Source organism: Pseudomonas syringae pv. coryli str. NCPPB 4273 (assembly GCF_000972175.1).
Lineage (GTDB): Bacteria > Pseudomonadota > Gammaproteobacteria > Pseudomonadales > Pseudomonadaceae > Aquipseudomonas > Aquipseudomonas syringae.
Window position 1 is genome coordinate 114,800 of the sequence record NZ_AWQP01000008.1, and the last position, 57,671, is coordinate 172,470.

50 protein-coding genes, 1 tRNA gene and 2 pseudogenes (2 of these 53 running past the window's edge) are annotated in these 57,671 nt (G+C 58.8%); 27 read left to right on the forward strand and 26 right to left on the reverse strand.

Annotated elements, in window-relative coordinates; all coding sequences use genetic code 11:
• The 5 genes and pseudogenes from P406_RS06295 to P406_RS06310 form a co-directional block, all read right to left on the reverse strand.
• Positions 1 to 175: the beginning of a Na/Pi cotransporter family protein gene (locus P406_RS06295; RefSeq protein ID WP_046235682.1), read on the reverse strand. It extends 1,478 nt beyond the left edge of the window; the window shows 175 of its 1,653 coding nt (coding positions 1-175); its start codon is at positions 173 to 175; the stop codon falls past the left edge of the window.
• Positions 176 to 581: 406 nt separating this feature from the next.
• Entirely contained in the window at positions 582 to 1,301 is a 720-nt protein-coding gene (locus tag P406_RS06300; RefSeq protein WP_046235683.1) for a class I SAM-dependent methyltransferase, read from the reverse strand.
• Between the two features lie 254 nt (positions 1,302 to 1,555).
• Complete coding sequence (locus P406_RS30130; RefSeq protein ID WP_370737591.1) at positions 1,556 to 2,416, reverse strand: methyl-accepting chemotaxis protein; 861 nt, start codon at positions 2,414 to 2,416, stop codon at positions 1,556 to 1,558.
• Positions 2,411 to 3,532 (reverse strand): annotated as a pseudogene (locus P406_RS30135) (Cache 3/Cache 2 fusion domain-containing protein); the annotation flags it as partial. The pseudogene P406_RS30135 and the gene P406_RS30130, both read right to left, overlap by 6 nt.
• Positions 3,533 to 3,718: 186 nt before the next feature.
• Complete coding sequence (locus P406_RS06310; RefSeq protein ID WP_046235685.1) at positions 3,719 to 4,639, reverse strand: LysR substrate-binding domain-containing protein; 921 nt, start codon at positions 4,637 to 4,639, stop codon at positions 3,719 to 3,721.
• 166 nt (positions 4,640 to 4,805) lie between these two features.
• Between P406_RS06310 and P406_RS06315 the strand changes: the two genes are divergently transcribed.
• Entirely contained in the window at positions 4,806 to 6,188 is a 1,383-nt protein-coding gene (locus P406_RS06315) for a NorM family multidrug efflux MATE transporter (RefSeq protein ID WP_004408812.1), read from the forward strand.
• A gap of 12 nt (positions 6,189 to 6,200) precedes the next feature.
• Here P406_RS06315 and P406_RS06320 read toward each other — a convergent pair whose 3' ends face one another.
• Positions 6,201 to 7,865 carry a putative bifunctional diguanylate cyclase/phosphodiesterase gene (locus P406_RS06320; RefSeq protein ID WP_046235686.1) on the reverse strand — a complete coding sequence of 555 codons (1,665 nt, stop codon included), beginning with the start codon at positions 7,863 to 7,865 and terminating at the stop codon, positions 6,201 to 6,203.
• A gap of 203 nt (positions 7,866 to 8,068) precedes the next feature.
• On the opposite strand from P406_RS06320, the gene rep reads away from it, so the two are divergent.
• A complete protein-coding gene (rep, locus tag P406_RS06325) occupies positions 8,069 to 10,078 on the forward strand; it encodes a DNA helicase Rep (protein ID WP_003401585.1) in 2,010 nt (669 codons plus the stop codon).
• A 51-nt stretch (positions 10,079 to 10,129) separates the two neighbouring features.
• Entirely contained in the window at positions 10,130 to 10,699 is a 570-nt protein-coding gene (locus P406_RS06330; RefSeq protein WP_046235687.1) for a xanthine phosphoribosyltransferase, read from the forward strand.
• 706 nt (positions 10,700 to 11,405) lie between these two features.
• Here P406_RS06330 and P406_RS06335 read toward each other — a convergent pair.
• A complete protein-coding gene (locus tag P406_RS06335; protein ID WP_046235688.1) occupies positions 11,406 to 12,725 on the reverse strand; it encodes a sigma-54 interaction domain-containing protein in 1,320 nt (439 codons plus the stop codon).
• A gap of 266 nt (positions 12,726 to 12,991) precedes the next feature.
• On the opposite strand from P406_RS06335, the gene P406_RS06340 reads away from it, so the two are divergent.
• From P406_RS06340 to P406_RS06350, 3 genes are read left to right on the forward strand one after another with little or no spacing between them, the layout of a single operon-like run.
• Entirely contained in the window at positions 12,992 to 13,876 is an 885-nt protein-coding gene (locus P406_RS06340) for an MBL fold metallo-hydrolase (protein ID WP_046235689.1), read from the forward strand.
• Between the two features lie 27 nt (positions 13,877 to 13,903).
• Positions 13,904 to 15,157, forward strand: coding sequence for an NAD(P)/FAD-dependent oxidoreductase (locus P406_RS06345; protein WP_046235690.1), 1,254 nt, complete (start codon positions 13,904 to 13,906; stop codon positions 15,155 to 15,157).
• Positions 15,150 to 15,962, forward strand: coding sequence for a sulfite exporter TauE/SafE family protein (locus P406_RS06350; RefSeq protein WP_046235691.1), 813 nt, complete (start codon positions 15,150 to 15,152; stop codon positions 15,960 to 15,962). The genes P406_RS06345 and P406_RS06350 overlap by 8 nt, the downstream gene beginning before the upstream one ends.
• Before the next feature lie 201 nt (positions 15,963 to 16,163).
• Here the strand turns inward: P406_RS06350 and P406_RS06355 are convergent, their stop codons facing one another.
• The 6 genes from P406_RS06355 to dibA all read right to left on the reverse strand — a co-directional run bounded on the left by P406_RS06355 (position 16,164) and on the right by dibA (position 22,413).
• On the reverse strand, positions 16,164 to 17,144 hold the full coding sequence (locus P406_RS06355; protein WP_002551393.1) for a sulfate/molybdate ABC transporter ATP-binding protein: 981 nt from the start codon (positions 17,142 to 17,144) through the stop codon (positions 16,164 to 16,166).
• A 2-nt stretch (positions 17,145 to 17,146) separates the two neighbouring features.
• Positions 17,147 to 18,019, reverse strand: a complete 873-nt coding sequence (cysW, locus tag P406_RS06360; RefSeq protein ID WP_002551394.1) for a sulfate ABC transporter permease subunit CysW — start codon at positions 18,017 to 18,019, stop codon at positions 17,147 to 17,149.
• A gap of 13 nt (positions 18,020 to 18,032) precedes the next feature.
• The gene (gene cysT / locus P406_RS06365) at positions 18,033 to 18,854 is read right to left on the reverse strand and encodes a sulfate ABC transporter permease subunit CysT (protein WP_003401602.1); all 822 of its coding nucleotides are present in this window, start codon (positions 18,852 to 18,854) and stop codon (positions 18,033 to 18,035) included.
• 94 nt (positions 18,855 to 18,948) lie between these two features.
• Positions 18,949 to 19,959 carry a sulfate ABC transporter substrate-binding protein gene (locus P406_RS06370; RefSeq protein WP_003413883.1) on the reverse strand — a complete coding sequence of 337 codons (1,011 nt, stop codon included), beginning with the start codon at positions 19,957 to 19,959 and terminating at the stop codon, positions 18,949 to 18,951.
• A 153-nt stretch (positions 19,960 to 20,112) separates the two neighbouring features.
• On the reverse strand, positions 20,113 to 20,292 hold the full coding sequence (gene oscA / locus P406_RS06375; RefSeq protein ID WP_003318679.1) for a sulfur starvation response protein OscA: 180 nt from the start codon (positions 20,290 to 20,292) through the stop codon (positions 20,113 to 20,115).
• Between the two features lie 201 nt (positions 20,293 to 20,493).
• Positions 20,494 to 22,413 carry a phosphodiesterase DibA gene (gene dibA, locus P406_RS06380; protein ID WP_046235692.1) on the reverse strand — a complete coding sequence of 640 codons (1,920 nt, stop codon included), beginning with the start codon at positions 22,411 to 22,413 and terminating at the stop codon, positions 20,494 to 20,496.
• Positions 22,414 to 22,566: 153 nt separating this feature from the next.
• On the opposite strand from dibA, the gene desA reads away from it, so the two are divergent.
• The gene (gene desA, locus P406_RS06385) at positions 22,567 to 23,751 is read left to right on the forward strand and encodes a delta-9 fatty acid desaturase DesA (protein ID WP_003413886.1); all 1,185 of its coding nucleotides are present in this window, start codon (positions 22,567 to 22,569) and stop codon (positions 23,749 to 23,751) included.
• A 129-nt stretch (positions 23,752 to 23,880) separates the two neighbouring features.
• Positions 23,881 to 24,879 (forward strand): GGDEF domain-containing protein, encoded by a 999-nt coding sequence (locus P406_RS06390; protein WP_046235693.1) that lies wholly within the window; start codon positions 23,881 to 23,883, stop codon positions 24,877 to 24,879.
• A 354-nt stretch (positions 24,880 to 25,233) separates the two neighbouring features.
• Here the strand turns inward: P406_RS06390 and P406_RS30140 are convergent.
• The 6 genes and pseudogenes from P406_RS30140 to P406_RS06415 all read right to left on the reverse strand — a co-directional run.
• Positions 25,234 to 26,011, reverse strand: a pseudogene (locus tag P406_RS30140) (urea ABC transporter substrate-binding protein); the annotation flags it as partial.
• Positions 26,012 to 26,072: 61 nt separating this feature from the next.
• Positions 26,073 to 27,461, reverse strand: coding sequence for a response regulator (locus tag P406_RS06395; RefSeq protein WP_046235694.1), 1,389 nt, complete (start codon positions 27,459 to 27,461; stop codon positions 26,073 to 26,075).
• 156 nt (positions 27,462 to 27,617) lie between these two features.
• Positions 27,618 to 28,898: a 4-aminobutyrate--2-oxoglutarate transaminase gene (gene gabT, locus P406_RS06400; RefSeq protein WP_003344741.1), complete on the reverse strand. Its 1,281-nt coding sequence runs from the start codon at positions 28,896 to 28,898 to the stop codon at positions 27,618 to 27,620.
• A 179-nt stretch (positions 28,899 to 29,077) separates the two neighbouring features.
• Positions 29,078 to 30,520: an NADP-dependent succinate-semialdehyde dehydrogenase gene (gene gabD, locus P406_RS06405; protein ID WP_046235695.1), complete on the reverse strand. Its 1,443-nt coding sequence runs from the start codon at positions 30,518 to 30,520 to the stop codon at positions 29,078 to 29,080.
• Positions 30,521 to 30,805: 285 nt separating this feature from the next.
• Positions 30,806 to 31,441: a LysE family translocator gene (locus P406_RS06410; protein ID WP_046235696.1), complete on the reverse strand. Its 636-nt coding sequence runs from the start codon at positions 31,439 to 31,441 to the stop codon at positions 30,806 to 30,808.
• A gap of 45 nt (positions 31,442 to 31,486) precedes the next feature.
• On the reverse strand, positions 31,487 to 32,755 hold the full coding sequence (locus P406_RS06415; protein ID WP_046235733.1) for an FAD-dependent monooxygenase: 1,269 nt from the start codon (positions 32,753 to 32,755) through the stop codon (positions 31,487 to 31,489).
• A gap of 147 nt (positions 32,756 to 32,902) precedes the next feature.
• Between P406_RS06415 and P406_RS06420 the strand changes: the two genes are divergently transcribed.
• From P406_RS06420 to P406_RS06470, 12 genes are all read left to right on the forward strand, one after another.
• Positions 32,903 to 32,979 (forward strand) — tRNA-Arg (locus P406_RS06420).
• Positions 32,980 to 33,146: 167 nt separating this feature from the next.
• Positions 33,147 to 34,382 (forward strand): tyrosine-type recombinase/integrase, encoded by a 1,236-nt coding sequence (locus P406_RS06425; protein ID WP_046235697.1) that lies wholly within the window; start codon positions 33,147 to 33,149, stop codon positions 34,380 to 34,382.
• Between the two features lie 243 nt (positions 34,383 to 34,625).
• A complete protein-coding gene (locus tag P406_RS06430; RefSeq protein ID WP_046235698.1) occupies positions 34,626 to 35,555 on the forward strand; it encodes a hypothetical protein in 930 nt (309 codons plus the stop codon).
• 77 nt (positions 35,556 to 35,632) lie between these two features.
• Positions 35,633 to 35,899, forward strand: a complete 267-nt coding sequence (locus P406_RS06435; protein ID WP_046235699.1) for a helix-turn-helix transcriptional regulator — start codon at positions 35,633 to 35,635, stop codon at positions 35,897 to 35,899.
• Positions 35,896 to 36,504 (forward strand): hypothetical protein, encoded by a 609-nt coding sequence (locus P406_RS06440; protein ID WP_046235700.1) that lies wholly within the window; start codon positions 35,896 to 35,898, stop codon positions 36,502 to 36,504. The genes P406_RS06435 and P406_RS06440 overlap by 4 nt, the downstream gene beginning before the upstream one ends.
• A gap of 453 nt (positions 36,505 to 36,957) precedes the next feature.
• The gene (locus tag P406_RS29335) at positions 36,958 to 37,116 is read left to right on the forward strand and encodes a hypothetical protein (RefSeq protein ID WP_162864880.1); all 159 of its coding nucleotides are present in this window, start codon (positions 36,958 to 36,960) and stop codon (positions 37,114 to 37,116) included.
• Positions 37,113 to 37,394 (forward strand): hypothetical protein, encoded by a 282-nt coding sequence (locus tag P406_RS06445; protein ID WP_046235701.1) that lies wholly within the window; start codon positions 37,113 to 37,115, stop codon positions 37,392 to 37,394. The genes P406_RS29335 and P406_RS06445 overlap by 4 nt, the downstream gene beginning before the upstream one ends.
• On the forward strand, positions 37,391 to 37,672 hold the full coding sequence (locus P406_RS06450) for a DUF3077 domain-containing protein (RefSeq protein WP_003344689.1): 282 nt from the start codon (positions 37,391 to 37,393) through the stop codon (positions 37,670 to 37,672). The genes P406_RS06445 and P406_RS06450 overlap by 4 nt, the downstream gene beginning before the upstream one ends.
• On the forward strand, positions 37,669 to 40,569 hold the full coding sequence (locus tag P406_RS06455; protein ID WP_046235702.1) for a DUF927 domain-containing protein: 2,901 nt from the start codon (positions 37,669 to 37,671) through the stop codon (positions 40,567 to 40,569). The genes P406_RS06450 and P406_RS06455 overlap by 4 nt, the downstream gene beginning before the upstream one ends.
• A 93-nt stretch (positions 40,570 to 40,662) precedes the next feature.
• Positions 40,663 to 41,553: a coiled-coil domain-containing protein gene (locus P406_RS06460; RefSeq protein ID WP_046235703.1), complete on the forward strand. Its 891-nt coding sequence runs from the start codon at positions 40,663 to 40,665 to the stop codon at positions 41,551 to 41,553.
• Positions 41,554 to 41,569: 16 nt separating this feature from the next.
• On the forward strand, positions 41,570 to 41,758 hold the full coding sequence (locus P406_RS06465) for a hypothetical protein (protein ID WP_004879845.1): 189 nt from the start codon (positions 41,570 to 41,572) through the stop codon (positions 41,756 to 41,758).
• 64 nt (positions 41,759 to 41,822) lie between these two features.
• Entirely contained in the window at positions 41,823 to 42,188 is a 366-nt protein-coding gene (locus tag P406_RS06470) for a histone-like nucleoid-structuring protein, MvaT/MvaU family (RefSeq protein WP_046235704.1), read from the forward strand.
• 228 nt (positions 42,189 to 42,416) lie between these two features.
• Here the strand turns inward: P406_RS06470 and P406_RS06475 are convergent, their stop codons facing one another.
• From P406_RS06475 to P406_RS06485, 3 genes are all read right to left on the reverse strand, one after another.
• Positions 42,417 to 43,073 carry a GNAT family N-acetyltransferase gene (locus P406_RS06475; RefSeq protein WP_046235705.1) on the reverse strand — a complete coding sequence of 219 codons (657 nt, stop codon included), beginning with the start codon at positions 43,071 to 43,073 and terminating at the stop codon, positions 42,417 to 42,419.
• 472 nt (positions 43,074 to 43,545) lie between these two features.
• Entirely contained in the window at positions 43,546 to 45,348 is a 1,803-nt protein-coding gene (locus tag P406_RS06480; protein ID WP_046235706.1) for an ATP-binding protein, read from the reverse strand.
• Positions 45,345 to 46,607: an SIR2 family protein gene (locus P406_RS06485; RefSeq protein WP_235810266.1), complete on the reverse strand. Its 1,263-nt coding sequence runs from the start codon at positions 46,605 to 46,607 to the stop codon at positions 45,345 to 45,347. Before P406_RS06485 ends, P406_RS06480 begins: the two co-directional genes overlap by 4 nt.
• Positions 46,608 to 47,172: 565 nt before the next feature.
• Here P406_RS06485 and P406_RS06490 point away from each other — a divergent pair.
• The 5 genes from P406_RS06490 (at position 47,173) to P406_RS06510 (ending at position 52,572) form a co-directional block, all read left to right on the forward strand.
• Positions 47,173 to 48,258 (forward strand): type I restriction endonuclease, encoded by a 1,086-nt coding sequence (locus tag P406_RS06490; RefSeq protein ID WP_046235707.1) that lies wholly within the window; start codon positions 47,173 to 47,175, stop codon positions 48,256 to 48,258.
• Between the two features lie 220 nt (positions 48,259 to 48,478).
• Positions 48,479 to 48,769 (forward strand): hypothetical protein, encoded by a 291-nt coding sequence (locus P406_RS06495; RefSeq protein WP_046235708.1) that lies wholly within the window; start codon positions 48,479 to 48,481, stop codon positions 48,767 to 48,769.
• Between the two features lie 848 nt (positions 48,770 to 49,617).
• Entirely contained in the window at positions 49,618 to 50,436 is an 819-nt protein-coding gene (locus P406_RS06500) for a PDZ domain-containing protein (RefSeq protein ID WP_235810352.1), read from the forward strand.
• Positions 50,437 to 50,658: 222 nt separating this feature from the next.
• On the forward strand, positions 50,659 to 51,003 hold the full coding sequence (locus P406_RS06505; RefSeq protein WP_046235710.1) for a hypothetical protein: 345 nt from the start codon (positions 50,659 to 50,661) through the stop codon (positions 51,001 to 51,003).
• Between the two features lie 210 nt (positions 51,004 to 51,213).
• Positions 51,214 to 52,572, forward strand: a complete 1,359-nt coding sequence (locus P406_RS06510; protein WP_011266195.1) for an MFS transporter — start codon at positions 51,214 to 51,216, stop codon at positions 52,570 to 52,572.
• Between the two features lie 306 nt (positions 52,573 to 52,878).
• Here P406_RS06510 and P406_RS29705 read toward each other — a convergent pair whose 3' ends face one another.
• The 4 genes from P406_RS29705 to P406_RS06530 all read right to left on the reverse strand — a co-directional run bounded on the left by P406_RS29705 (position 52,879) and on the right by P406_RS06530 (position 56,557).
• Entirely contained in the window at positions 52,879 to 53,301 is a 423-nt protein-coding gene (locus tag P406_RS29705; protein ID WP_046235711.1) for a type I restriction endonuclease, read from the reverse strand.
• Entirely contained in the window at positions 53,279 to 53,500 is a 222-nt protein-coding gene (locus P406_RS29710) for a hypothetical protein (RefSeq protein WP_046235712.1), read from the reverse strand. Before P406_RS29710 ends, P406_RS29705 begins: the two co-directional genes overlap by 23 nt.
• Positions 53,501 to 53,965: 465 nt before the next feature.
• Positions 53,966 to 55,609 carry an RNA-binding domain-containing protein gene (locus P406_RS06525; protein ID WP_046235713.1) on the reverse strand — a complete coding sequence of 548 codons (1,644 nt, stop codon included), beginning with the start codon at positions 55,607 to 55,609 and terminating at the stop codon, positions 53,966 to 53,968.
• A 321-nt stretch (positions 55,610 to 55,930) separates the two neighbouring features.
• Complete coding sequence (locus P406_RS06530; RefSeq protein ID WP_046235714.1) at positions 55,931 to 56,557, reverse strand: TetR/AcrR family transcriptional regulator; 627 nt, start codon at positions 56,555 to 56,557, stop codon at positions 55,931 to 55,933.
• A gap of 113 nt (positions 56,558 to 56,670) precedes the next feature.
• Here P406_RS06530 and P406_RS06535 point away from each other — a divergent pair, with 113 nt between their 5' ends.
• On the forward strand, positions 56,671 to 57,591 hold the full coding sequence (locus P406_RS06535; RefSeq protein WP_046235715.1) for an NmrA family NAD(P)-binding protein: 921 nt from the start codon (positions 56,671 to 56,673) through the stop codon (positions 57,589 to 57,591).
• A protein-coding gene (locus P406_RS06540) for an epoxide hydrolase family protein (protein ID WP_046235716.1) crosses the window boundary here: on the forward strand, positions 57,588 to 57,671 show its 5' end (the start). The gene runs 1,071 nt beyond the window's last position; the window shows 84 of its 1,155 coding nt (coding positions 1-84); the start codon lies at positions 57,588 to 57,590; its stop codon lies beyond the right edge, outside the window. Before P406_RS06535 ends, P406_RS06540 begins: the two co-directional genes overlap by 4 nt.

Here is a 57,671-nt window from a genome sequence, read left to right on the forward strand (position 1 = left end):
GCACCAGCGCCGTCACCAGAATGCCGGCGATGAACGCGAGCGGTCGTTTGGACATGTTCTGGCTGAGCACACGACGAAGTTGTGTACCGTAAACACGAAGGATGCCAGTGCGCACGATATGCGTGCCCCAGATCAGCAGGGCGACGGCGGATAGCAAATCGAGCAGGGTCAGCATGCGAAAAGCCCCCTGAGGTTTGCCCATACAGGCGATGAATTGAAAGATGCAGCGTGTAGAGCGGGGATGGGTGTAACGCTCTACTAGGCTCTGTACGAAAAGTGGCTGCGCTCGGTGATGCTTCGTTAAAAACAGGCTCGGAATGCTCATTTACAACACGTAGACTCCGCTTCCTCGCCTGTTTTTGCCTCGCCTGACCTTCGCTCGCCGACTTTTCGTACAGAGCCTAAGCTTTTAGTCGGCCACAGGCCTTGGCGCCAGCATCGCACAGCGCGGATTTCATTGAAATAAAAGTGTCATAAATCAGTATTTTGATATCGCTCGGGCATTCGCCATGGACCCGTCGCACGTGCCTCATGGCTGTTCACCCGACATGCCGCCCGCAGGCGGCGGAAACGTTACCGGGTCAATCCGTAGTGAACGCAACATTGGGCTCGAGTTTCATGCCGACGGCCTTTGCGACGTGCATGCCTTTTTCATACGAAAACGATTTATCTGCTGTGGGCTGGAAGAACTCCACGAAATCCAGGCTGCGGCGACTGAACACGAACCCGCCGATGAGCGGCTGATTGACTGCATACAGATGCGGACACAGCGCCATCATCGACGAGGCAGGCACGCCGATCAGGTGTTCCTCAAGATCGCCGGTCTGTTGAGTTTCTTGTGGGTAGAACCACAGTGGCGTGCTGATGAACAGATAGGCATCCGGCCCCAGGCTGGAAAGCAACGTGCGCACCAGCCATCTCGCCGTATCGGCCGTCAAGTGCTCGACTACATCCAGCAGACAGATTATCCGGTACTGGGCCAGCCGCTCGGATGACAGCTCTTGAGCCAGGCCGTGCCAGATGTTGCGGTAGGTAGCGTTCTCATGCAGCTGCGAATTCTGGCAATTGGCTTCCCAGCCATCGATGCCGTCCACCGACCAGTGCGCCGTGTCCGGGTTTGCCTTGATCAACGCGCCCAGTGTTCCAGAGCCGAACCCGATATCCAGCACTTCAACATCGCTGCTGAGGTCTTTCAGGATATGGAAAATCATCGCCTTGGGAGAGACCGAGTCGCCTTCCACATGGCCGGTTGCAGGCGCGAAGCCTTCGGTAGGCTGATAGTTTTCAACATATTGCTTCATTGTCTGGATCCTTGACGATGGTTAGCGAGGTGGGGTTTACCGTAGATCCTGTTGAAGCATCCTCGTTGGGGGGTGGGAACAGTGTAGGGGGTTTCGAGTGCCTGGCCTTTAATCCTGCAAACTGACCAGAAACGCTTGGTGACACGAGTGGCGCCTGTAGCGGCATAGCAGGCTTTGACGGGTATTCAGAACCTGACGCAAGCGTCTGGAACAGCGTGCCAACGCCGAGCATTGGCACACTGTTCGGTCAGTTCTTATCGGAACCGGTCAACCTCGTGACGCAGTTCTGTCGCCAGGCCATTCAGCTCCTGGGCAGTGATGGCCAGGTTGGACATGACCTGGCGCTGTTCGCTGTTGGCCATGGCGATGCTTTGCAGGTTGCTGCTGAGCATGGTCGCGGTGCTGCTTTGTTCCTGGGTGGCGGTGGTGATGGCGGCGAACTGGTGACCGGCCGAGCGGCTTTGCTCGTCGATCTGGGCCAGCGCGGAGGCCACTTTGGCGTTGAGCGACAAGCCTTCCTGCATCAGTGTGTTGCCCTGCTGCATGGTGCTGATGGCGTTGCCGGTTTCCTGCTGGATGCTGGCGATCATGCCGGAAATCTCATCGGTGGCTTCACGGGTGCGCGAGGCCAGGCTGCGGACTTCGTCAGCCACCACGGCAAAGCCGCGACCTTGTTCACCGGCGCGCGCGGCCTCGATGGCAGCGTTGAGCGCGAGCAGGTTGGTCTGGTCGGCAATCGAGGTAATCACCCCGACGATACTGCCGATTTCCTGCGAGCGCTGGCCCAGCGTGTCGATGACTTTCGCGGTGCTGCTCAGCGAAGTGGCGATCTGTTGCAGCGACGAAGATGCCTCTTCCATCGAGGTGCGACCGATGCGTGTCTGCTGGGCATTTTCCTGTGCCAGTCGTTCGGTATTGCCCATGTTGTCGGCGATGTTCATCGACGTGGCGCTGAACTCTTCGACGGCACCGGCCATGCTGGTGATCTCGCCGGATTGCTGCTCCATGCCCTCGAACGCACCGCCCGACAGGCCGGACAGCGCGTTAGCGCGGGAGCTGACTTCCTGCGCCGCGGTACGGATATGCGCCACCATCGATGACAGTGCTTCGCTCATCTTGTTGAAGCTGCCCGATAACTGCCCGATCTCGTCATTGCTGGTCACATTCAGGCGTACGCTCAGGTCGCCTGCACCCAGTGCGTCGGCCTGGCGTACCAATTCGGACAGTGGGCGAAGCTTGCTGCGCAGCAGCCAGATTGCGCTGACCACCGCGATGATCATGGCCAGCAGACTGCCGATCGCCAGTTGTGTGCCGACGTGCCAGGTCACTTCGCTGATTTCCTTGCGCGGCATGCTGGCGATGACGGTCCAGGGGCCACCAGCGAACGGCTGGCCGACGCTGTAATAGTTGTCATCCCCGTCATCCCAGAACTGCGCCTTGCCTGGTTTGCTGGCGAGCTCTGCAACTGACTTCGCGGCACCGTCCAGGGATTTGACGCCTGCCGGTGGCACCAGCCAGGTGCCCTTTTCGTCGAGCAGTGCCAGTGAGCCGGTAGAGCCGATACGGAAGTTCTTGAGGTTATCGAACTGGGTTTTCTGCGCATCGGTGTAATCGAACCCTACGAACAGCGCCGCAATGATCTTGCCGCTGCTGTCGCGGACCGGGCTGTACTGGGTCATGTAATAGCGATCGAACAATACCGCTTTGCCGACATAGCTCTGCCCGGCGATCAGGCGCTCGTAGGCTGCGCCCTTGCGGTCCAGCACGGTGCCGATGGCGCGGGTGCCATCCTGCTTGCTCAGGGAGGTGCTGATCCGGATGAAGTCGTCGCCACTGCGCACGAAAATGGTCGCGACGCCGGCGGTCATCGAGCGGAAGTCATCGACTTCGGTGAAGTCGTTATTCAGCGCGGCATCACGCAGGAACAGGCCTGGCGTGGACGTGCCCGCCACCGTGACCGGCTTGTCGGCTTGCAGGCTCAGGCCAGCGGCGAAGCGTTTCTCGAACAGGCCACTCAAGCGCTGAGTGCTGTCGCGCAACGTGCTGTGGAAAGTGTTGAGCTGGTCAGCGAGGAGCCTGGCTTCACTCGACATGTGCTCTTCACGAATGACCAGGTTGGACGCGTCCAGGGACCTTAACGCGAACAGGGTACTACCGCTGATAACCACCGCCAGGATCACGGCCAGAGCAATACCAAGTTGCGAAGCAATTCGGGTACGAGGCTTGGACATAGAGACTCCGTGCCGAATGATTGGAGTCGCCGGGTCCGTGGCTTACCATTCAGCTGATAGATTTAGTTGGTGTTTTTACGCCGTATGAACGAGCAATCTTCAAGCAATGCTTCGGCCTTCAAGGTCGTTACTTGAGAGCGCAGCGAGACATTTACAAATGATGGCAGTTCAATACTAAACTAAATTTTAATAGAGTACTTCAACTAACGGCAACTGCATGGCGCCCACCTCCGCCTGAAGAAAATCGCTGAGGCGTCGCAACCGCTCTGCGCCGGGCCTTGTACGCGGCCAGACCAGATAATAGTTTTCGCCACTGAACACCGCCGTGCGCCACGGCAGGCTCAGACGGGCCTGCGCCACGTCCTCGGCGACCATCAGCAGGTCACCCATCGACACACCATAGCCGCGTGCTGCGGCAATCATGCCCAGCTCCAGAGTGTCGAAGACCTGCCCGCCTTTGAGCGACACCTGATCGGCCAGACCCATGCGGTTCAACCAGGTGCGCCAGTCACGGCGATCAGGGGTGGGATGCAGCAATTCAGCCTTTGCCAGGCGTTCGACATCCCATGGCGGGTCCTTCAACAAGGTGGGCGCACCAACCGGAATCAGTAATTCGGGAAACAGCAGTGTGGCTTCCCAGTCCGACGGGAAATGTCCCTGGCTGAGCAGAATCGCGCAGTCAAAAGGCTCCTGGGTAAAGTCCACCGCATCGATTTCCATCCACGCGCTGGTCAGTTGCACCTCGTTGCCCACCTGCAGATGACGAAAACGGCTGAGCCGCGCGAGCAGCCAGCGCATGGTCAGGGTCGACGGGGCTTTCATGCGCAGAATGCCCTCGTCGGTCTGCAAGGTGCTGCAAGCGCGCTCCAGTGCCAGGAACCCATCGCGTACGCCGGGCAACAGCGCGCGTGCCGATTCGGTGAGCTGCAAGTTACGCCCGTTGCGCTGAAACAAGCGGCAGGCAAAGTGCTCTTCCAGCGTACGAATATGCCGGCTTACTGCACTTTGGGTGACCGAAAGTTCCTCGGCCGCGCGGGTAAACGAGGTATGCCGCGCAGCCGCTTCAAAAGCCCTTAGTGCATAAAGAGGAGGGAGGCTACGGGGCATGGGGCGCTTCCTGCGGACGATGAACGGTTACTTTACTGCAAATGCTGAAAATAGCCTCAGATGAGTTTTAGTCATGCTGAGCATCGGATTTATCGTTTTGTGTTTAGTCGAGCAACTGCCCAGAATACGTCGCTCATTCGTCCCTTTGCCGTAGAGCACCGTCACCATGCAGCCGTCCGCCCTCAAAGAACTCTGGATCATCCTGCGCCTGGCGGGGCCGCTGATTGCGTCACAGATGGCGCACATGCTGATGGTCTTCACCGACACCGTAATGATGGGCAAGATCGGCCCGGAGGCCTTGGCCGGCGGGGGTCTGGGCGCTGCCACGTACAGCTTCGTGTCGTTCTTTTGCGTCGGCGTGATGGCCGCGGTCGGTACGCTGGTTTCGATCCGTCACGGTGCCGGCGACACCGAAGGCGCGACCCGTCTGACCCAGGCCGGTCTGTGGCTGGCCTGGGGCATGGCGCTGGTTGCCGCGCTGTTGCTGTGGAACCTCGAACCCATCCTGTTGCAGTTCGGTCAGGCCGAAGCCAACGTGCATATGGCTGCTCAATTTCTGATCACCCTGCCCTTCGCCCTGCCCGGCCTGCTCAGCTTCATGGCATTGCGCGGCTTCACCAGCGCACTGGGTCGCGCGGGGCCGGTGATGACCATCAGCCTGGCCGGTGCGGCAGCCAACTTCGTGCTTAATTACGCGTTGATCCATCAATGGCTGGGGCTGCCCAACCTGGGGCTGATGGGCATCGGGCTGGTCACCGCGATCGTCACCAACTGTATGGCCCTCGCGCTGGCGCTGCATATCAGGCGGCATCCGGCCTACGCGGCGTACCCGATCAGAAAAGGGCTTTCGAAACTGTCACGCAGTCACCTGGGCGAGCTATGGCGTCTCGGTTTGCCGATTGGCGGCACCTATGCGGTGGAAGTCGGGCTGTTCACTTTTGCGGCGTTCTGCATGGGCGCGATGGGCAGCACGCAGATGGCGGCGCACCAGATCGCCCTGCAGACCGTGTCCATGGCGTTCATGGTTCCGGTGGGGATGTCTTACGCGGTCACCATGCGTATCGGCCAGCATTATGGGGCGGGCAACCTGTTGATGGTGCGCATGGCCGGGCGTCTGGGTATCGGTTTTGGCGGCGGTGTGATGCTGATGTTCGGGCTGCTGTTCTGGCTGGCACCGCACCTGGTCATCGGTCTGTTTCTGGACATCAATGACCCGGCGTTTGCCGAGATCGTGGTACTGGCGACAAAACTGCTGGCGATTGCCGCCCTGTTCGAGTTTTTCGACGGCACCCAGACCATCGCCATGGGTGCCATTCGCGGGCTCAAGGATGCACGCACCACCTTCCTGATCGGCCTGGGCTGCTACTGGCTGATCGCCGCGCCTGCCGCGTGGTTGCTCGGTTTCTCTACCGATGCCGGCGCCTCGGGCGTCTGGTGGGGGCTGGCGCTGGGCCTGTTCTGCTCGGCCGTGGCGCTGACCTATGCGTTTGAATGGAAGACGGCTCGGCTGTTGCGCAGGGATGCAGCCGGGGTGGCGGTGCCGGGCTGATCCGGCGCACCGTCACCCGGACCTGGATGTACCTGCGTGCGCGGCTTGCGAACGCAGATAGGTCACCAGCTCTTCCACCGGCAGCGGCCGACTGATCAGATAGCCTTGCACCTGATTGCAGCCAAAACTGCGCAGCAACTCCAGCTGCCCGGCGGTTTCCACACCCTCGGCGACCACTTCCAGGTTCAAGTTGTGCGCCAGATTGATCATGGCGTTGACCAGCTTGCGGTTCTCTTCGCGTAACTCCATCTGCCCGACGAAGCCCATGTCGATCTTGAGCAGCGCGATGGGCAGGCTGTTGAGGTGCATGAACGACGAATAGCCGGTGCCGAAATCATCCAGCGAAAAGCGCACGCCCAGTTGCCGCAATGCATCCATAGTCAGCCTGACCTGATCGCTGCGCCGCATGACCGCGGTTTCGGTCAGCTCGAACTCCAGCCAGCGCGCATCGACATCGTGTTCTGCGATCAGACGAGTCAAGGTCGGCAGCAACTGGCTGTCCTGAAACTGCCGGAACGACAGGTTGATCGCCATGTGCAGCGGGGCAAAGCCTTGTTCACGCAGGGCCTGCATGTCACGCAGTGCGCGGAAGATGACCCAATAGCCGAGCGGTACGATCAGGCCGCTTTGCTCGGCCAGTGGCACGAACTCGCTGGGTGGCAGCAGCCCACGTTCCTGATGACGCCAGCGCACCAGTGCTTCCAGGCCGACGATACGTCCGCTGTCCAGGCACAGACGCGGCTGGTAATGCAGTTCCAGCTCATCGCGGCGCAAGGCGCGTCGCAGTTCACCTTCCAGATCGGCGAGGCTGCGGGCGTTGCGGTTGATGCGCTCGTCGAACAGGTGATAAGTGCAGCCCTGCATGCTCTTGGCCTGACGCATGGCGATATGCGCATGCCACATCAGCGGGTCGGCTTCGGGCTGGGCTTGCGAATGCGCAATGCCCAGGCTGCAACCCAGCAGCAGGCTTTCGCCATCGACCCAATAGGGTTCGGCCAGCACGTCGGTGATACGTTCGGCCATTTGCAGGGCGCGTTCGGGGGTTGTTCGGGTGTCGATCAACAGGGCGAATTCGTCGCCCCCCAGGCGGGCGAACTGATCGCCGGCATCGAGCTGGTTTTTCAAGCGCGCCACGACTTGCAGGATCAGTCGATCACCGGCCTGATGACCCAGTGAATCGTTGGCGCGGCGAAAGTTGTCCAGGTCCAGATGCCCCAGCGCCACGCTGCCGCCTTCGCTCAGGCGAGCCGAGAGCAGCGCCTGAAAACCCTGGCGGTTGGCGATGCCGGTCAACGGGTCCTGGCCGACCAGGCGTCGCAGGCTGTCTTCCAGGCGACTGCGCTCGTGGACATAGCGCAGGCAGCGCCGAAGCGTGTCACCGGTCAAGGCATCGCGCACCAGCCAGTCACTGACGCCAGTCGGCCCGACCAGTGGTTCGGTCTCGAGCAGCACCACGGTAGGCAACAGGCAGGCCCCGGTCCTGGGCTGCAGATCAGGCGTGGTCAGCAGCACGGTATTGCGCTCGTTAGCGTAGCGGGCACTGAAAACGTCCCAGTTCGCGCCATGCAGAAGTATCACGTTGCTTCCCGGCGCAGTGAGGCAGCCGCTAAGCAGCGCCTGCCAGAAGGGCTCGTGCGCCAAAAGCAGCAATCGCAAGGGTTCGACAGGTGTAGGCAATCTAACTTCCTAAGTGCAAAGGAAAAACCGGTGGCCGCTCTCTCGCAGGAGCGCGACAAATACACGTATCGCGCGTCGCGGCGCAAATGTAACAAAAACAGAAGAATTAGATAGCAGTCACTGTCTGACGACGATGAGCACTGCACAAAACCGTGGGCCTGTTAAAATGCCCGACCTTTTTACAGACGACTCTTCATACCGCCATGTCCCGACTCAATCCCCGGCAGCAGGAAGCCGTGAACTACGTCGGCGGCCCTCTTTTGGTGCTCGCCGGTGCCGGTTCCGGCAAGACCAGCGTGATCACCCGCAAGATCGCGCATCTGATCCAGAACTGCGGCATTCGCGCCCAGTACATCGTCGCCATGACCTTCACCAACAAGGCCGCGCGCGAGATGAAAGAGCGGGTCGGCACGCTGCTCAGAGGCGGCGAAGGACGCGGCCTGACGGTCTCGACCTTCCACAACCTGGGTCTGAACATCATCCGCAAGGAGCACACGCGGCTGGGCTACAAACCGGGCTTCTCGATCTTTGACGAAACCGACGTCAAGGCACTGATGACTGACATCATGCAGAAAGAGTATTCCGGCGACGACGGTGTCGACGAAATCAAGAACATGATCGGCTCATGGAAAAACGACCTGATCCTGCCCGCCGAGGCGCTGGAAAACGCCCGCAACCCCAAGGAACAGACCGCCGCCATCGTCTACACCCACTATCAGCGCACGCTCAAGGCGTACAACGCGGTGGACTTCGACGATCTGATTCTCTTGCCGGTCAAGCTGTTTCAGGAACACGCCGACATCCTGGAAAAGTGGCAGAACAAGGTGCGTTACCTGCTGGTCGACGAATATCAGGACACCAACGCCAGCCAGTACCTGCTGGTGAAGCTGCTGATCGGCACGCGCCATCAGTTCACCGTAGTGGGCGACGACGACCAGTCGATCTACGCCTGGCGTGGCGCGCGGCCGGAAAACCTCATGCTGCTCAAGGACGACTACCCGTCGTTGAAAGTGGTGATGCTTGAGCAGAACTACCGTTCGACGAGCCGTATCCTGCGCTGCGCCAACGTGCTGATCTCCAACAACCCGCACGCCTTCGAAAAACAACTGTGGTCCGAGATGGGCCACGGCGACGAGATCCGCGTGATCCGCTGCCGCAACGAAGACGCCGAGGCCGAGCGGGTGGCCATGGAAATCCTCACCCTGCACCTGCGCACCGACCGCCCGTACAGCGATTTCGCCATCCTCTATCGCGGCAACTACCAGGCCAAGCTGATCGAGCTGAAATTGCAGCACCATCAGGTGCCGTATCGACTGTCGGGCGGCAACAGTTTCTTCGGCCGCCAGGAAGTGAAGGACCTGATGGCTTATTTCCGTCTGCTGGTGAACCCGGACGACGACAACGCCTTCCTGCGGGTGATCAACGTTCCGCGTCGCGAGATCGGCTCGACCACGCTGGAAAAGCTCGGTAATTACGCCACCGAGCGCAAGGTGTCGATGTACGCCGCCACCGACGAGATCGGCCTGGGCGAGCACCTGGACAGCCGATTCACCGACCGTTTACAGCGCTTCAAGCGCTGGATGGACGGGGTGCGCCAGCAGTGCGCGCAGAACGATCCCATCGCCGCGCTGCGCAGCATGGTCATGGACATCGACTACGAGAACTGGCTGCGGCAGAACAGCTCCAGCGAAAAGGCCGCCGATTACCGGATGAGCAACGTCTGGTTCCTGATCGAGGCGTTGAAAAACACGCTGGAGAAGGACGAAGAAGGTGGCATGACCATCGAGGAAGCCATCGGCAAGCTGGTCCTGCGCGACATGCTCGAACGTCAGCAGGAAGAGGAAGACGGTGCCGAAGGCGTGCAGATGATGACCTTGCACGCCTCCAAGGGCCTGGAATTCCCTTATGTGTTCATCATGGGCATGGAAGAAGAAATCCTGCCGCACCGCTCCAGCATCGAAGCCGACACCATCGAAGAAGAGCGCCGCCTGGCCTACGTGGGCATCACCCGCGCACGGCAGACCCTGGCCTTCACCTTCGCCGCCAAGCGCAAGCAGTACGGTGAAATCATCGACTGCGCGCCAAGCCGCTTTCTGGATGAGCTGCCCCCGGACGACCTGGCCTGGGAAGGCAATGACGACACCCCGACGGAAGTCAAAGCGGTGCGCGGCAACACCGCGCTTGCCGACATTCGCGCCATGCTGAAACGCTAGCCGACACCCTATTGATCATTTATTGCGCAATGGCGCAGCCAAGGAATTGAAGTGGAAGCACTGCACAAGAAAATTCGCGAAGAAGGCATCGTGTTGTCCGATCAGGTGCTGAAGGTCGATGCGTTCCTCAACCATCAGATCGATCCGGCCCTGATGAAGGAAATCGGCGACGAATTCGCCCGACTGTTCGCCGACGCTGGCGTGACCAAGATCGTGACCATCGAAGCGTCCGGCATCGCGCCGGCAGTCATGGCGGGCTTGAACATGGGCGTGCCGGTGATCTTCGCCCGCAAGCACCAGTCCCTGACCCTGACCGAAAACCTGCTGTCGGCGACCGTGTACTCGTTCACCAAGCAGGTGGAAAGCACTGTGGCCATCTCGCCGCGTCATCTGAGCAGCGACGACAAGGTGCTGATCATCGATGACTTCCTGGCCAACGGCAAAGCCTCGCAGGCGCTGATCTCGATCATCAAACAGGCCGGCGCCACGGTTGCAGGACTGGGCATCGTGATCGAGAAATCCTTCCAGGGCGGCCGCGCCGAACTGGACGCCCAGGGCTATCGCGTCGAATCGCTGGCGCGGGTCGAATCCCTGGCCGGTGGGGTTTTGACGTTCAAGTAAGGCCCCCGAGGGCGGACGCGGAGCGTCCAGAAAGGCATGCGACGCGGAGCGCCGCACGATAGTTGCGATGATCGTTCCGCACGCTCCAGCGTGGGAATGCCGTTCTCGACGCTCTGCGTCGTCGGGAGGACGCAGAGCGTCCAGAAAGGCATGCGACGCGGAGCGTCGCACGATAGTTGCGATGATCGTTCCGCACGCTCCAGCGTGGGGGAATGCCGTTCTCGACGCTCTGCGTCGTCGGGAGGACGCAGAGCGTCCGGAAAGGCATGCGACGCGGAGCGCCGCACGATAGTTGCGGTTATCGTTCCTCACGCTCCAGCGTGGGAATGCCGTTCTCGACGCTCTGCGTCGTCGGGAGGACGCAGAGCGTCCAGAAAGGCATGCGCCGCGGAGCGTCGCACGATAGTTGCGATGATCGTTCCGCACGCTCCAGCGTGGGAATGCAGGTCTCGACGCTCTGCGTCGTCAAGAGGACGCGGAGCGTCCGGAAAGGCACGCGACGCGGAGCGCCGCACGATAGTTACGATGATCGTTCCGCACGCTCCAGCGTGGGAATGCAGTTCACGACGCTCTGCGTCGTCGGGAGGACGCGGAGCGTCCAGAAAGGCATGCGACGCGGAGCGCCGCACGATAGTTGAGATGATCGTTCCGCACGCTCCAGCGTGGGAATGCAGGTCGTGACGCTCTGCGTCATAGCGTGCGTGCTTCAGCGCGGAATGCCGAGGGCACGCAAACGTCGATACAAAGTGCGTTCGCTCAGTCCCAGTTCTCTGGCCAGTTCGCTGCGCGAGCCGTTGAACACTCGCAGCGCATGGGCGAGTTTTTCCAGGCTGTCGTCCTGCTGGCGGTACGTCACGCCACCCGCCTCGCCCTGTCCGCGTACTTCGTCGGGCAAATCCTGCGCGCGAATGATGCCGTCATCGGTAAATAAACGGGCGCGTTCGAGTATGTTGCGCAGCTCGCGAATGTTGCCGGGGTAGCTGTACAAACTCAGCAGCTTCATGGCCTCGGCGTCGACACGCGGCGCGGCGCCAGGCGCGATGCGTTGCAGCAGGCTGTCGATCAGCAGCGGCAGGTCGTCGCTGCGTTCACGCAGGGCCGGCAGGCGAATCGGAAAGGCGCTGATACGGTAGAACAAATCCTGGCGAAAGCTGCCGTCGGCGACCATCTCCCTGAGCGGTTTATGCGTGGCCACCACCAGCCGAAAATCCGAGTGCACCGTGCGCAGGCTGCCCACCGGACGAAAACTGCCCGATTCAATCAGCCGCAACAGCTTGACCTGCATGGCCAGCGGCACCTCACCAATCTCATCAAGGAATAACGTCCCGCCATGAGCGGCTTCGGCCAGACCGGTCTTGCGCTGCAATGCGCCAGTGAATGCGCCCTTCTCATAGCCGAACAGCTCGCTTTCCAGCAGGGTTTCGGTAAGCCCGGTGCAGTCGACCACCACCAGCGGCCCTGCGGACCTGGCGCTGCTGGCGTGCAGTGCGCGCGCGAACAATTCCTTGCCGGTGCCCGACTCGCCCTGCAGCAACACCGGAATCTGCGCGGGCGCGGCGCGTTGCAGAGCGCTCAGCACTTCTTTGAACGCCGCCGAGCGCCCTACCAGCCCATGTTGCTGCGGCTGGACGGAGGCTACCGCCACCGAGCTCAGTCGCTCGACATAAGCGATCACCTCACCCTGATCATCGAGAATCGGCCGCAGCTCCACATCCACATGCTCGGGGCCGCGCGGCGTGTGATGAATATGCAGCAGACGCTCCGGAAGCCGTGCTTCATGGGCCTTGCGCATCGGGCAATGCTCACCGGCCTGATCACACGGCACCGCAAACTGATGCGACACCCGATAACACTTCTCGCCCACATGCGGCGTGCCTTCGACGCCGAACTGGCGCTGGTAGGCGGTGTTGGCGGCAATGATGTTGTAGTCGGTGTCGAGCACGATGGTCGGTCGCAGATCGTGTTCGAGGTATGACACCAGCGACTGCATGCGACTGCCGGGAAAATCGGTGGCGATGAGGTTCATGGGCGCTCCTGTGGACTGGGCGCAGCTTAACCCATTCGCCTGCCAGCTTGTGCCACGGACTGCCAAATGACTGCCAGAATGTGGCAGTCAGCGACCTGCGGCAGGCCATCGAGGTGTTTTGCAAAACCCAAAAACGCCCTGTGTTTATTAGCCTGAACAGGCTTTGCCGTGATTGGCATGGTTATTGAGACATCATGGCAACGACTGCCAACCGTCCGGCCTGGCCAAACGGGCCTTGAGGCGATTTACAGCCACAGGAATTGCACATGATCATCGGTGAAAAACTCCATGTCGAAGCGCTCTTCGACACGCATACCTGGACCATCAGCTATCTGGTGATGGACCTGCACAGCAAGCAATGTGCGCTGATCGACAGCGTGCTCGATTACGACCCCAAGTCCGGCCGTACCAGGACCGAGTCTGCCGACCGGATGATCGAACGGGCGCAGGCGCTGGGCGCCTCGGTGCAGTGGATTTTCGAAACCCACGTGCACGCCGATCACCTCTCGGCAGCGCCGTATCTGAAACAGCGGCTCGGTGGGCAAATTGTCATCGGCAGCCATATCACTGCCGTGCAGGAAACCTTCGGCACGCTGTTCAACGCGCCGTCTGACTTTGCCCGCAATGGCAGCCAGTTCGATGTGCTGCTGGAGGACAACGCCTCGTTCGCCCTCGGCACGCTTGAGGTCAAGGCCATGCACACGCCGGGGCACACGCCGGCGTGCATGAGTTATCTGGTGCAAGTCGGTGACGCCACGGTCGCGTTTGTCGGCGATACGCTGTTCATGCCTGATTACGGCACCGCTCGTTGCGACTTCCCGGGTGCCGATGCGCGCACGCTGTATCGCTCGATCAAGAAGCTGCTGGCACTGCCGCCGCAGACCCTGCTGTTCATGTGCCACGACTACCTGCCCAATGGCCGTGAGCTGAAATACATGACCACGGTTGCCGAACAGCGCGCCAGCAATATCCATGTGCACGACGGGGTGGATGAAGACGCGTTCGTCGGCATGCGCGAAGCCCGTGACGCGACGCTGGACATGCCGGTGCTGATGCTGCCTGCGGTGCAGGTCAACATGCGCTGCGGACACTTTCCCGAGCCGGAAGACAACGGCGTCGTCTACCTGAAGATCCCGCTCAATGCCCTTTAACCGCTGCCCGCCCTGGAAAACCCTGTGATGAATGCTTCGACAACAACCTGTCAGATCCTGATCGTCGGTGGCGGTGCTGCCGGTATCGCTACTGCCGCAAGCCTGCTGGCCCGCGACGCTACCCTGCAGATCACCCTGGTCGACCCCGCCGATACGCATTATTACCAGCCCGGCTGGACCATGGTCGGTGCGGGGATCTTCACGCCGCAGTCGACGGCGCGCAGCATGGCTTCACTGATTCCCAAAGGCGTGCAGTGGATCAAGGCTGCGGTGTCGACCTTCGAGCCGCAGCACAATACGCTGACGCTGGCCGACGGCCGCGTGCTCGGTTATCAGCAACTGGTGGTCTGCCCCGGCCTGAAGCTGGACTGGTCGGCTATCGACGGGCTGGTGGAAACGCTCGGGGCCAATGGCGTGACCTCCAACTATCGCTATGACCTGGCGCCCTACACCTGGAAGCTGGTGCAGAACCTGCAACAGGGCCGCGCGCTGTTCACCCAGCCGCCCATGCCGATCAAATGCGCCGGTGCGCCGCAGAAGGCCATGTACCTGTCCTGCGATCACTGGTTGAAAAGCGGCCGTCTCGCGCAGATCAATACGCAGTTCTACAACGCCGGTGGCGTGCTGTTCGGTGTCGCCGACTATGTGCCGGCGCTGATGAAGTACGTCGAGCGCTACGCCATCGGCCTCAAGTTCAGCCATCGGCTGGTGGCCGTCGACGGGCCAGGCAAGCGCGCTACGTTCATCCGCACGCAGGCCGATGGCAGCAGCGAGACCGTCGAGCAAAGCTTCGAAATGTTGCACGTAGTGCCGCCGCAGATTGCCCCGGACTTCATCCGCAGCAGCCCGCTGGCCGATGCCGCAGGCTGGGTGGACGTGGACCCTGCCACGCTGAAGCACCGCCAGTTCGCCAATGTTCATGGCCTGGGCGATGCCACCAATACCAGCAACGCCAAGACCGCTGCAGCGGCACGCAAGCAGGCGCCGGTGGTGGCCAACAACGTGCTGGTCGCGCTGGGTCGTCGGGATGAGTCCGCCGTGTATGACGGTTACGGCTCGTGCCCGTTGACGGTCGAGAAAGGCCGCATCGTGCTGGCCGAATTCACCTATGGCGGCAAGGTTGCGCCGAGCTTTCCGCGCTGGCTGCTGGAGGGTCGCCAGCCGACCCGACTGGCCTGGTGGTTGAAAGCGCGAGTGCTGCCTGCGCTGTACTGGCATGGCATGCTCAAGGGCCGTGAATGGCTGGCCAAACCGGAAAAGGCTGACACCCGGCATGGATGAGCATCAGTTGCTGGGCGTTGGTCTGGGGGCCATCATCGGCATGGTACTGGCGCTGACCGGCGCGGGCGGCGGCATTCTCGCCGTGCCGTTGCTGGTCTTCGGTCTCGGTCTGTCGATTGTCGAAGCCGCGCCTGTCGGTCTGTTGGCCGTAGGGCTGGCGGCGGGGATCGGTGCGGTACTGGGGCTGCGTCAGGGCATCGTCCGCTATCGCGCGGCCGGGTACATCGCCTCCATTGGTGTGCTGATGGCGCCTCTGGGCCTATGGCTCGCTCATCGACTGCCCAATACGCCGCTGGCTTTGGTCTTTTCGGTCGTGCTGCTGTACGCCTGTGGACGCATGTTCATCAGGGCCAGCCGCGAATTGCGCCACGGCAAGCCGGCGCCGCGTGCGGAAATACTGCCTTGCGTGCTCAACCCGCTGCAGGGCCGCCTGCGCTGGACCATGCCCTGCCTGCGCGCACTGACGCTGACCGGGGTGGGCTCCGGGTTGCTGTCTGGTTTGTTGGGGGTGGGCGGCGGGTTCGTGATCATTCCGGCGCTGACCCGCTACAGCGACCTGGACATGAAGAGTGTCGTGGCGACGTCACTGGCCGTGATCGCCCTGGTTTCGATGGGCAGCGTCATTACCGCGTCACTGAGCGGGGTGATGCACTGGGCGGTCGGTGCGCCGTTCGCGCTGGGTGCCGTCATCGGCCTGGTCATCGGCAGACAAGTCGCCCGCTACCTCGCCGGCCCACGCCTGCAACAGCTGTTCGCTATATGCGGTATCGTCGCGGCGTTCATGCTGGCGCTGTCCGTGCGATAACAGCACGAGGACGCAGAGCACGCGGAGCATGGGAACGATAAGGCTTCTGCCCGGAGGGCGTAGGAGCGAACTTGTTCGCGAAGGGGTCGGTAGCATCGCCGAAAATGCATCGACTGAAACACCGTCTTCGCGAGCAATGCGGATCGCCGCCCCGGTCGCTCCCACAAGAGTTGTGTATAACGATAAGCACCTGCGCAGGCTTTAAAGCTTCTGCCAGACCTTCGGTTTGAAGAACAGCGTCTCCCCTTTGGCCAGGCCCACCAGGCTGTCGTGGTCTTTCACCACTTCGGCCTCGATCAGTTCGCTCTGCCCTTCCACTTTCAAGGTGACTCGCGTCGTCGCGCCCAGCGGGCGGATGTCGCGGACTTCTGCGGCGTGATGGTCTTCGATTTCCTGGCGGGACAGCGACACCTCATGCGGACGGAACAGCAGGTGACCTTCCTCGCCCAGGCTCAGGCGATTGGAGTCGCCGAGGAAGTGGTAGACGAAGTCGTTGGACGGGTTCTCGTAGACCTCGCCCGGCGAGCCGATCTGTTCGATCACGCCCTTGTTCATCACCACGATGCGATCGGCCACTTCCATGGCCTCTTCCTGATCGTGAGTCACGAACACCGAGGTCAGGTTGATGTCCTCGTGCAGGCGCGCCAGCCAGCGACGCAGCTCTTTGCGGACCTTGGCGTCCAGCGCGCCGAACGGCTCGTCCAGCAGAAGCACCTTGGGCTCGACCGCCAGGGCGCGGGCCAGGGCAATGCGCTGGCGCTGTCCACCCGACAGTTGCTCCGGATAACGGTCGGCCAGCCAGTCCAGCTGCACCATGTTCAGTAGCTCATGGACCTTCTCGGCGATCCGCGTTTCGTTCGGGCGCTCGCGTTTGGGCTTCATGCGCAGGCCGAACGCGACGTTGTCGAACACCGTCATGTGGCGGAACAGCGCGTAATGCTGGAACACGAACCCGACGTTGCGATCACGCACGTCATGCCCGGACACATCTTCGCCATGAAACACGATGCTGCCGTCATCCGGGGTTTCCAGACCGGCAATGATGCGCAGCAGCGTGGTCTTGCCGCAGCCTGACGGGCCCAGCAAAGCCACCAGCTCGCCACTCTGGATGTCCAGACTGATGTTGTTCAGGGCCTTGAAGGCGTTGAAGTTCTTGCTGACGTTACGGACTTCGATCGACATGATTATTCCTCCGCCGCGTTATGGCGCAGACGGTTAATGCGGGATTCGCTCCACTGCTTGAGCAGCAGGATGAACAGCGCCAGGATCAGCAACAGGCTCGCCACGGCAAAGGCGGCAACGTGGTTGTATTCGTTGTAGAGAATTTCGACGTGCAGCGGCAGGGTGTTGGTGACGCCACGAATGTGCCCGGAAACCACCGACACCGCGCCAAACTCACCCATCGCTCGCGCCGTACACAGCACCACGCCGTAGATCAGGCCCCATTTGATGTTCGGCACCGTGACGTGCCAGAACATCTGCCAGCCGTTGGCGCCCAGCAGCCGCGCGGCCTCTTCTTCCTGAGTGCCCTGCTCCTGCATCAGCGGGATCAGCTCACGCGCAACGAAGGGCACAGTGACGAAGATGGTCGCCAGCACGATGCCCGGCAGGGCAAAGACGATCTGGATGTCGTGATCCTGCAACCACGGCCCGAACAGCCCCTGCGCACCGAACATCAGCACGTAGACCAGGCCGGCGATGACCGGCGATACCGAGAACGGCAGGTCGATCAGCGTGACCAGAATGCTCTTGCCGCGGAACGAGTATTTGCTCACGCACCATGCGGCGCTGACGCCGAACACCAGATTGAGCGGTACCGAGATCAGCACCGCTATGACCGTCAGCTTCAGCGCCGACAGCGCGTCCGGCTCGAGGATCGCGGTAAAGAACGCGCCCAGACCGTTTTTCAGGCCCTGGGATACCACGATGAACAGCGGCAGGCCCAGAAACAGGACGAACACCAGCCAGCACAGGCCAATCAGGATACGTCGCGACACCGCGCTGCCACGACGGGCGGCGTTGGCAGAGGCGGCGGCTGAAACAGATGAATAAGACATGTTCTGCGCCTCCTCAGGATGGGGTTTCAATGCGCCGCTGCAGCAGGTTGATCAGCAGCAGCAGAATGAAGGACACCACCAGCATCATCACGCCGATAGCGGTTGCGCCGGTGTAGTCGTACTGGTCGAGCTTGACCATGATCAGCAGCGGCAGGATCTCGGTTTTCATCGGCATGTTGCCAGCGATGAAAATCACCGAACCGTACTCGCCCACGCCACGGGCAAACGCCAGGGCGAAGCCGGTCAGCCAGGCAGGCAGTAACGCCGGCACGAGGATGTGGCGGAACACCTGCAGGGGACGTGCGCCCAGGCAGGCGGCGGCCTCTTCGACTTCGCGGGGGATGTCGGCCAGCACAGGCTGCACGGTGCGCACCACGAACGGCAGGGTGACGAAGGTCAGCGCCAGGGTGATGCCCAGCGGGGTGTAGGCGATCTTGAAGCCCAGATCAGCTGCGAACTGGCCGACCCAGCCGTTGGGCGCGTACAGCGCGGTCAGGGCGATACCGGCCACGGCGGTCGGCAGGGCGAAGGGCAGATCGATCATCGCATCGATGACCTTGCGGCCGGGGAAGGTGTAGCGCACCAGCACCCAGGCCAGCAGTGTGCCGATCACCCCGTTGATGAGGGCTGCGTAAAAGGCGGTGCCGAAGCTCAGCTTGAGTGCCGCGATCACGCGAGGTGCCGTGATGATGGTCCAGAACTGATCCCAGGTGAGCTGCGCAGCATGTACGAACATGGCGGCCAGCGGTATTAGCACAATCAGACTGAGGTACACCAAGGTGTAGCCCAGCGTCAGCCCGAAGCCGGGTATGACGGGGGAGATACGACGCGACATAAAAGTCCCTGGTTTCACTTGCACGAAGCCCGGAGGTCAATCCGGGCTGTTTGGCCAAACCTGCGATGCCGCTCGTGCGGCATCCTCATTCGGCTTATTGCGCCTGATAAATCTGGTCGAACACGCCGCCATCATTGAAAAACTTCGGCTGCGCAGTTTTCCAGCCACCAAAGTCTTTGTCGATGGTCACCAGATCGAGTTTCGGGAATTGCTTCTCGTACTTGGCGGCCACTTCGGCATCACGTGGACGATAGAAGTTTTTCGCCGCAATTTCCTGACCTTCCTTGCTGTACAGGTGCTTGAGGTATTCAGTCGCGATTTCGGTATTACCTTTGCGCTCGGCGTTCTTGTCGACCACGGCGACCGGAGGTTCGGCAAGGATCGACAGCGAAGGTACGACGATGTCGAACTTGTCCTTGCCGCCGTCTTCTTTCAACGCCAGGAACGCTTCGTTTTCCCACGCCAGCAGCACGTCACCCTGACCGTTGTTGACGAAGGTGATGGTCGAACCGCGTGCGCCGGTATCCAGAATCGGCACGTGCTTGAACAGCGTCTGCACGTATTCCTTGGCCTTGGCTTCGTCACCGCCGCCCGCCTTCAGGCCATAGGCCCAGGCGGCCAGGAAGTTCCAGCGCGCACCGCCGGAGGTTTTCGGGTTGGGCGTGATCACCGAGACGCCTTCCTTGGTCAGGTCGCCCCAGTCCTTGATGCCTTTCGGGTTGCCCTTGCGCACCAGAAACACGATGGTCGAGGTGTACGGCGTGCTCGCGTCCGGCAGGCGGGTCTGCCAGTTTTCGGGCAGCGTCTTGCCGAGCTTGGCGATTTCGTCGATGTCACCGGCCAGTGCCAGGGTCACCACGTCGGCGCGCAGGCCGTCAATCACGCCACGCGCCTGCTTGCCCGAGCCGCCGTGGGATTGCTTGATCTCGACCTTGTCGTCCGGATGGGATTTTTTCCAGAAATTGACGAATTCTGCGTTGTAGTCCTGATACAGCTCGCGGGTCGGATCGTAGGACACGTTGAGCAGTTCGTAATCCTTGGCGACAGCCGAACCTGCGAAAACAGCACTGGCGAGAGCAGCCAGCGCAAAACGGCGAATGGACATAGATTGAAGCTCCTGGAAATACGGTGTGTCGGCTTTTTTGATTTCTTCTTGGCGCGTCAGAACGGCATTCGCACGGGCGCGCTGCTTTTTTTCAGGGGGGGTATCAGGAGTCAGGATGAAACCCTCCGGTTGACCAGTCGGGTGCTTGCCGCTTCAGCTCTGCTTGGCAGGGTTCTGCAAACGAAACTTTTCCTTGCGCTCGATCTGCACCACCTGTGCGTTGTGCACGGTGATTTCGACGGCACCAAAACGCAGGTCACGCAACGCACTCTGAATTTCACGCAGAATGGCTGCTTCGTCCTGACCGTCAACACTACGTAGAGATGCGCTCATTGTCTGATTCCTTGAGAAGTGAGAGGCCTGCCGTCGCGACTGGGGGCGATGGCATATGGCGGTGAAGCAATAATAGTGAGGTGCGGATATTCTTAAAAAGACTATTTAAGAATGCAGATATAACCAAAAGAACTTTAGAGAGGCGTGAGTCTGCTAGGGTGCATTGCACACCCTGGCCGGCGTTATCAGTGAGAGGCTGAACTAGTTGAACGCGGGCGCGTGCGTCCAATCAATCGACTGCGCCGCCATGGGCCGGGCAAACCAGTAGCCCTGGCCCAACTCGCAACCGTTGCTTAACAAAAATGAAGCCTGATTGGCGTGTTCGATCCCCTCGGCCAGTACACGCATGCCCAGGCTCGACGCCAGCGCGATGACCGCCCGTACAATCGCGATGTCATCCACGTCGCCCGGCAGCCCGGCCACGAAACCCTGGTCGATCTTGAGCTTTTGCACCGGCATGCTCTTGAGCCGCAGCAGCGATGAGTAGCCTGTGCCGAAATCATCGATGGCCAGGCTCAGGCCCAGTTCACGCAGGCGATGCAATTGCTCGATGGCCTGCTCAGGGTCCTCCATGACGGCGCTTTCAGTGACTTCCAGCTCAAGAAATGCCGGATCGAGGCCGGTCTCGTTCAAGACCTCAGCCACCTGCCGATCGACATCACCACGACTGAACAGACGGCTGGATACATTGACCGCGACGGACGCAATCGAGACGCCTTCTGCCAGCCAGGCCTGCATCTGCCGACAGGCGGTATTCAATACCCAGGCGTCGATATCGGCGATGAGCCCGTTCTGCTCGGCAATAGGGATGAAGTCGCCAGGCGACACCATGCCACGGATCGGGTGTTGCCAGCGCACCAGCGCTTCGACCGCGCAAATACGCCCGGTCACCAGGTCGTAAACCGGTTGGTAGAACACCCGCAATTGGTCCTGCTCGATCGCCTGACGCAACTCGCTGGCCAGTTGCACCCTTTGCTGGGCTTGGGCGGTCAGCTCTTCGGTGTACAGCGCAAACCCTTCGCGGCCATCGCTCTTGGCCTTGAACAGCGCCGAATCAGCATTGCGCAACAATTGCTCGGCAGTCAGCGCATCACCGGGAAACAGGCTGATACCGATACTGGCACTCACGAACAACTGATGCCCGGCAATCGGGTACGGCGCTTTGAAAGCATTGATCACCTGCTGCGCGAGCGCTGCGGCATGCACCATGTGCGTACAGTTTTTGACCAGCAGCGCGAATTCATCACCGCCCAGCCGCGAGACCGTCATGCCGCTGTCGGCCAGCGTATTGAGACGTTCGGCAGCCGCCTTGAGCACTTCGTCGCCGATGTTATGGCCAAGGCTGTCGTTGATGTTTCTGAAGTTGTCCAGGTCGACCACCAGCAGCGCACAGCCGCGCCTGCTGGAGCGCGCCGAGGTCAGCGCCTGGCTGATACGATCGGTCAGCAGCAGACGATTGGGCAACTCGGTCAGCGCATCGTAATGGGCCAGTTGCGCCAGCTCCTGCTCGGAGCGCTTGATGGCCGTGATATCGGAAAACACCGCGACAAAATGCCTGGCCTGCCCGTCTTCGCCCTTGATGCTGCGGATGGTTTGCCATTGCGGATAGATTTCGCCGCTTTTGCGTCGGTTCCAGATCTCGCCGCTCCACTGCCCGGCACTCTGCAGTGAGTGATACATCTGCCGATAAAACTCGGGGCCATGACGACCGGACTTGAACTTGCTGGGGTTGAAACCCAGCACCTCGTCGGCCTGATAGCCGGTGATGTCCACAAACGCACGATTTACATGGACAATGCGCCCTTCGGCATCACTGACCAGTACGCCCTCACGCGTGCTGTCGAACACCACCGCCGCCAACAGCAGCCGGTCATAGTCCTGTTGTTGGCGCTCGAACAGCGCTTCACCGCCGATGATGGCCTTCAATTTGTCACGTGCAATGAAGATCATGACGGTGCTGAGCAGCGCCCAGCCATAACCGATCATCTGTTGTCCGACGGCCAGTCGAGCCGGATCCTTGACGAAAAAAGACAGCAGGGCGCTGCCTGTCGCGAACCACAGAATCGACAGCAGCCCATACAGAACGGCGGTTCGCAGCGCGTTACGGGAATAATCGGACATAAAAAACCGAGCCTTACGAAAGGTCTGGATTATAAAGCAAGAAACATCCTGCGACGCTTATCTGCAAGGGTGGCTGGTTTTCTGAGCAATGTCAGTGATAATGCTGTTGCGACTTTTTTCTTCACAGGTATTTCTACGAGGGCCAAACAGCCTATGTGGTACAACGGTTTGCTCGACCTTTCCGTCTGGCAGTTAATAGCGGTCACGCTGGTCATGACCCATATAACGATCATTGGCGTCACGGTCTATCTGCACCGCTATTCAGCCCACCGCTCACTTGAGCTCAATGCGGGTCTGAAACACTTCTTCCGCTTCTGGCTGTGGCTGACCACTGCCCAGAATACCCGCGAGTGGACAGCCATCCACCGCAAACACCACGCAAAATGCGAAACCGTCGACGACCCGCACAGCCCGGTCGTCAAGGGTCTGTCCACCGTGCTGCGCAAGGGCGCTGAGCTGTACCGCGAGGAAGCGCAGAACCAGGACACCCTGCGTATCTACGGCAAGAACTGCCCGGAAGACTGGATCGAGCGCAATCTGTATTCGCGCTACAAGCTGCTGGGTATCGCCCTGATGGCGGTCATCGACGTGGCGCTGTTCGGCGCCCTCGGTATCACGGTCTGGGCCGTGCAGATGATGTGGATTCCCTTCTGGGCTGCCGGTGTGGTCAACGGTCTGGGTCATGCGGTCGGCTATCGCAACTTCGAATGCCGCGACGCAGCCACCAATCTGGTGCCGTGGGGCATCGTGATCGGCGGCGAAGAGCTGCACAACAATCACCACACCTATCCCAACTCGGCCAAGCTGTCGGTCAAGCCCTGGGAATTCGACATGGGCTGGGCGTGGATCAAGGTCTTCAGCTTCCTGCGTCTGGCCAAGGTCCAGCGGGTTGCGCCTATCGCCCATCGGGTCGAAGGCAAGGGCCATATGGACATGGACACCGCGATGGCGATCCTCAACAACCGTTTCCAGATCATGGCGCAGTACCGCAAGCTGGTCATCGCGCCGCTGGTTGCCCAGGAACTCGGCAAGGCTGACGAGTCGGTGCGTCATCAGTTCCGTCGTGCCAAACGCCTGCTGTCGCGTGAGACCAGCCTGCTCGATGACAGGCATCACCTGCGTATCCAGACCATGCTGGAACACAGCCATGCGTTGAAAGTGATCTATGAAAAACGCCTGGCCCTGCAGCAGATCTGGGTCAAGACCAGCAGCAACGGTCACGACATGCTGTCGGCCATGAAAGAGTGGATTCACGAGGCTGAAGCCAGCGGTATTCACTCGTTGCGCGAGTTCGCCGACCAGCTGAAAACCTACTCGCTGCGCCCCGCCCACGCCTGAACCGTTGATCGGCGCGCCATCCCCTGGCGCGCCGGTCCCGGAACTTATCCCCTCTTCGTCTATCTCATCCACTTTCCCGCCAATCGGGATAGGGCGCCTCACTGGCCGTAAACGCTTGAGATGGTTCTTATGGAAAAGCAGCCTCCCACCTCCCTACCCGGCGCACCGATCACTGATATGCCCGCAGCCGCAGAAACCCTGTTAGCCCTGATGCACGCTCAGGCAGAAGTCGCACGCCTGAGCGAGCGTGAACAATTGTTCAGCTCGTTGCTGGTGAGCGTGAACGCTGTTCTGTGGGCGTTCGACTGGGAAACCCAGCACATGATCTATGTCAGCCCGGCCTACGAGCGCATCTTCGGTCGTTCGGCGGGCCTGCTGCTGGCTGACTACAGCGAGTGGCGCGACAGCATCTACCCCGATGACCTGAATTACGCCGAGCGCAGCCTCAACGAGGTCATCGAGAAAGGCTCGATCGAGGACCGCGAGTACCGGATCATTCGTGCGGATGGCGAAGTGCGCTGGCTCAGCGACAAATGCTTCGTCAGTCATCGCGCCGACGCCAGCCAGCGTTTGATCGTGGTGGGCATCGCCGAAGACATCACCGAGAAGAAGCACCTCGAGGATGAGCTGCAACGCCTGGCGACCATCGATGTGCTGACCCAGAGCAGCAACCGCCGACACTTTTTCGAATGCGCCCAGCGCGAGTTCGAACTGGCCCGCCTCAATGGCACGCCGCTGGCGTTTCTGCTGCTGGACATCGATGATTTCAAGCTGGTCAACGACACCTACGGCCATCAGGAAGGCGATACCGTGCTGCAGCGCATCGCCGAAAGCGGTCGTTCGGCATTGAGGCGAGGTGACCTGTTCGGGCGTATCGGTGGCGAAGAATTCGCTGCGGTATTCCCCGGCTGCGCGCCGGACATGGCCATGCAGATCGCCGAACGCCTGCAACGCGAGATCCAGCGCCAGAACTTCCAGTCCGGCGGCACCACCTTCAGCATCACTGCCAGCCAGGGCCTGACCAACCTGGGCGCAGACGACCCAAGCCTCGAAACCCTCTACGGCCGCGCCGACGCCGCGATGTATCAGGCCAAACGCCAGGGCAAGAACCAGATCGTACTGGTCTGAAATGCCTTCTCGAAGGTAGAAAGCACGACTGGCCCATCGCAAACAAGGCGGATCGCCACCCCGGTCGCTCCTTGGAGCACGCGGTACCTTGTGGGAGCGAGCTTGCTCGCGAAGAGTCCGGTGCAGTCGATGGATTTTCTGCGTCAGGAATACCGCCTTCGCGAACAAGTTCCTACGGGAGCACCCGGTACCTTGTGGGAGCGAGCTTGCTCGCGAAGAGTTCGTTGCAGTCGATGGATTTTCTGCGTCAGGAATACCGCCTTCGCGAACAAGTTCGCTCCTACGGGAGTACGCGGTACCTTGTAGGAGCGGACTTGTCCGCGAAGAGGGCGGTACATTCAATGCATTGGCTGTGTTTGGAATACCGCCTTCGCGAACAAGTTCGCTCCTACAGGAGCACGCAGTACCTTGTGTGAGCTTGCTCGCAAAGAGTCCGGTGCAGTCGATGGACTTTCTGCGTCAGGAATACCGCCTTCGCGAACAAGTTCGCTCCTACGGGAGCACGCGGTACCTTGTGGGAGCGAGCTTGCTCGCGAAGAGGCCGGTGCAGTCGATGGCTTTTCTGCGTCAGGAATATAGTCTTCGCGAACAAGTTCGCTCCTACGGGAGCACGCGGTACCTTGTGGGAGCGAGCTTGCTCGCGAAGAGGCCGGTGCAGTCGATGGATTTTCTGCGTCAGGAATACAGCCTTCGCGAACAAGTTCGCTCCTACGGGAGTACGCGGTATCTTGTGGGAGCGAGCTTGCTCGCGAAGAGGGCATTGCAGTCGATGGACTTTCTGCGTCAGGAATACCGCCTTCGCGAACAAGTTCCTACGGGAGCACCCGGTACCTTGTGGGAGCGAGCTTGCTCGCGAAGAGGCCGGTGCAGTCGATGGCTTTTCTGCGTCAGGAATATAGTCTTCGCGAACAAGTTCGCTCCTACGGGAGCACGCGGTACCTTGTGGGAGCGAGCTTGCTCGCGAAGAGGCCGGTGCAGTCGATGGATTTTCTGCGTCAGGAATACAGCCTTCGCGAACAAGTTCGCTCCTACGGGAGTACGCGGTATCTTGTGGGAGCGAGCTTGCTCGCGAAGAGTCCGGTACAGTCGATGGATTTCCTGCGTCAGGAATACCGCCTTCGCAAACAAGTTCCTACAGGAGTACGCGGTACCTTGTGGGAGCGAGCTTGCTCGCGAAGGCGTCAGTGGGGTTTTTACTTTTCGGGCGGACCCTGAACAGCGCCAGCCGGATCCTCGATCGCAGCAGGCTCTTCAGCAGATGCCTCAGGTGCCAGGTCGAGCAGATCAGGCTCGTCGTCGACCACCTCGGCAGCCACCTCAGGCTCGCTAGTCAGCGGCCTCAGCAAACTCGGATCCGTCACCCCAGTCAGCTTCTTGCGCAGGCGCTGCAAGTCACCGACGCTGAGCTTCAACAGCTTGGCCGACTTGGTCTTGATCAGCGTAGTGACACTTTCTTCCTCGCCCAGGCGCGCCATTTGCCCCGCCAGGTTCATTGCCAGCACTTCGCGTGTGTAGATGCCGGTGTTGTACTGATACACCGCAGCGATCAGCTCACGCAGTTCCAGCGGCAAACGCCAGCGGGTGCGCAGAGCAGAACCGAATGCAGCGGAATACTGCTCCAGAGATTGCCCGATCACCTGCTCATCCAGTTGGCCGCCAGCCAGCAGCCACTCCTGCAGGCAACCCAATACCGCCAGATCGCCCAGCGACTGCAACAGTCCGGCACAGAAACAGCGCTCCGCATCCAGCTCCAGCATGCCGCCCAGGATGCGTGCGTAATCAGCCGTGCGTTGCGACAGGGTCCATAGCTCATGGGCCTTGGCCAGCAACGCATCATCGGTCAGCACCGCCATACGCTTTTTGCCCAGACCGGACGCGATATTGGCGACCTGCACTGGCCCGAGAATGGCCAGCGCCCCGCCCATGGTCTGAATCGGCTTACCCAGATGCTGCGCCGCCGTGTTGGCGGCTGCGATCAGTACAGCCGTGATATGCGGATCATTGCGCAGTTCCTGCTCCAGCAAGGCGGCGTCGATGCCGCTGGCGGTCTGGCTGAGCGTCACCGCGGTGGCGACATCGACGAACAGCGGCGCGCCATCGGCGATGTCACGGCGTTTGTCGAGAAACTTGGTCAGGGTCAGCCCCGGCGTCAGCGCGGGCACCGCACCTGCAACCGGGGCGCTGCGTTCCAGCAGCAGGCCTTCAAGTCGCTGGCGCAGCCCTTCGGTGTTCAGTGGTTTGGTCAGGTAGGCAGTCGGCGCCAGCGGCACGACCTCGCGCACGCTGGCGCTGTCATTGCGATTGCTGATCAGAATGAACGGAATGGCGGGCTGACGACGCAGATTGCGCACGCCCCGCAACAGGCTCAGGCCATCGATCCCCGGCAGCTCGCGGGCGGCGATGATCAGGTCCGGCAGGTGTTTTTTCATCCACTCGACGGCCTGTTTGCCATCGGTGCACATCTCCAGCTCGATATCCGCACGCACGCCCAGCACCAGGTCGCTGAGCGTCTCGCGAACCCACGGATCAGACTCGGCTATCAGTACGCGGGGAACGGCGGGCAAAACTACAGCGGTCATCATGACTCTCCGATGTCAATGCGACCACCTTAGCCAATGCAAACGTCCGGATATACCCAAAACAGCGAAATACCCTGCTCTAAAGCAAAAAAAACCCGTCGAAACGGGCTTTTTTTGTCTGTTTGGTCATAAATTAATCAATTCATGACTTCACACTTTTTACGCGATTTCAGCGAAGCATTCGTCAAGAATGGCCAGGCCGCGGTTCAGCAATTCGTCTTCGGCCGTCAACGGTACCAGCACGCGCAACACGTTGCCGTAAGTACCGCAGGACAGCAGAATCAAACCCTTGTCACGCGCCTTGGCAACCACCTGAGCCACGGCAGCTGCGTTAGGCTTGTGCGAGTCACCGCCTTCGAACAGCTCAACAGCGATCATCGCACCCAGCGCACGCACTTCACCGATAACCGGGTACTTGGCCTGCATCGCCTTGAGCGAGGTCACCAACTGCTCGCCAACCGCCTTGCAGCGCTCCAGCAGGTGCTCTTCTTCGAAGATGTCCAGCACCGCCAGTGCCGCAGCGCAGGCCACCGGGCTACCAGCATACGTGCCGCCCAGACCGCCGGGTGCGATGGCATCCATGTATTCAGCCTTGCCGCACACGCCCGCCAGCGGGAAGCCGCCTGCGATGGACTTGGCGAAGGTAGTCAGGTCAGCCGCAACGCCCATCTGCTCCATCGCGAAGAACGTGCCGGTACGGCCAGCGCCGGTCTGCACTTCGTCAGCGATCAGCAGAATGCCGTGCTTGTCGCACAGCTCGCGCAGACGCAGCATGAAGGCCTTCGGTGCCACGTAGAAACCACCCTCGCCCTGTACGGGTTCGATGATGATCGCAGCGATGTCCTTGGGCTCGGCGTCGTTCTTGAAGATGCGCTCGATGCTGGCGATGGAATCATCCACGCTCACGCCATGCAGTTCGCACGGGTACAGCGCGCGGAAGATACCGCCTGGCATCAGTCCCATGCCGGCCGAGTACGGCACGACCTTGCCGGTCAGACCCAGGGTCATCATGGTGCGGCCGTGGTAAGCGCCGGTGAAGGCGATAACGCCCGCGCGACCCGTCGCAGCACGGGCGATCTTCACGGCGTTTTCCACCGCTTCGGAACCGGTGGTCACCAGCAGGGTTTTCTTGTCGAAATCGCCTGGGACCTTGGCGTTGATTTTTTCGCACAGCTCGACGTAAGGCTCGTAGGCCAGTACCTGGAAGCAGGTGTGGCTCAGCTTGGTCAGCTGTTCTTGCACGGCGGCGATGATCTTCGGGTGCAGGTGACCGGTGTTCAGAACGGCAATACCGCCCGCGAAGTCGATGAACTCACGACCTTCCACGTCGGTAACGGTCGCGTTCTTCGCCGAAGCAGCGAAGATCGGGTGGATCTGACCAACGCCACGCGGGACGGCTGCATGGCGGCGTTGCATCAGGGATTCGTTAGTCTTGCTCATGTATTCCTCATTCGCCGCTCATCGGTCGGCGTGGGTCAAGGATCAAGCGGACCGGATCAACTGCGGCAGCATACGATGATCGACTGCTGCAGCCTTCAGGCCACCAGGAAACTGCGGTGCAACAAAAGCCGATGACACGTCGCTCTCGCGCGCCATCGGCTGCAATACCCAAGTGTCGGTCAGACCGACAGGCAGAGGTATTTGATTTCCAGATAATCTTCGATGCCGTACTTGGAGCCTTCACGGCCCAGACCGGACGACTTGATGCCGCCGAACGGTGCCAGCTCGTTGGAGATCAGGCCGGTGTTGATACCCACCATGCCATATTCCAGCGCTTCGGCGACACGGAACACGCGGCTCATGTTCTGCGCGTAGAAGTACGACGCCAGACCAAACTCGGTGTCATTGGCCATCGCGATCACTTCGGCCTCGTCCTTGAAGCGGAACAGCGGGGCCAGCGGACCAAAGGTTTCTTCCCGGGCTACGGCGGCATCTTTCGATACGTTGACCAGAATGGTCGGTTCGAAGAACGAGCCTTCCAGGCTGTTGCCACCGGTGAGCACGGTTGCACCCTTGCTCACGGCGTCGGCGATGTGTTCCTTGACCTTGGCCACCGCCTTGTCATCGATCAACGGGCCGGTGGTGACGCCTTCTTCCAGGCCGTTACCGATCTTCAGCTTGCCCACCGCCGCCTTGAGCTTCTCGGCGAACGCGTCATACACCGCGTCCTGCACGTAGATGCGGTTGGCGCACACGCAGGTCTGGCCGTTGTTGCGGTACTTGGAGATCATCGCGCCTTCGACTGCCTTGTCGAGGTCGGCATCGTCGAACACGATGAAAGGCGCGTTACCGCCCAGCTCCAGGGACACCTTCTTGATGTCCTTGGCGCACTCGGCCATCAGCTGGCGACCAATGTCGGTCGAGCCGGTGAAGGACAGTTTGCGCACGATCGGGTTGCCGGTCAGCTCGGCACCGATATCGCCTGCGCTGCCGGTCACCACGCTGAACACGCCAGCCGGGATACCCGCACGCTCGGCCAGTTCAGCCAGTGCCAGTGCCGAGAACGGCGTTTGCGACGCAGGCTTGAGCACCATGGTGCAGCCCGCCGCCAGTGCCGGGCCGGCCTTGCGGGTGATCATCGCCGCCGGGAAGTTCCACGGGGTGATCGCTGCAGTCACACCAATCGGCTGCTTGAGCACGATCAGGCGCTTGTCCGGCTGGTGACCAGGGATCACGTCGCCATAGACGCGCTTGGCTTCTTCGGCGAACCACTCGATGAACGACGCGGCGTAGGTGATCTCGCCCTTGGCTTCGGCCAGTGGCTTGCCCTGCTCCAGCGTCATCAGCAGACCCAGGTCGTCCTGGTTCACGATCATCAGCTCGAACCAGCGGCGCAGCTTGTTGCCACGCTCCTTGGCGGTCAGCGCACGCCAGGCCGGCAGCGCCTTGTCAGCCGCCTCAATCGCCCGACGCGTCTCGGCTGCGCCCATTTTTGGCACAGTGCCGAGGATCTCGTTGTTGGCAGGGTTGTTGACCTTGATCGACTGACCACCGTCCGCGTCCAGCCACTGGCCATTGATGTAGGCTTGCTGGCGGAACAGTGTGGAATCTTTGAGCTGCATGTCGGCCTCCTAAACAGCATCGCCCGAGAGGCGACGCGAACAATTGATATCGATGCGCCCCATTGGAAGCCATCGTCAGGAAAACATTCCATCGGGTTCCAGCGCTGCGCCACGCATGAAAGCAGGAAGACCGAACAAGAGCGTTTGAAATCTCAAACGAATCCTAGGCATTGCGGGGGGAAAGGACAATAGCCCGTTCGAAAAAAAGAACGGGCGCAGGGAGGTGTGTGGTTTTCTGATCAGCGTCGAGCCGCGACGCAGAGGCATCTTGCAACCGCAACGCGATCAGGCTGCCCTGCCCTTCAACGTGAACAGGCTTAGCCCCAGGCCAATGAACGACGCACCAAACACCCGATTGACGTTCTGGCGCCTGCGGGCCGAATTGAGGTGGCGCTTGAGCGTCTGTGCCAGCAGCACATAAAAGATGTGAGCAACCACAGAGCAGCCGGCGAAGGTCACGATCAGCATGCCCGTCTGCTCCACCTGAAAGGTGCCGGGCTGAATGAACTGCGGCAGAAACGCGATGAAAAACAGGATTGCCTTGGGGTTGGTCAGCGCCACCGAGATGCCTTTGATAAACAGGCTGCCTGTGGACACCGCTTTGGGCACGTCGGCCAGCGCATCAAAAGCACTGCGCGCGCTACGCCACTGCTTGATCCCCAAATAAACCAGATACCCCGCGCCTGCGATTTTCAGCACCAGAAAGGCACTGGCGGACGCTACCAGGACCGCGCCCAGCCCGGCCGTTACCGCCGTGGCAACCACGATCAACCCCAAGGCGTTGCCGAGCGAACCGACCATCGCCCTCGCCGGCCCGTGGGTGATTGAATTCGACAGCGCCATGATCACCGCCGGCCCCGGCGTGAGCGTAACGAACAAGGCAATCATCGCGAAGCTGAGCCACTGTTGTAGCGATTCCATTTTTTATTCTCCCTGTGGCGCAGGCATTAACCCACGCCTGTAGCGCTATCGATAATCCGGAAGCGTGAACGACTGCACCGCCGGGGTCAGCGCCCTGGCAGCACGCTTGCTGATAAAGGGCGTTGCCACCAACCGCTGCACGGCGCGCAGGATCTTCACCCCGGTCTGACTGCGAGGGTGGACCAGACGCGGCACAAGTTTCGGCACGCTCTGCGACTTTTTCACCACAGGGCGCAGGACATATTCGTACGAGGCAAGCGCCTCGGCAATCGTGTCGGTCCGGGTGAGTTCGCCCGCCAGCACATACGCGCCAATCAGCGACAACGAAGCACCGACCCCGCCCAGCGGCGTGACACACCACGCCGCATCGCCCAGCAGTACCACCGGGCCATTCGACCAGCGATCGATCTTCACCTGACGCAAGTCATCGAACCAGAAATCCTCCGCAGCCTCCATCCCCTCCAGCAGACGAGGCACCTCCCAGCCCGCGCCTGCAAAGGACGCCCGAAGAAACGCCTTCTGCTCGGCAACACTGTTGCCGACCGTCAGGTGGCTTCGGCCCTGCACATTAAAGAACGCACGCGTCGTACCGCGATTGTCCGGACGAACACCCGCACTGCGACCGCCCACCGCGTTATACCAGCGCGCGGTCTGACTATCGGTCGGCGCACGAGGCACGGTAAAGAACGCGCTGGCCAGGTCCATCCGGCGCGGCTGATTCTCGCCGGGGAACACCAGCTCCCGCGTGCGCGAGCCGACACCTTCGGCAATGATCAACAGATCAAAACGCTCCTCGCCACCGCCCTCGAACGTGACCGACACGCCCTCCGCATCGTGCTCGACCGAGACGATGCGGTCACCGAAGCGATAGAACGCATCAGCAGACGACGCCTCATACAGCAGACGCGCAAGATCACCGCGCAACACCTCAAGCTCAGCCGTCGGCCCGTCCCCGTCCAGCCCCGCCAGATCGATGCGCGCCGCCGTGCGGTTATCCTCATCCACCCACGCAAGCCCCGTCTCGCCAGTGTTGAGCTCCTTCACCGCCTGCTCAAGCCCCATCAGGCGCAGCACTTCTCGGGCGGCACCCCGCACATCCACATTCTGCCCGCCATCGCGAAAGGCAGGCGCCTGCTCGACAACCGTGACATCGCAATCGCGCTGCGTCAGCCACCAGGCCGCGGCACAACCCGCGATACTGGCCCCGGTAATAAGAACGCGGCACGGGCTGCGCTCAATGCTTTTGAACTGATTGATAAGAGGCCCTCGGTGGGAACTGTCTGACGGAGTGGTATGGGGAGCATCATGCACCAGCTGGCGGTTGTGCCGGTAGCGGTGGGCTGTTCCTTTGTGGGTGGAGGTGGGTGTGGGGTGATGGAAGGCCGTCGCCGGGTGATTTGTGTCGCACACCGCCCGCAACTGGACGCCCCGTACCCATGTGAGTATCATGGCGCCCGCGTCGCACCAGTAGCTCAGCTGGATAGAGTACTGCCCTCCGAAGGCAGGGGTCGTGGGTTCGAATCCCGCCTGGTGCACCATATAGCAATCTAGACCTGTCTCATACAGTCTACGAATCCCCCTAAGAAGCCCGCCCTGTGCGGGCTTTGTTGTCTCTGGCTATCCATAGCGATCCACCCCTATACCTTCACGCCGTGTATGCCCACGTGTATGCTTTGCAATTCCTTGAACAGGAGGCATACAAGCCGTGAAACGTACTGACATCAAACGTCGCCCGCTAGCTGACACAACCCTCTCCGGGCTGGAACCAGAGGATGCAACCTATCGGGAGCAAGATGGCAACGGCTTGTACTTTCGAGTCAAAGCAAATGGCCAGAAGTCTTGGGAATTGCGTTACAAGAAACCAGACGGAAAATGGTCTTGGCTAGGGCTAGGCGGCTATCCGGAAGTCAGCGGCTCTCTAGCTAGACAGAAGGCTGCACAACTGCGCGAAGACTCATCCAATGGAAAAAATCCGCTAGTCAGCAAACAGGCGAGGAGAGCTGCTGACCTGGAGGCAGCCAATAACACTTTCGAAGCGCTAGCACGGGAATGGTTCGATTCCAGACGGTCGAGCTGGGAAGCAGGCACCGCCCGGAGAATCATTGGTGCTTTGGAGCTGCATGCGTTTCCAATATTTGGGAAGCGGGTTTATACCGAGATACTGCCTCTTGAATGGATGGAGTTCCTGCGCAGCATGGAGCAGAAAGGGATCATTGACCAAATGGGCAGAGTCCGAGCCACTTGCAAAGAGATCTATGACCTGGCTCGTGTAACCGGGCGAGCCATCCACAATCCTCTCGAAGGTCTCAACAAATTCCTTCAGACCCGTAGCGCCGAAAACTACGCGCACGTGTCAGTAGAAGAGCTACCCGCACTGCTCCGTGCGATCAATTCTTACCCTCATGCAAAGGATGTTCGGTTGGGGCTCCGCTTGCTTGCGCTGCTGGCCGCACGCCCGAGTGAAATTCGAGAAGCACGCTGGTCAGAGATTGATCTCAATAAAAAGCTCTGGACGATCCCGGCCGAACGCATGAAGCGTCGGCGTGAACACGTGGTTCCCCTATCCCGCCAAGCTGTTGAAGCAATCACTGAATTGCGCTCGCTTACAGGAGCATACCCACTGCTGTTTCCAGGCAGGAAAGATAGGACTATACCCCGCAGCAATACCGTTTTTCTGATGGCGTTACGGAGACTCGGCTATGGCGGACGCCAGACAGGTCATGGCTTCCGTCATATCGCAAGCACGATCCTTAACGAGCAGGGTTTTGATGAAAATCATATTGAAGCGCAGCTTTCCCATGTGAAGGAAGGAATCGCAGGGGTGTACAACAAGGCGGTTTATTTACCTCAACGTAAAGTCATGATGCAGTGGTATGCCGATCATCTTGACGAGCTAGCATCTGGCAATGTTGTCCAAGGCCAATTTGGAAAGGCCGTATGAGATCTCAATTCCATACCCCCTCCAAAAGCGGTGTTACTCGTGTTACAGGTGTAGCGAACCTATCTAAGCCTCTGATTATTATAGGATTATCTAGAATTACACGACGCGGTGGCCGACACATTGCGACGTGTTACAAGGCCGAATCGTGTAACAACACTGCTCCAGCAACCCCGCTGCTGGCCCGACCTGTGGTACTGCCGAACCGCTGTAAATGTGACACGAGCCGGGGCCAAGGGGCGGTCGATGGACAATGAGAATATGCCGGTTGGTTGCCTTGAAATTGCTGGATGCGATGTCAGCAATTTGCTTGAGGAACTCGACGACATCGAACAGGCCGTGCATGAGTTAGCGCTGTATCCGCAATTTCGTGAGCATTTCAAAGAGGCTCTAGACGTGGCCAATTACGCCACGTCATTCTGGCTTGAGGATGGCAGCTACCCTGACCGAGCAGGATCTGTAGTGGCCACGATGTTCCGACTTCGCGATGAGATTGAGGACCAGGCCAGTTATAGAGATTCCGGGTCGCTGCCGAGTGTCATGAGAGGATTTCTTGGCGTTGACCACAACGATGCTGACTCGCAACTCGTAGCAACTTACGCTCTGGTGCAGAGCGTTCAAGCTGTCCAGGTACTCGCTAATTGGCTCTTTGAAACGGAACTCTACGTCTTCGAGCTGGATGTCGATCTCATCGTCCAAATGCAAACCACAGATCATGATAGGTATTGCGCACTGGTAGGTAAGGAGCGGCTAAAACATCCGGGTGCGGAGATTGACGCTCGTGAATCCTTTCGCACCTTCATGGGCGAGGCCGACAAGGCGCTCATGCTTGCGAGCATCTTCAAGCAGGTTGAAGAGGTCGACGTAGCGAAGGGCAATTTCAATGTGGCCAACTTTTTGAGGAAAGCGCTGAATAAGGCGCTGACCAATGCGTTTTCCGCTCAAGCTTCGCAAAGAGGCGCGGCGGCTGGTAGGGCCAACAGCCACCCGGACTCGGTAAAGCAGCAGAACGCAGCGGACCTGCGCAAGCGCATTTGCAAAGCTGCCGACCGTCTCATTCTTGGCAACCCGGCTATTTCAGAGCGAACACTAAAACGAGCATTGGTGGAACAGGGTATAGCGTCTGAGCCAACCATCAAAAAATACCTGGTCACCTGTGGCTATTTACCTCGGTAAATTTCTTAAAAGCAAACCGTGTTTGCTTTTTTTCGCCTCCCTAGTCTGTGCCTGTCTCTCACCATATAGGCACGGCTATGTCATCCCCTCTGCAAGCAATCAGCACCACGTCCCCAGCTCGTGATCCAGCTACCACGCTCATTCGCATCAGCGAAGTCATTGCGATAGTCGGCCTCGCCCGACCCACGATTTACAAGCTGATGCAGCAACAAGACAGCGGCTTTCCGCTCCCAGTAAAACTGAGCAACAGCAACGCCCGAGGTGCGCCCGTTGCATGGGTCTTGGGGGAAGTTCAGGCATGGACGCGAGCGCGCATCGCTGCTCGCGATCAGGTGGCCGCATGAGCAATCGTTTCCCAAAGACCAACGGCCCTTTCATCGACTCCTACAGCATCGGCTTTCAGCTCTACAAACCGGGTGAGCTCAACTGGAAAAGTCGCACCATCGCGGGCGTCAGCTGGAACGGCCTGGAGCAGGAAGCAATTTTTTTCAATCCGGATGGCATGGCCCTGCCTCTCAAACCCAACCCGTGGAATGTGCCGGAGTGGATTCGTGCGCACGAAATCCGTCGTGAGTTTGCCTGCGTGCATGGCACAGGCCATTTCGCGATGAAAGAAGGACGCCGTAGGGCGTTGCGCACGGTCGGCCTCAATGACTGGGTGACTTACTGGCTAGTCGACCAGTCCGGCGGTTTTGCCAATGAATCGAAGTTTTGGCAAGCCTATCTGGCTGCTGATCTCACCACCGAGCAAGCCGACAGCAAAAAGCTACACACCGAAATGCGCCTGAAGGACGACCTGGCTGCGTACGTCGAGCAAAGCATTGCCGAGCGCCGCGAGCACTTGACGGCCATGCATCGAGATCGATGCAACGAGGATCAGAAAATTCTCGCGTGGCTGAAAGGCGAGGTCCCCGCACCGCTATTCGACACCGAAGCGCGGGCGGCGTGAAGCCTCCCCTGCCCGATCTGCTCGCCTTTGATTCGGCACCAGAGCCCAAGGCCATCGCGTCACCGACTCGACGCACGCACCAACAAAAACGCCTCCGGGGGCAACCGGAGGCGTTGAGGTAAATCTACATGCACGTCAAATGTATTTCGCATCGAGCGCCAGTGCAAGTCGCTCAAACAGTTGCACATCCCAAAACCGGGCGCTATTCTCTGGACGTCGCTGCAAATTCAGCGATCGGGCTTGGTCGCCCGAAAAGCAAAAGGCGCAACAGCGCCCCCATTCAGATTGCAGGCGCTTTTTTTGCGTCCGCATTTCCGTTTTATGGCGGCTGTGCGTGGGAGGCCTTCGGGCCTGCTGGGTTCCTTTTGCCCCGGTCGACCAACCCGCGTACAGCTGCCACCCTAATTCGCTTGGTCGCGAACGGTGGTAGCTCCCCAGCAAAAGGAGCTCCACATGCACGCCCTCAATCCGTCCAAAAATCGCGCCGCTGCCCATCGTGCAATGGCTCTCGCCGCTTTACACGCCAACTCCAGCCTCGCTACACGCCTTGCCCGCTACAACGCTCACATGACCAAAGCACGCGCCCTCGAAACCGCAGGGGGTGCCCAATGAACAACGCCCTGAGTTTTTCCCTACCCGAAGATCTGCTCTGCGTTAATCCCACAGCGGACGCCGGGATACCCATCGACGCCATTACCTGCGCCGTGGACCGCGCCAGTTCGGTTCTGTTGCTGCTTGAAGACCAGTTCGAAAACGACGGTCCCAGCCTGGCAAATCACATCATCGCCGCCGCCCTTTGGGACGTGCGCGGTACGCTAGGTTTGATACGAACCCTGGCGCTTCACGCAGACGAGCTGGTCCGCGGTCCTGCGCAAGGGGGTGGCCTGTGAGTACGTCTTTCCAAGGCAACACCACCGGGCACACCGCCTTTGCCAAATACAACGCCCGCAATCAACCACTGTTCAGCGTCAACGCGGGCGTTTCCTGCGAAGAGGCTTTAGAACACGCCTCCGTGCTGACTGACTGCATCAACAAACTGACGCTTCAAGCGGGCATGAACGACGACAGCAGCGCGGCATGGGCTGCCCATTACCTGGGCGATATGGTCAAGGCCATCATCGATGACGTGACCACCAGCCTGCAGTTTCCAACGGAGGATCGTCCATGAGCGCCTCCAGCACGAAAAAGCGCCCTTCGTTCGCACAGGTAAAAACTGCTGCGCTACGCAACATCGACAAGGTCCTCGCTCACTGGCTCCCGAACGGAAAGCGAGTAGACGGCGGCAAAGAGTACACCGCACCCAACCCCACCCGAACGGACAAGCGTGCGGGCTCTTTGAAGATCAGTATCAGCAAAGGCACCTGGTCTGACTTCGCAACTGGCGACAAAGGCGGCGACTTGATTGACCTGGTGCGCTACATCGACGGCGGCACTGACGTCGAGGCCTGTAACAAACTGGCGGATCTGCTCGGCGTAACTGCGGACTCAGCGCCCGCCAACCCCGCACCGGCCAAAAGCAAAGCGCCCGAGTGGATCGCTATCCAGCCGATCCCGGCCGAGGCGATGAACAAATGCCCGGTTAAACACCGGCAGCATGGCGCACCGTCCAAGGTCTGGATTTATCGCGATGACAAAGGCCATCCGCTCATGGCGTTGTACCGATTCGACCTGGCCCCCGATGAGGACGGCAAACCGAAAAAGGTCTTTGCGCCGCTGACCTGGTGCAAACGCAGCGACGGCGAAACGACCCAATGGCGCTGGCAAGGACTGCCCGAGCCCCGGCCGCTTTTGCGCCTGGATGACTTGGCGCTCCGTGCCGATGCGCCGGTGGTCTTGTGCGAGGGCGAAAAGGCCGCTGACGCAGCGGCTGATTTGATGCCGAGCCACGTGGCCACCTGCTGGCCGAACGGTTCGAACTCTTGGCATAAAGCAGACCTGACACCGCTCAAAGGCCGCGACGTGCTGTTGTGGGCAGATAACGACGACAGCGGCGCAGCCTGCATGGACGCGGTCGCCCACAAGCTGCGCGAGATCGGCGCAGGCTCGGTGAGGTTCATCGCGCTGGAAGTGTTCAAGCGCAAACCCACGATGAAAAACGACCGCGCCGCTTTCGCCAAAGGTGGCCAGTGGGACAACGGCGATGATGCCGCCGACGCTGCAGCCAAAGGCTGGACAACCACCCATTTGGCCGAACTGGAGCGTAGTGGCGAGCTGTTCGGTTCTGTAGAAGAACCGTCCGCACCGGAGGAGCCCGAACCCACTCCGAAAGCGAAGGCAAAGCCTGCGGCCAAGCGCCCTGCAAAACCGAAAAACGACCTGATGCCTAGCGGCTTTCGCCTGACACCCGAGGGTGTGTTTTACGCAGGCGACGACGGCGAAGCGCGCCCGGTGTGTTCGCCTCTGGAGATCCTCGCCCGCACCCGCGATGACAAAGGCCACAACTGGGGCCTGCTCGTGGAGTTCGACGACCCCGACGGGGCCAAGAAGCGCTGGAACATTCCGGCGCGCACCATGACCGGCGATTTCGGAAAGGACGTACTTGGCCCGCTGGTAGACATGGGCCTGCGCCTAGCTGGCAGCCGATCAGGCCGCAACGCACGCAACGACCTGCAGAGCTACCTCGGCGGTTTCGACAGCGCGCAGCGGGCACGACTGGTCACTCGCCTGGGCTGGCACGACAGCGCCTTTCTCCTACCGGAACAACAGGTCGGCATCCACAGCGAACACTTGCACTTCTACGAAGCCGGATCTCAACTGCCGCCGATCAGCGAAGCGGGAACGCTTGAGCAATGGCAGGAGCAGATCGGCGCGTTATGCGTGGGCAACCATCGCTTGGCGTTTGTGGTCGGCGTGGCTTTCGCGGGTCCGTTGCTGCACATGCTGGGTCATGAGTCGGGAGGCTTTCACCTGTACGGCGATAGCTCGGGCGGCAAGACAACACACCTGCAGGTCGCCGCATCGATTTACGGCGGACCGCGCCTGGTGCGTTCGTGGCGCTCGACCGACAACGCACTGGAATCCATCGCCGCCGCGCATTCTGACGGCCTGCTGGTGCTGGACGAGATTGGCATGTGTGATCCGCGCATCATCGGCGAGACGGTGTACATGCTTGGCAACGGCACCGGCAAGGCGCGGGCCAATGATCGAGGCCAGGCAGGCCGACAGGTGCAGGAGTGGCGGTTGCTGTTCCTCTCCACCGGCGAGAAGACGCTTGCCCAGCACATGGCCGAAGCGAACAAAGAACTCAAAGCGGGCATGGAGGTGCGCATGCTCGCCGTACCAGCCGATGCCAGCAAAGGCTTGGGCATGTTCGACGCGTTGAACGGCTTTGATGACGCAGCGGCACTGTCGGACGCGCTCAAAGCACGAGTAGCGAAATACTACGGCACACCGCTTACCGCGTTTCTCACAGCCTTGTGCGAGCCTGATAAACGTCACGCCTGGTCAGCCATCCTGCGCCGCACGCTGGAAGGCTTTATCGCCCAATCGTTGCCTGCGTCGGCGAGCGGACAAGCTCACCGCGCCGCCGCTCGCTTTGGCCTCGCCGCTGCAGCGGGAGAATTGGCCACGGCAATGGGGATAACCGGCTGGCCCGACGGCACCGCGACAACCGCTGCGCGGGTGTGCCTCAACGCTTGGATGAACGAGCGCGGGGGTGCCGGTAACTTCGAAGGTGATGCGATCTTGGCGCGACTGCGCCAGGTCATCGAGCGCTTCGGCGAGAGCCGTTTTACCCGATGGGAATCAACGGCGGCGAAGGTCGATGAACACGGTCCGCGCACCATCGACAGGCTTGGCTTTCGCAAGACGATGGAACACGGCCTGGGCGATGCCCTGCACACGACCAACACCTACTACGTGCTGCCCGAATCATGGCGCTCGGAGATATTCCGGGGCATGAACATCAATGCGGTGAACAAGGAGCTGCTGCAGCGCGGCGTCATTGAGCCTGGGAACGACGGCAAAGCATCGACTCTGGTCCGACTACCCGGCTTGGGCACGCAACGCTGTTACGTCGTGAAGACGATTCCGGGATTGGCTGAAAGCGAGGCTCGGGCAGCCTAAGGGCATGCCTGCTGATCGAGGTAGCGCCGGCTGATTCCCGGCCTCGCCAGCCACTCAACCAACTCCCAATCGAATTGAACAGAGATCAGACACATGAACGAGATTCAAGAACTGAAAGACCGCCGCGATCGACTGCTGAACGAGGCCAACCAACTGCATATCCAGCTGCTGCCCCTCGAAGCTGCACTGGAGAATGATCAGGGTATCGACGCGGATCAAGCGCTTGAATTGCGCCATAAGTACAACGAGCTGAAAAGGCCTTTCGATTCGCGCAAATACGAAGCTCACTTGTTGGATCAGAAGATCAATCGCCGCGAAACCCTCGCCAATAGCGATTCCCTGATGGCGGGTTACGTCGAGGCAATGAATAACTGGAAGGCGGACGAGCAGGAGCTGAATGCGAAGCGCCAGAGCCTCAGCAGCCGCCTTGAACAGATCCAACAACAGGCGGTAGAGGACATGGCCAAAGCCCGGCAGGCCGAAACGGACGCGGCTACTGCGTATGCACAGGCCGTCGCATGGGGCGACACCGAAGGCGAAAAGATCGCCAGTGCCGATGCGCAAAAAGCAGCAAAAAACCTGACTGCCGCCGCCGAACATGATCGTCGGCATGGCCTGATCATATCTGCCCTCAAGCAGGAGCTGGCGACCGTAGATCAATACATCGTCGAAGCTCAGGAAAAGCACAAGGGCATCGAACGCGACGCCCTGTGGCTCTCTCAGACGGTGCTTGAAGAGAAATGGAACGAGGCCGCTAAGGCATTGTTTGAAGTCGGTGGAAGGCTCTGGGCGAATTACAACCTGCTCGGACGTGATCAGGTGAGCCTGTTGAAACTGGCGGTTCCGCAGGAAGGCGAGACCGTCGGGAACTGGACGTGGCATGAATTATCCGACCGAGCGCGCAACTATGGCGCGCAGGACCTGCTTCAGCTCGACGACGCCCCAGCACGTCAACAGGCTGAACAGACGAGCCACCTGGCCTAACAACAGAGTAAAGACAATGACCAAGCGACCTCAGAACGCTGCGAGCTGGTCTGACACGATCAAAGCCCGGAAAGCTCATTTGGAGACCCTGTTGAAAACCATCAACGCGGCCCCGGCCAGAACCATTCAGATCCAAGCACTGACCATCAAGGCAATAAAAGCGGAACTGGCCCACCTTGAGAGCCAGCTGACACGTCGGAAATAGGCTGAACTTACGAACGACGCATTCAATCTGAAGAACCACACCCACTCAAAGACAGGGAAAAAGAATGTCCAAACTTGCAGAGTACCGCCAGTTGGAAAAACACCTCGCCGAGCAGCTCCAGGCGCTGGAAAACATGAAGGGCGATGAGAGGCTCAAGAAAGAAATCGAGTTCGAAACGAAGCTGCGCAAGCTGCTTGAGCAGTACGGTTTCAGCCTGCAGCACATCATCAAACTGCTGGACCCACCGACTCCGGTACGCCGCTCCGGCTCCGAAAAACCTGCAGGCACACGCAAGCCACGTGACCTGAAAGTTTACAAAAACCCCAACACAGGTGAAGTGATCGAGACCAAAGGCGGGAATCACAAAGCATTGAAGGCGTGGAAAGCAGAACACGGTGCAGACGCCGTCGAAGGTTGGCTAAAGAAATAAAGCCGCCTCACCTGAAAAAGGGCCCAGCAGAGCCCTTTTTGCTGCGGGCATAAAGCCCATCAACTCACCACAAAGCTTCAAGTCGCAGTTACAAACGACCTACACAGTCGTGAATTTTAATAGCAATTTTGGAAGCCGCTTCCGGCTAGGAACGGACTCTCGGCGGGAAAGGCAAGTGACTGGTGTGCCGCACAAATGACAAGGGCGCCCATGGAGAGCGCCTTTTGTTTACCTGCGCGCTTTCAGGAATTGCTTGGCCCTAGCTTTTCGGGCATCCAGATCAGCCTTTAATGCCTTATTCGCTCGCTTAACCGCGTACTCGCCTGCTCGGGCTGACGCGGCGGCGCGCTCAGCCAAAATTGGTGTCTCGCTCATGAATTTTGTGGTGTCCAGTACCGGGGTTACCTCTTTCGGATCCCCAATGGCCATAACAATATGAGTCTCTCGAACCGAGATTGGCCGATAGCCGAAGCGCTCATAAACTGGAACCAACTCTACGTCGCAGGAGAGGCTGGAAATTGGATATTTACTCAAGAGTTCTCGCACCATAAGGCTCATCACCCCTTGGCCTCTGAACCTTCTGTCCACTGCGGTGTAGTAGATGCCGCACTCCACCACCGCACTGGCCGAAAGCCCGTACAGCAAGAAACCGATAATCTCACCACCAGGTGAGGCTGCGGTAATCACCTCTATGAATGAAGGGCTGGGGCGGGAAAGGTAGGCGCGAATCTCATGGACCAATGCAAGCTTGTAAGCGCTGAAAAGTGGATGTTTTGCCGGTGGTCGCGTCATGCTGAGCGAAGTTACGTTGTCCATGACCAACTGTAGGACTGCTTCCCCTTCAGTTATGGTGATCGGGGTAGTATGGCGGGTCATAGTAATCATCGAAGTCCTTAACGACAGAGTGGGGTTGCCGTGAAACTACCGAGTGGCCTCCGCCCTGTCTATTAGCTTTCAGGCCTCCCCACGGTGCTGCAATACCAGTTTAGCCAAGCCCTGCCGAATGTGCCCCTGGTTCTCGTCGGCCTCGGCATGGCCCTGCTGCTCAACCAGCAGCAAGCAGCACGCTTGCGACCAGCACCACAAGCACGAACTACATCACACGGTCGAGCCATTCATGCCAGTTGATCCTCACTGCGGCGCAATAGTCCAACCCAGCGGCGCTTACCTTGAAAGCTTGTGCGCGCCAGCGCATGCGACCCTAAGGTGTATCAACACCACAGGCAGCTGTTGTTCAACTCCGACCGGTCGTGAAAGACAGCAATTGGCCAAAAGCAGTCGCTCAGCAGTTGTTCTTGATTGACCGCTTGAGCCTGCGAGAGAAGGTTGTGCAGCCCCATTGCTGCTGCGACTGGCTCTACTCATCCGCCCCAACTGCCAGAGCATCACTCCAAAGCCTGTCGAGATCGACGTCCTCGCTGGCAGGTTGCTTACCATCTAGCAGTCTATCCACTTGGATCACCATCGGCAGCTCAAAAGCAGTACCAGTGATCACGCAACACCCTTGTGAGAGTCCAGGGATGAGGCTACGAGACATAGAGTCCAGCGTAGAGATTGTATTGTCGATCAAGTAAAGATCCCGATCATTCACTAAGCGGTGAATGAAGAAATTGTGAAGCTGCGAGACGATTGTGGGCGAGATATCAGCCGGACGCTGGCTGGCGATGGTAATGAACATCCCAAACTTGCGTCCCTCCTTAATGATCTCTTCGAACTGCTCGAGCCGATAATCCTTCCAGGTTTCACTTTCTCTCGCAGACTGATCGGACAGTATGTTATGCGCCTCATCGACGATGAGATGGATGGTCCGGTCGGGCGGATTGGTGACCGTGGCCTTGTGACTGTTGTAGTAGTGCTTCGCGAACAGTAGAGGCAAAACCTTCTTAATCTCGTTGTTGCAGCGGCGCATCGAGATGACCGTGAGCAGCCGCTCATCTGGTGCTGCATCCGAAACGGACAACACGTTACGCAGGTTGGCGAGTGAAGACTCGACGCGCTTCAGAAGTGGCTGAATATGCTCAAACTGAACGTATCCGGCGTTCAGATCTGACATCAGCTGCAAGTTGACGCGTAGCACAAGCTGGTCGAACTCATCGAGGCCCGTGGCGTCTAAAGTTTCTACAATTGGAGCGACATCCGCCGCGTACTGTGCGCCATCGGTACCTATGAACCGCCCTTGGTAAGTGAAGCGCCCACCAAGCCGGTGCCAGACCACATCTGCCAGCATGTCCTGCACCTGCTGATTTCCCATGAGCCGCGAGACGGTGCGCATCAAATCCAGCGTCGCCGTCTTGACCTCCCCGGCGCAGAACGAAGTATGGAACACCAGCTTCGCATAGTTCGCGAGTGCCCCAGGAATGGCTCTATAGCGTTCCCTACCTGAGATGACACGGTTGAGGAATGGCCTTTGCGTATTCGGGGTAGCCTGAAAAAGCAGAGCCATAGTCTCGAGCTGCCAAAATTCCTGCGTTGCCAGCGGAAACCGTGAAGCTAGATCGTTGACGTTTGGAGCGGTAAGCGTGGACAGTTGGTAGACGGTTTTGTGATCCGCAGCCACGAGCTGCTCACCGCCGTACTCACCATTAAAATCCAAGATGATGAAACGGCTCTTACCTGTAATGAGAGGCAACTTTTGATCGAAAAGAACAGTGTAGAGCTTTGCCAGAGTATTCGACTTGCCGCTTCCGGTATTGCCGAAGATACCGATATGGCTATTGAAGAGTCGTTTCCACGGCAACCCAATCGCGATTTCCTCTTTCAGCATAGTCCCAATTCTGAAATCACTATCCGCCTTGCGGTCGAAGATGGACCTGATTTTCTCCTCGGGAAGCAGGTAAGCCGCATCCTGGATCATCGGTAGATATTTGATGCCCTGAGTGAAACCAGAACGGTCGAAGTATCCAATCGGCCTAGCCTCTACCTTTCGCACAAACGTTTGCCGACCATCATGCATCTCAGTGCGGCTTTCATCCAGATACTCACCCTCGACGATGCAGATGATTTCGCGGAAGCCACGCTGAATGGATAGGTATTCGCGGATTGAGACTCCCTTGTACCTCTCTCCTTCATAGAACAGGGTTTCCTTGCTCGACTGTTCATCGATCTTCAGAACCAATTTTGTTCCATGGACGGCGATGACCTCGCCAACGCGAATACTCATATCAGGGGCTCAAGGTCTGCATCGGCCACAGGAGGAGCTGCTGGAGGTATGGGGGTAGCCGGTGCAAGAGCCGTAGCCTCCGGCCAAGCCAATACCTGCTCATTGAATGCGGTAAAATCCATCACCCCACTCTGCAGCATGAGGCATTTGACGTTACGGTTGCCCTTGAATTTGTCCTCCATTTCGGCGTGCCCAGCCTGGCTGTAACAGCAAACAAACACCTGCAGCCCCGGATTGGAGAGAGAACGCATGACGAGGTTGAGGATATGCTCGTCGGCAAACGAGAACCCAAAGGTGATGAGTACGGCGTTTGGTTTCTCAAGCTCATAACTGAGCAGCCGCAGCATTTGATAGTAATGCTCCTCGTAGACCGTCTCGTGGAACTTCCACTTGGTCGGGTTGACAATAGGAATCCGTTCATATTTGTCCCAGAACGCCACCAATTCTTCATTGGAAAAATCTGTGACTGGGAGGTCGGCAAGCGTCGATGCAGGGTTAGTAAGCGCAGCCGAAAATGGTTGCAACATCTCCATAGCGTCAGCATCCAGCAGACTTTCGCGGTTAGACAGGTCGTAGCCAACCTGAATCGCGGCATCCACTTTGCTCCAGTAGACCGACCCATGCAAATGGATCAGATTGATTTGAGGAATGCTGCTCTGATAACGGCCGAAGACACCGGCTTGGCAAAGGTATGACCCGAAGTTTCGGGCCTGTAACATGCGCCGCGTGAATCCTCGCGCACCGTCATTTAGCACGAAGTCAATGTGGCCTTCCTTGATAAGCGCGTCAGCCACGAGCGGAAAGCAACCGTCATAGTTCGTCGTGAACACATTGCAACGGCGATCCAGCGCTTTGCGCCGCTTTACCATTTCGAGTGCTGTCGTTAGGAAGGTGCGGTAGTTCCTGATAACCGTGGCACCTGCTTCTCCGGCCACCGCCTGTTCCAGGCTAATTTGCTCTGCAGGGCGGATACAGCTGGCGTAGTAGTGCATAAACAATGGAATGAGACGCCGGTCGCCCTCGCGCTCGAACTTGGTGGCTAGTTCCTCCAACGTGTAGCGCGAGTTGCCCTCTCCAGTCTGGACCTGCAACTGGAGGGTCGGGAGCAGGCCGAATGATGCTCCTGATCCGAAGAGGAAGTTGATGTCTTGATTGTAGATATCGCCGATAGAAATCACTGGCTTTCTTCCCTGGCTGCGCATAATGACGAAAGGAGACAATACATCTAGCAGTGGGCAGAGTGCCACTGGGGAAGCCATGAATAACTGCGGCGCGAAAGACAGGGCCCCTCTCAGGCTGACATTAACCGCTAAGCTCGAGCGGCAGCTATTGGCTGATCGCTGCCTTTCGCGAAGGCCAGCTTGTGGTCAAGCGTAGCAGGGCGATAAATCAAGACCAGGCCCAAAGTGGCCGCTCGCGGCGGGAAGATTGGCCGTTTGCTGTCCTTCGCACCAACCCAATCGGCCCAAGGGGGTGGACCACTTTTTCGGGGATTACTGAGTGAAGAGATCCATTCAGTATCAAAATCATACTCGAGAGCAATTGATTACAAGGAAGATGCTTTAATAATATAAATCAATGGCTTACAGATTTTCCGGTTACGTCGAAACTTTCCCAACACCCCACTCAGCCTGGGGGAGACGTTCCTTGTTACGTGGCGAAAACCGCCTCGAAACGCTCCAAATGACGCTGATGTTGCTCGCCGAGCCTTGCCTTTGTACTCAACACCAAGTGTGCTCTGTGGCTTTCCCCAAGCCGCCGTAGTAGCGTTACGCCCTTACCGACTGGATCAAGGGCTTGCGAGCCCAGCACGGAGCTCCAAAAATGGATTTTCTTGAGTCACTCAATTCTCTGTCCGCGAAAGTTCGGCAGCAAGCCGCCTCTATTCAGACAGAAGAGGCAACCAAAACAGCTCTAGTCATGCCGTTCATTCATATGGTGCTTGGCTATGATGTGTTCGACCCTTCTGAAGTCGTCCCCGAATACACTTGTGATGTAGGAACGAAGAAAGGCGAGAAGATTGACTATGCCATCGTAAAAGACGGAAATATTCAAATTCTAATTGAAACGAAAAAGGTCGGCGAACCCCTCAATATAAATCATGCCAGCCAGCTTTTTCGGTACTTCCATGTAACGACTGCAAGAATTTCAATCTTGACAAATGGTAGGGTCTATAAGTTTTTTACAGATCTTGATGCGCCTAACAAGATGGACGAAAAACCATTCTTAGAATTAGATCTTCTTGCAATTGATGATCATGCGATTCCTGAGCTTCAGAAGCTGACAAAATCATCTTTCGATGTTGATTCGATTCTAAACGCAGCTGGTGAACTGAAATACGTCGGTCAAATAAAGCGCATGATTGCTGCTCAGTTCAGTCAGCCTGATGACGACTTTGTCAGGTATTTCGCGTCCCGTATCTATGAGGGTGCCATCACTCAGAAGGTACGTGAACAGTTTACCGTATTGACAAAAAAAGCCACCTCGCAATTTCTGAACGACCAAATCAATGATCGGTTGAAGTCAGCTATGAGCGGGGTCACCGTGCCTACCGTCGCTGAGCAACTGATAGAGTCCAATACAAGTCCCGATAAAGATGCTCCAGTAGAGGATCGGATAGTTACTACGGTGGAAGAGATGGAAGGCTTTCACATCGTTAAGTCCATCATACGCACTGTGGTTGACGCCAAGCGGATTAACCATCGCGATACCCAAAGCTATTTTGGTATTCTCTTGGATGACAACAACCGGAAACCTATTACACGGTTACATTTCAATCGTGCCCAAAAGTACATTGGTATATTCGAGAAAGACAAGGGTGAAACTAGGCATCCGATTGCTACTCTCGATGACATCTACAGCTTTAGTGAGATGCTAAAAGAAACTGCCTTGCAGTACGAGGCGATTTGAGTTTCAATTTTAATTGAAAATTAGCCGTACTTCGAAGGCGACAACTTTTTTGGCGCACTGTTTTTAGTGTTCCAATGACGCGCCCTATGTTCAATCGGCCCCCACAGCAAAGCCCACCTTGGTGGGCTTTTTTGCGACCGATGGAGGCAGGCGTCGGCATGTGTGGTCTACCATTACCTCCCCCATGTGGTTTTAACCCAACGAACTCCCGGAGGTCCTCGTGTCGTTACCCATCACTGCCCGGCAAATGAACGCCCTGAAGGCACTGCAGGACATGGGCCCCGAACTGGCCGAACTGGCGTCTTCCATTGCGTTGGCCTTTGACGCCTCGGCCGTCGAGAATCCGCACATGGCCCGGCTGATCATTGAGACCACCTGCCGCCGCATCCTGGCTCGTCAGCCTGGCAGTCACGAAGTCATGATTCAACACCTGGAAACCTTCGGTGAGTTGAACTGCCTGTCGCCTGAGCAGGTGAATGAGTTCACCACCCGCCTGCGGGCGCAGGCTTGATCATGCCGCGTGGTATTCCGAAAAAAGCTCTGCGCGTCATGCCCTAGGGCGGCGCTGTAAGCGACGCGCTGGTCAGTTGTCATAGCGAGACTTGGACGTTGGCCATCCGCATCGCAGGCGTTGGTAGTCGCTGGCTCCCGGCACGCTCGCGCCGTGAGGCGTTGCGTACCAATGTCAGCCGCACGCCGGTCGGGCGGTTTGCCAAGACGGCCGTGATCCGCACGTTCCAAGTCGAGATTTACCGAAGCTGGCTGCGCCACGAGATCTGCGCAGACTGCCTCTTTGACGCCTGCTTCTGGTCGATTGCGGCCCATAGCCCGTAGGGCACAGAGGCAGCGACAGCGTTACACAGTTCCGTATTGTTACATCACATACAGACAAACTCTCGGCGAAGTGTTACGGCAATTTTATTGTTATTTTTCATGTAGTTAAGCGTTTCCGCTACACCTGAAACACCAGTTACACCGCATTTGAAGGGCCTGGCCCCCGCCCCCCTATGAAGTGAGCCCCATCAGCGAATGGAATCCGGCATAAGCCGGGGGACCCTGAGGACTTCCGGTGCATACGGGGTAGGAAACCCGCGCCTTCATCGTAGTGGCTGCGTTTTTTAAGTTAGTTGACAGGTTGAAGCATCTGACTCGGTTGACCAGTGCCAGCCCTGGGCTGTCCGCAGCGAAACTGGCCATCATTACAGATTGAGCAATGATGCTCTTTATCGCTCTGACTTTTGCAGTCTCAGTGCTCAGTACGCTACGAAGCTATGACCTGAGGATGCACCTGTATCGGGTAGCAGCAATGGGCCATACTGCAGATAGACAATGAGGTCTCTGGAGCAAGGATCGGTTCGTATGAGAAAGCAATCCATTTACCCCATGTTGGCAATGACCATGATGTTGGCCATCACGGGATGCGCCAGCGGCTACAAAGATTTTTATACCCCGAGTTCCGGCGCAACGCCTGAGGAGATCTCCGCAAATCGAGCTTCGACGCCTCCTGCGACGCCCCTTGTCGAAAGGTCAGCATTCGGCGATGCCGATCAAATTGTCGACAGGTACGCGAAACGGGGATACGTGATCATTGGCGAGTCGCACTTCAATAGCGGAGAAAGGGTTTCTGAAGAGGACGCATTGGAGCAAGGCAAGGCGGTAGGAGCAGATTTGGTTCTGGTCTATCTACCGAAATATACCGGCTCCATTACCTCAAGCATGCCGATCACTACCCCCACCACCAGCACTTCCTTCACCTCAGGAAGCGCCAACGCTTATGGCCCTGGTGGCCCGGTCACTGCTTACGGAAATGCCACGACTACCACCTACGGCAGCACCACCACTTATGTACCAATTACGGTAAACCGGTCCGACTATGGCGCGATTTACTTTGTGAAAAGAAGGTTTCGGCTCGGAGTGTTTGTGCGCAATCTGAACGACTTAGAAAAGCAACTGCTGCAGACAAATCAAGGAGTCGTGGTGCGGACCATCGTCGATGATAGTCCTGCTTACAAAGCAGATGTCTTGGTAGGCGATATGCTCGTGGCGATTGATGGTGACAAAGTCTCCAACGAAGAGGGCTTTACCAAAATGATCGCCGCTCGGAGGGGACAAGCAGTCAGGCTTGCTCTGATTCGAAATGGGACCCCCTTGCTGAAGACCGTACAGGTAGGGAAATGAATCATCCAAATGACTGACTACTAACCATAGCGAGCTGGACCGTGTATGCCCACGTGTATGCCTAACTGAGAGGCTGTTAGCAGAACCCTTATAAAACGGGCATCTGACAGCCCAGTTCAAACGACGCCTGGACTTGAAATCTGGACAGTCTACAAAGAACCCCAAAAGCCCGCCTTATGCGGGCTTTGTTGTTTCTGGCTTTTGGTGCCGGATGAGATCGTTATGTGCGCTCCGCACGTCATCGGCGAGAAGATGTTGGCCCAGCAAATGGCCCAAGCGAACAAGGAACTGAAAGCGGGCCTCGAGGTACGCATGCTCGCCACCCCAACCAATGCCAGCAAAGGCCTTGGTATGTTCGACGCCCTGAACGGTTCCGAAGATGCAGCAGCACTGGCACACCGCTCACCGCTTTTCTCACAGCCCCAAGAAGAAGATGTATTTATTTTCATACACAATTCGAAACACCTCATCCCCCTAAATCCGAACCCCTCAGACAATACAACCGGACATATTGTCGCACCCCCAAAAATGGCTTGCGGTTGTGATGAATCGTTTCATCTGGCATAAAAGGTCGGCTTCGGGCTCGAAAATCTAGAAAAACATGGATTAATGGGTCGACGATAGCTGCTCCAATGTCTGACCCCGCGCGTCAAATAATCAAGCCAGTTTTGCTCGCTGCCCGAAGCGGATGCCTGTGCTATCCAATCTGTCTTTCAACCTCATCGAGGCCATTCCTACGGCGCGCCCAAACGTCGTGCAACAAAAAGGACCGGAAAATTGAGCGATCAATCCACTCCGAACACTCCACTCGTTAGATTCTGCGACAAAGTTGGTATTCCCTATCCCATGTTCTGGGGTTTTGTCGGCCTGTTGATCTTCATGATCGGCGATGGCGTAGAACTCGGATACCTTTCGCCCTTCCTCAGTGAACGCGGCATGCCCGGCGATGAAGTCGCCATGATCTTCACCCTCTATGGCGTCACGGTCGGTATTTCATCGTGGCTCGCCGGCGCGCTCTCCAATATCTGGGGCCCGAAACGGGTGATGTTCCTGGGGTTGATCATCTGGAGCGTGTTCGAAGTGCTCTTCCTGGTCTACGGCCTGCAGGAATTGAGCTATTCCATGATTCTGCTGACCTATGGTTTGCGCGGTTTCGGTTATCCGCTCTTCGCCTACGGTTTCCTGGTCTGGATCGCGGCTTCCACGCCGTCCCGCAAGATGGGCATGGCCGTGGGCTGGTTCTGGGTGGCTTACGCCGCGGGCCTGCCAATGCTGGGCTCTCTGGTAGCGAGCATCGCTATTCCGCTGATTGGTGCGTTGCTGACCTTCTGGCTGTCTTTCGCCCTGGTGGTCATCGGTGGTGTGATTGGTCTGGTCGGGATGCGCGAAGCTCATGGCATGCGCCGACTGGCACCGGAAGGCGAGCGTCCGCTGGTGTCGATGGCCAAGAACATCACCATCATGTGGACACGTCCCAAAGTGTCGTTGGCCGGTATTGTCCGCGTCATCAACACCTCATCAATGTTTGGCTTTCTGGTGGTCATGCCAGGGTTCTTCATGCAAACCGTTGGCTTCACCCTGGAAGAGTGGCTGCGCCTGCTGACCATCGTGTTTGTGTTCAACATCATCGGCAACCTGGGCTCCAGCGTCATCAGCACCAAGATCGGTTATCGCAACACGATCCTGTGGTTTGGCGCAGTGGGCAGCACGATCAGCACGCCGCTGTTCTTCTTCATGCCGCAGGCGTTTCCGAACGACTTCCTGATCGCCTCGATCTTCGGCGCCTTCTACGGCCTGACCCTGGCGTGCTTCGTGCCGCTGTCGGCGCTTGCCCCTGCTTTGGCACCGAACAACAAAGCGGCTGCCTTATCGGTGTTGAGCCTGGGTGCAGGCGCGTCGACGTGGGTTGGCCCGGCTGTTGTTGCGATCTTCAATGAAAGCTACGGCATTGAAGGCGTGGTCTGGGCGTTCTCCGGGTTGTACGCACTGAGTGCTGTGCTGACCGTATTCCTGAAAGATCCGGAGCCGGTGCATGACCCGATTCTGATCAAGATCAAGCGTCGGATCAAAGTGTTCGCGCCGCGTCTGGATTATCGTTGGGCTCACGCTGAGGATCCGAAGCAAGGGCAAAGCTGATTCAGAGCCCCAAGCTTCGCAGGAAAGAGCCGCCGCAGGGTGCACACGCACTCTGCGGCGGCTTGGTTTTATTTGCGTGATTTAGGTCTGGGCACTCTGTTGAAATCTAGATGTGTTTTGGACAGTGGACAGTCTACGAAGAACTTTTGAGTACTAGCCATATGGACCGGACATGCTGAAACGCACCTAGCTCGCACATATCTCAGCCCAGCATGCCCCTCATGCTCTGCTGCAACGAAGACTTGAGCGCCGTATCACCGGCTACAAGGCGATAAAGCTCTAGGTACTGACGGCGGCGTATCAGCATCACTTCCTCGAAGATCTTCTCGAATGGCTACTGTCGCGATCCTGCTTGTACTGCTTCTGCCCGTGATAACGGGCGGTCTGGCCGGTCCAGGGGTTCTTCAGCTCCAGCGTGGCGAAGGGCAGCCCATTGATGAAAAGCACCAGGTCGATCTCTTCTAAGGTATTGCTCAGGGAGTAACGCACCTGGCGGGTGCTACTAAAGAGATTCGCCGCGAACTGGCGTTTGTTCCGCTCCGAGCTGCTCGCCAACGGCGCGGGGTACATGAGGTTGAGGTGCACATCGTCGATGGCCAGGCCGCGCTTTAGTAGGTGCAGCACGCCGTATTTTTTCGCCATCTGGTCGAAGCGCTCCAGAATGCGCAGGTCCCAGTCCTCGTAGCGCTGCTTGAGGCGTTCGAGCTCATCGCTTTGGCTGGCCTTCAAGGAACTGCCATAAACAGCGAGCATCTACGGCATAGCGGGCATTAAAGTCCTGGGCGCGGCCCAGTTGGTAAGCGTGATGGGTGCTGAGGGGCAATTCTGCCGCGCGGTCGCGGATCACATTCTGCTCTTCCAGGCAGGTGCCGGTCAGGTACTTTTCGATACTCGCTTCCAGCGCCTGCTCGTTGGTTTTGCTTACCATTCCAGCTTCCTTATCCCTTGTTCGCTTATTGGGGCCAGGCTCGCCCGGCGTGGCGCGCGAATGTCTAAAAATATCCAGCCAACGGGGTTTAGATATTCGTCGCTACTTACCTTTATTTCTACTAATTCATTGATTTATATAGGGTTAAAAGCTGGAGCAGGCTCGGTTGACAATCTGCAAAATGTCTAACACCCCGGCTAATTCGTCTAAAGCGCTCATGCAGCCAAATGAGCATTTTTTCCAAGGCCCTAATCTACAAAGTTTTAGGGTGCTGCCTGGAGGCGTTGGCCGCATCAGTCAAATGGCCGGCAAATTGAGCAGTGCAAGTGGGAGCGGCTAAAACCGCGCCTTTCCTTGGCCTGCCCGCTTGCAATGGCCGCTCCAGTCAAATGAGTTCGGGCAATGCCTCCAAGCATCTTTTGTCATCGCCAGACCATTTCCTGAATGTCTAAAAATGTCTAGAAATCAGCCTTTAGACATTTGCCACAGCTTACCCTTTGGCTCGATAACCCCTTGTTTTTTCAAGGATTGCAGCAAGTTCTTAATCTTGTGGGCCTTCTGTTGAATGTCTAAAACGTCCGGCAGTTTGTCTACGAGTAGCTTGTCGATGGCGGACCGTCTGGCCGATCCGGACTGTTGGATTAATTCGCAGATCAGACGCTTGTAATGCGTGTCATCGATGCCACGGTTAAGAATGTACTGAGCTAGATCGTCGCTGTGCCGCGCCACTTGAGCGGAGATATGGAAATTGGGCTTGCGCCCCTCGATCAGCCTCTGCGCCTTGAGATGGCGAACCTGTGCATCACTCAGTGATTTGTGCTTCTGCACCCTATCCAGCAGGATGATGTCGTCCAACGCCAGGTTGGGCAGCTCGGCGAGCTTGCGCGCATAGCTGATGTCCAGCACGCGCCCGGTGATGGTCACCTGCACGCGGTTTTGCTCCAGCTGGTATTCCGGCAGGGGGAAGAAGCGATTCTTCTGGATCAGGAACATTTTGCGGATGCCGCTGCCGATGGTGTCGATCATGTTCAGGTTGACCATGGCATCGGTGAGGAAGCGGTTGCGATAGCGGCTTTCCGGCGCGTCGGCCTGGATCACCTGCTCGACCGATCCGGGAATAAAAGCGCCGGGGTTGCTGAAGCACAGCTGTCCGTCCTCGAACTCCACCACCGAGACCTTGCCGCCCAACTGGTAGTCCTGATGGGCGATGGCGTTGTTGAGCGCCTCACGGATTATAAAGGGGTCGTACTGATCGACCTCTTCGGGGAACAGCGAGCTATCCGACATATAGCGGTATTTCAGGTTGCGGATCTTGCGGTACACCTCGTCGGCACTAGCCAGCAGCGGGCAAGAAAAATGCTGGTAGTCACGCTCTGAGCCGTCACGATCCTTGAGAATCCAGCTAATGGTGGGCGAGGCCGGATTGAGCCAGTGCGCTGCCTCAGGCTTACCCAGCAGCAGGATGGCGGTACGCGTGATCTGCCCCTGAATGGTCAGCTTGGATTTGTTGAGAAAGGTTTCATCGCTCCAGGCCGGCAGTTCGGCAGCCATCTTGGGATGCTTGGTGGCAAATTCGCGGCGAGCCAAGGCGATGGCCTCCGTACTCAAATCAGCCAGACTTGCGCCGGGACAAATGCCCGCACTCCAATCCTGCGGACGATTCTGGCCACGGATGCGCTCGATTTCTTCAAGCGACAGCGGCCCGAGGGATTCACCGTCGCGGCCATAGTAGTGGCCTTCCCAGGTTACCGGCAGGCCTTGCGGCGCGGCAGGAATCTCGAACAGCAATACGCGGCCATCAGGATGTAGAACGGTATGGATATCAATAAAGCTCAGGCGCTGGCTGACCTTATCGGCCACTTCCTTCTTCAGCGATTGCAGATCCTTGAAGGCCTCGCGGAACTGGCTGCCCACCACTTGTAGATTATCCTTCACACCAAATACCAGCCAGGCGCTGGGCACGCCTTTGAGATTGGCTTCGTTACTCAGGGCGGAGAAATATTTACCGAGCTTGCTGAAGTCATAGCCGTTTTTGGCCTCCTTAAACTCCACCACCTCGCTCTCGCCGCTACTGGCGAGTAAACGGTGCAACTGTTGCTCGGCATCCATTGCAGATACTCCAAATCAAAGCGCTGAATAGCAGCGCTGCTAGGCCGGTTATACCGCACCCACTTGCAAGCTAAGGAGCGCATCTTAACCAATGCAGCCGCGCTTTTGGCAGAGAAGACAAGCAAAGGGGTGACCTTGCCTCTGCACAGCAAACCGTCCTGGCCCCGACCATGCATTGCCACCTACAAGCGTGATGGTGCACCTATCAGGAATCGCGGCTCAGCTATCAGTAATGAGCAATGGCAGGCCTCTTGAGCCAAAGCCCCGGGAGGGCTTTACCGTCCAGCCCAATTACTTCAAAACACCTAAAACCCAACCCCCTCACCCCAACAACCCAGCACCCCCAACCATCCTCACCCCCCATTCCACCCGCTCCGGAATACCCTGAATCAGCACCCCCCGATCCTCCCCCAGCAGCGCTCTAAGCTGATGGGGAGCGAACACCAGATCAATGAATTGGCGGGCCAGCGCGTCAGGGTCGGTGGGTTGGTCCGGGCCTGCCAATATCGCCGAACGTACTCTGGTGAAACCGCCTTCCCACCCGATTCGGTTGACCTCAGCCGCCAGTAGCGGGGTGCGGCTAGAGGTGGCGATCACCAGGCGCATCATGGCCAGGGTATCGGCTTGCAGCGCATGTTCGAGGATGCCGTGGCCCACGTGCCGCAGGCGGCCTTCGAGTGGGAGCGCGGGGATTGTTTCGGCGGGCGCCAGCAAGGTGGCTACGTGGCGTCGCACCACGGCTTCGAACAGCGCTTCTTTGTTGGCGTAACGCGCGTAGAGGGTGGCTTTGCTGGCGCCGGCGGCGCGGGCGATGTCTTCGCATGAGGTGCCTTCGAAACCACAGGCCAGAAAGCGCTGCAGCGCGGCATCCAGCAATCGACGCTCGGCCTCGCCCGCCTGGTCTTGCCTGGGCCTGCCGCCTTTGGATTTGGTCTTGATCGCTGTCATGGCCGGCAACTTACAGCCCGCTTGTTTGTTCGTCAACTAAACGGTAACGTTCAGTTAAATGGAAGCAGGTAAACGCCGTTTCTACCTATTCATAACGACCAAGGAAGCGCTTTGTGAATGACGCGACTGCTTTACCCATCGTGGTTGCTGGCGCTACGGGAGATTTGGGCCAACGCGTCGTGCGGGCCTTGGCGGAGCGCAGTGCCCATGTGATAGCGCTGGTTCGGCCGGGTACTAAGCCAGCCCGGCTGAATGGCCTGCGCAACAGCACCACGACGATCACGCCTGTTTCACTGGATGACGCTCAGGGCCTGCGCCGTGCTATTGCCGGCTCGGGTTGTGTGGTGTCTACGCTCAACGGTCTGGAAGAGGTGGTCATCGGGCAGCAGGGCAGGCTGTTGGAGGCTGCGGTAGCCGCTGGCGTGCCCAGGTTCATTCCCTCGGATTATTCGCTCGACTACACCCGTACCCGGCCTGGCGATAACCGCAACCTGGACCTTCGCCGACGCTTCCTCACCCAGCTCGATGCGGCCGACATTAACGTGACCTCGATCCTCAACGGTGGCTTTCTGGAGTTGCTCGAAGGCGATGCGCCGATCGTGCTGCCTGGGCGCCGGGTGCTGCATTTCGGTGATGCACAACAGCCGCTGGACTTCACCGCCAAGGACGACGTAGCCGCTTTCACCGCCGATGCCGCGCTGGATTCTCACACGCCGCGCTTTCTGCGCATTGCCGGTAACAGCCTGTCGCCTGCGCAGATCACCAGCCTCCTCACCGAGCTGACCGGGCAGCGCTACCGTACCCTGCGCCCCGGCAATATTGGCACGCTGTCCACCCTCATCGGCGTAGTGCGTGCGCTCACGCCTGCCAGTGACAAGCCGTTCCCGGCCTGGCAGGGCATGCAATACCTGCGCGACATGATGAGCGGGCGCGGCAAGCTGCCCAATCTGGATAACGACCGCTATGGTCAACGTGAATGGGCGTCCGTGCGTGACACGCTGGCCCGTACCCATGTGCAAGGGAGCAACCAATGACCGACCTTATCGAACCCTTTCCTATTCAAATCCCCCAGGTGCAGCTCGACGATCTGGCTCAGCGCCTGGCGCAAACCCGC

What these genes read in the sequence shown, in the direction of transcription:
- P406_RS06300 (WP_046235683.1), bottom strand. Translation starts at nt 1,301, where the DNA reads ATGAAGCAATATGTTGAAAACTATCAGCCTACCGAAGGCTTCGCGCCT.
- P406_RS30130 (WP_370737591.1), bottom strand. Translation starts at nt 2,416, where the DNA reads ATGAGCGAAGCACTGTCATCGATGGTGGCGCATATCCGTACCGCGGCG.
- P406_RS06310 (WP_046235685.1), bottom strand. Translation starts at nt 4,639, where the DNA reads ATGCCCCGTAGCCTCCCTCCTCTTTATGCACTAAGGGCTTTTGAAGCG.
- P406_RS06315 (WP_004408812.1), top strand. Translation starts at nt 4,806, where the DNA reads ATGCAGCCGTCCGCCCTCAAAGAACTCTGGATCATCCTGCGCCTGGCG.
- rep (WP_003401585.1), top strand. Translation starts at nt 8,069, where the DNA reads ATGTCCCGACTCAATCCCCGGCAGCAGGAAGCCGTGAACTACGTCGGC.
- P406_RS06335 (WP_046235688.1), bottom strand. Translation starts at nt 12,725, where the DNA reads ATGAACCTCATCGCCACCGATTTTCCCGGCAGTCGCATGCAGTCGCTG.
- P406_RS06340 (WP_046235689.1), top strand. Translation starts at nt 12,992, where the DNA reads ATGATCATCGGTGAAAAACTCCATGTCGAAGCGCTCTTCGACACGCAT.
- P406_RS06345 (WP_046235690.1), top strand. Translation starts at nt 13,904, where the DNA reads ATGAATGCTTCGACAACAACCTGTCAGATCCTGATCGTCGGTGGCGGT.
- P406_RS06350 (WP_046235691.1), top strand. Translation starts at nt 15,150, where the DNA reads ATGGATGAGCATCAGTTGCTGGGCGTTGGTCTGGGGGCCATCATCGGC.
- P406_RS06355 (WP_002551393.1), bottom strand. Translation starts at nt 17,144, where the DNA reads ATGTCGATCGAAGTCCGTAACGTCAGCAAGAACTTCAACGCCTTCAAG.
- cysW (WP_002551394.1), bottom strand. Translation starts at nt 18,019, where the DNA reads ATGTCTTATTCATCTGTTTCAGCCGCCGCCTCTGCCAACGCCGCCCGT.
- cysT (WP_003401602.1), bottom strand. Translation starts at nt 18,854, where the DNA reads ATGTCGCGTCGTATCTCCCCCGTCATACCCGGCTTCGGGCTGACGCTG.
- P406_RS06370 (WP_003413883.1), bottom strand. Translation starts at nt 19,959, where the DNA reads ATGTCCATTCGCCGTTTTGCGCTGGCTGCTCTCGCCAGTGCTGTTTTC.
- oscA (WP_003318679.1), bottom strand. Translation starts at nt 20,292, where the DNA reads ATGAGCGCATCTCTACGTAGTGTTGACGGTCAGGACGAAGCAGCCATT.
- dibA (WP_046235692.1), bottom strand. Translation starts at nt 22,413, where the DNA reads ATGTCCGATTATTCCCGTAACGCGCTGCGAACCGCCGTTCTGTATGGG.
- desA (WP_003413886.1), top strand. Translation starts at nt 22,567, where the DNA reads ATGTGGTACAACGGTTTGCTCGACCTTTCCGTCTGGCAGTTAATAGCG.
- P406_RS06390 (WP_046235693.1), top strand. Translation starts at nt 23,881, where the DNA reads ATGGAAAAGCAGCCTCCCACCTCCCTACCCGGCGCACCGATCACTGAT.
- P406_RS06395 (WP_046235694.1), bottom strand. Translation starts at nt 27,461, where the DNA reads ATGATGACCGCTGTAGTTTTGCCCGCCGTTCCCCGCGTACTGATAGCC.
- gabT (WP_003344741.1), bottom strand. Translation starts at nt 28,898, where the DNA reads ATGAGCAAGACTAACGAATCCCTGATGCAACGCCGCCATGCAGCCGTC.
- gabD (WP_046235695.1), bottom strand. Translation starts at nt 30,520, where the DNA reads ATGCAGCTCAAAGATTCCACACTGTTCCGCCAGCAAGCCTACATCAAT.
- P406_RS06410 (WP_046235696.1), bottom strand. Translation starts at nt 31,441, where the DNA reads ATGGAATCGCTACAACAGTGGCTCAGCTTCGCGATGATTGCCTTGTTC.
- P406_RS06430 (WP_046235698.1), top strand. Translation starts at nt 34,626, where the DNA reads ATGGACAATGAGAATATGCCGGTTGGTTGCCTTGAAATTGCTGGATGC.
- P406_RS06435 (WP_046235699.1), top strand. Translation starts at nt 35,633, where the DNA reads ATGTCATCCCCTCTGCAAGCAATCAGCACCACGTCCCCAGCTCGTGAT.
- P406_RS06440 (WP_046235700.1), top strand. Translation starts at nt 35,896, where the DNA reads ATGAGCAATCGTTTCCCAAAGACCAACGGCCCTTTCATCGACTCCTAC.
- P406_RS29335 (WP_162864880.1), top strand. Translation starts at nt 36,958, where the DNA reads ATGCACGCCCTCAATCCGTCCAAAAATCGCGCCGCTGCCCATCGTGCA.
- P406_RS06445 (WP_046235701.1), top strand. Translation starts at nt 37,113, where the DNA reads ATGAACAACGCCCTGAGTTTTTCCCTACCCGAAGATCTGCTCTGCGTT.
- P406_RS06455 (WP_046235702.1), top strand. Translation starts at nt 37,669, where the DNA reads ATGAGCGCCTCCAGCACGAAAAAGCGCCCTTCGTTCGCACAGGTAAAA.
- P406_RS06460 (WP_046235703.1), top strand. Translation starts at nt 40,663, where the DNA reads ATGAACGAGATTCAAGAACTGAAAGACCGCCGCGATCGACTGCTGAAC.
- P406_RS06465 (WP_004879845.1), top strand. Translation starts at nt 41,570, where the DNA reads ATGACCAAGCGACCTCAGAACGCTGCGAGCTGGTCTGACACGATCAAA.
- P406_RS06470 (WP_046235704.1), top strand. Translation starts at nt 41,823, where the DNA reads ATGTCCAAACTTGCAGAGTACCGCCAGTTGGAAAAACACCTCGCCGAG.
- P406_RS06475 (WP_046235705.1), bottom strand. Translation starts at nt 43,073, where the DNA reads ATGATTACTATGACCCGCCATACTACCCCGATCACCATAACTGAAGGG.
- P406_RS06480 (WP_046235706.1), bottom strand. Translation starts at nt 45,348, where the DNA reads ATGAGTATTCGCGTTGGCGAGGTCATCGCCGTCCATGGAACAAAATTG.
- P406_RS06485 (WP_235810266.1), bottom strand. Translation starts at nt 46,607, where the DNA reads ATGGCTTCCCCAGTGGCACTCTGCCCACTGCTAGATGTATTGTCTCCT.
- P406_RS06490 (WP_046235707.1), top strand. Translation starts at nt 47,173, where the DNA reads ATGGATTTTCTTGAGTCACTCAATTCTCTGTCCGCGAAAGTTCGGCAG.
- P406_RS06500 (WP_235810352.1), top strand. Translation starts at nt 49,618, where the DNA reads ATGAGAAAGCAATCCATTTACCCCATGTTGGCAATGACCATGATGTTG.
- P406_RS06505 (WP_046235710.1), top strand. Translation starts at nt 50,659, where the DNA reads ATGTGCGCTCCGCACGTCATCGGCGAGAAGATGTTGGCCCAGCAAATG.
- P406_RS29710 (WP_046235712.1), bottom strand. Translation starts at nt 53,500, where the DNA reads ATGGTAAGCAAAACCAACGAGCAGGCGCTGGAAGCGAGTATCGAAAAG.
- P406_RS06525 (WP_046235713.1), bottom strand. Translation starts at nt 55,609, where the DNA reads ATGGATGCCGAGCAACAGTTGCACCGTTTACTCGCCAGTAGCGGCGAG.
- P406_RS06530 (WP_046235714.1), bottom strand. Translation starts at nt 56,557, where the DNA reads ATGACAGCGATCAAGACCAAATCCAAAGGCGGCAGGCCCAGGCAAGAC.